The organism is Streptomyces sp. NPDC059874, from assembly GCF_042731135.1.
GTDB lineage: Bacteria > Actinomycetota > Actinomycetes > Streptomycetales > Streptomycetaceae > Streptomyces.
In genome coordinates, this window is the sequence record NZ_JBHWJY010000060.1 from 1 (window position 1) to 53,405 (window position 53,405).

52 protein-coding genes and 1 riboswitch are annotated in these 53,405 nt (G+C 72.2%); of the genes, 30 read left to right on the top strand and 22 right to left on the bottom strand.

Annotation, left to right across the window (positions count from 1 at the left end; genetic code table 11):
• Positions 1-125: 125 nt before the first annotated feature.
• From ACFV9H_RS28470 to ACFV9H_RS28495, 6 genes are all read right to left on the bottom strand, one after another.
• On the bottom strand, positions 126-401 hold the full coding sequence (locus ACFV9H_RS28470) for a hypothetical protein (protein WP_385403591.1): 276 nt from the start codon (positions 399-401) through the stop codon (positions 126-128).
• A 187-nt stretch (positions 402-588) separates the two neighbouring features.
• Positions 589-1,404: a LytR/AlgR family response regulator transcription factor gene (locus tag ACFV9H_RS28475; RefSeq protein WP_385403593.1), complete on the bottom strand. Its 816-nt coding sequence runs from the start codon at positions 1,402-1,404 to the stop codon at positions 589-591.
• Positions 1,405-1,523: 119 nt separating this feature from the next.
• Positions 1,524-2,435, bottom strand: coding sequence for an SCO0930 family lipoprotein (locus tag ACFV9H_RS28480; RefSeq protein WP_385403595.1), 912 nt, complete (start codon positions 2,433-2,435; stop codon positions 1,524-1,526).
• Positions 2,436-2,562: 127 nt separating this feature from the next.
• Positions 2,563-3,576 (bottom strand): GDSL-type esterase/lipase family protein, encoded by a 1,014-nt coding sequence (locus ACFV9H_RS28485; RefSeq protein WP_385403597.1) that lies wholly within the window; start codon positions 3,574-3,576, stop codon positions 2,563-2,565.
• Positions 3,573-4,424, bottom strand: a complete 852-nt coding sequence (locus ACFV9H_RS28490; RefSeq protein ID WP_385403600.1) for an SDR family NAD(P)-dependent oxidoreductase — start codon at positions 4,422-4,424, stop codon at positions 3,573-3,575. The genes ACFV9H_RS28485 and ACFV9H_RS28490 overlap by 4 nt, the downstream gene beginning before the upstream one ends.
• On the bottom strand, positions 4,421-5,545 hold the full coding sequence (locus tag ACFV9H_RS28495) for an LLM class flavin-dependent oxidoreductase (RefSeq protein WP_385403603.1): 1,125 nt from the start codon (positions 5,543-5,545) through the stop codon (positions 4,421-4,423). Before ACFV9H_RS28495 ends, ACFV9H_RS28490 begins: the two co-directional genes overlap by 4 nt.
• 326 nt (positions 5,546-5,871) lie before the next feature.
• On the opposite strand from ACFV9H_RS28495, the gene ACFV9H_RS28500 reads away from it, so the two are divergent.
• Positions 5,872-7,326, top strand: a complete 1,455-nt coding sequence (locus ACFV9H_RS28500) for an amino acid transporter (protein WP_385403606.1) — start codon at positions 5,872-5,874, stop codon at positions 7,324-7,326.
• Between the two features lie 10 nt (positions 7,327-7,336).
• Positions 7,337-7,792 carry an Lrp/AsnC family transcriptional regulator gene (locus ACFV9H_RS28505; RefSeq protein WP_030027017.1) on the top strand — a complete coding sequence of 152 codons (456 nt, stop codon included), beginning with the start codon at positions 7,337-7,339 and terminating at the stop codon, positions 7,790-7,792.
• On the opposite strand, the gene ACFV9H_RS28510 is transcribed toward ACFV9H_RS28505, so the two are convergent.
• Positions 7,789-8,082: a WhiB family transcriptional regulator gene (locus ACFV9H_RS28510; RefSeq protein WP_385403608.1), complete on the bottom strand. Its 294-nt coding sequence runs from the start codon at positions 8,080-8,082 to the stop codon at positions 7,789-7,791. The genes ACFV9H_RS28505 and ACFV9H_RS28510 overlap by 4 nt on opposite strands.
• Before the next feature lie 549 nt (positions 8,083-8,631).
• Between ACFV9H_RS28510 and ACFV9H_RS28515 the strand changes: the two genes are divergently transcribed.
• From ACFV9H_RS28515 to ACFV9H_RS28525, 3 genes are all read left to right on the top strand, one after another.
• Positions 8,632-9,015 (top strand): hypothetical protein, encoded by a 384-nt coding sequence (locus ACFV9H_RS28515; protein WP_385403611.1) that lies wholly within the window; start codon positions 8,632-8,634, stop codon positions 9,013-9,015.
• 202 nt (positions 9,016-9,217) lie between these two features.
• Positions 9,218-10,018, top strand: a complete 801-nt coding sequence (locus ACFV9H_RS28520) for a carbon-nitrogen hydrolase family protein (RefSeq protein ID WP_385403614.1) — start codon at positions 9,218-9,220, stop codon at positions 10,016-10,018.
• Between the two features lie 66 nt (positions 10,019-10,084).
• The gene (locus ACFV9H_RS28525; RefSeq protein ID WP_385403617.1) at positions 10,085-11,782 is read left to right on the top strand and encodes a flavin monoamine oxidase family protein; all 1,698 of its coding nucleotides are present in this window, start codon (positions 10,085-10,087) and stop codon (positions 11,780-11,782) included.
• Positions 11,783-11,879: 97 nt separating this feature from the next.
• Here the strand turns inward: ACFV9H_RS28525 and ACFV9H_RS28530 are convergent, their stop codons facing one another.
• The 4 genes from ACFV9H_RS28530 to ACFV9H_RS28545 all read right to left on the bottom strand — a co-directional run bounded on the left by ACFV9H_RS28530 (position 11,880) and on the right by ACFV9H_RS28545 (position 16,008).
• Positions 11,880-12,503 carry a hypothetical protein gene (locus tag ACFV9H_RS28530; protein WP_385403619.1) on the bottom strand — a complete coding sequence of 208 codons (624 nt, stop codon included), beginning with the start codon at positions 12,501-12,503 and terminating at the stop codon, positions 11,880-11,882.
• A 4-nt stretch (positions 12,504-12,507) separates the two neighbouring features.
• Positions 12,508-13,188, bottom strand: coding sequence for a DUF5995 family protein (locus ACFV9H_RS28535; protein WP_385403622.1), 681 nt, complete (start codon positions 13,186-13,188; stop codon positions 12,508-12,510).
• Between the two features lie 76 nt (positions 13,189-13,264).
• Positions 13,265-14,662, bottom strand: a complete 1,398-nt coding sequence (locus ACFV9H_RS28540) for a uracil-xanthine permease family protein (RefSeq protein ID WP_385403698.1) — start codon at positions 14,660-14,662, stop codon at positions 13,265-13,267.
• Between the two features lie 107 nt (positions 14,663-14,769).
• Positions 14,770-16,008, bottom strand: coding sequence for an MFS transporter (locus ACFV9H_RS28545; protein ID WP_385403625.1), 1,239 nt, complete (start codon positions 16,006-16,008; stop codon positions 14,770-14,772).
• A 63-nt stretch (positions 16,009-16,071) separates the two neighbouring features.
• On the opposite strand from ACFV9H_RS28545, the gene ACFV9H_RS28550 reads away from it, so the two are divergent.
• Complete coding sequence (locus tag ACFV9H_RS28550) at positions 16,072-17,208, top strand: ROK family protein (protein ID WP_385403627.1); 1,137 nt, start codon at positions 16,072-16,074, stop codon at positions 17,206-17,208.
• A 175-nt stretch (positions 17,209-17,383) separates the two neighbouring features.
• On the opposite strand, the gene ACFV9H_RS28555 is transcribed toward ACFV9H_RS28550, so the two are convergent.
• The 3 genes from ACFV9H_RS28555 to ACFV9H_RS28565 form a co-directional block, all read right to left on the bottom strand.
• The gene (locus ACFV9H_RS28555; RefSeq protein ID WP_385403629.1) at positions 17,384-18,133 is read right to left on the bottom strand and encodes an SDR family oxidoreductase; all 750 of its coding nucleotides are present in this window, start codon (positions 18,131-18,133) and stop codon (positions 17,384-17,386) included.
• A gap of 54 nt (positions 18,134-18,187) precedes the next feature.
• A complete protein-coding gene (locus ACFV9H_RS28560) occupies positions 18,188-19,072 on the bottom strand; it encodes an RNA polymerase sigma-70 factor (RefSeq protein WP_385403631.1) in 885 nt (294 codons plus the stop codon).
• A gap of 240 nt (positions 19,073-19,312) precedes the next feature.
• Positions 19,313-21,670 carry a chitinase C-terminal domain-containing protein gene (locus tag ACFV9H_RS28565; protein WP_385403633.1) on the bottom strand — a complete coding sequence of 786 codons (2,358 nt, stop codon included), beginning with the start codon at positions 21,668-21,670 and terminating at the stop codon, positions 19,313-19,315.
• Positions 21,671-21,938: 268 nt separating this feature from the next.
• Positions 21,939-22,069: riboswitch (FMN riboswitch) on the top strand.
• A 216-nt stretch (positions 22,070-22,285) separates the two neighbouring features.
• Between ACFV9H_RS28565 and ribD the strand changes: the two genes are divergently transcribed.
• The 11 genes from ribD to ACFV9H_RS28620 all read left to right on the top strand — a co-directional run bounded on the left by ribD (position 22,286) and on the right by ACFV9H_RS28620 (position 33,054).
• Positions 22,286-23,368, top strand: coding sequence for a bifunctional diaminohydroxyphosphoribosylaminopyrimidine deaminase/5-amino-6-(5-phosphoribosylamino)uracil reductase RibD (gene ribD, locus ACFV9H_RS28570; protein ID WP_385403700.1), 1,083 nt, complete (start codon positions 22,286-22,288; stop codon positions 23,366-23,368).
• Between the two features lies 1 nt (position 23,369).
• Positions 23,370-23,975, top strand: a complete 606-nt coding sequence (locus ACFV9H_RS28575) for a riboflavin synthase (protein WP_385403635.1) — start codon at positions 23,370-23,372, stop codon at positions 23,973-23,975.
• A gap of 5 nt (positions 23,976-23,980) precedes the next feature.
• Positions 23,981-24,625: a nicotinamide riboside transporter PnuC gene (locus tag ACFV9H_RS28580; RefSeq protein WP_385403703.1), complete on the top strand. Its 645-nt coding sequence runs from the start codon at positions 23,981-23,983 to the stop codon at positions 24,623-24,625.
• Complete coding sequence (locus ACFV9H_RS28585; protein WP_385403638.1) at positions 24,622-25,914, top strand: bifunctional 3,4-dihydroxy-2-butanone-4-phosphate synthase/GTP cyclohydrolase II; 1,293 nt, start codon at positions 24,622-24,624, stop codon at positions 25,912-25,914. Before ACFV9H_RS28580 ends, ACFV9H_RS28585 begins: the two co-directional genes overlap by 4 nt.
• A 75-nt stretch (positions 25,915-25,989) precedes the next feature.
• Positions 25,990-26,475, top strand: a complete 486-nt coding sequence (gene ribH / locus ACFV9H_RS28590) for a 6,7-dimethyl-8-ribityllumazine synthase (protein ID WP_007262951.1) — start codon at positions 25,990-25,992, stop codon at positions 26,473-26,475.
• Positions 26,476-26,533: 58 nt separating this feature from the next.
• Positions 26,534-26,815, top strand: coding sequence for a phosphoribosyl-ATP diphosphatase (locus tag ACFV9H_RS28595; RefSeq protein ID WP_385403640.1), 282 nt, complete (start codon positions 26,534-26,536; stop codon positions 26,813-26,815).
• Between the two features lie 57 nt (positions 26,816-26,872).
• Complete coding sequence (hisG, locus tag ACFV9H_RS28600; RefSeq protein ID WP_365172581.1) at positions 26,873-27,718, top strand: ATP phosphoribosyltransferase; 846 nt, start codon at positions 26,873-26,875, stop codon at positions 27,716-27,718.
• A 57-nt stretch (positions 27,719-27,775) separates the two neighbouring features.
• Entirely contained in the window at positions 27,776-28,240 is a 465-nt protein-coding gene (locus tag ACFV9H_RS28605) for a PH domain-containing protein (RefSeq protein ID WP_385403643.1), read from the top strand.
• 200 nt (positions 28,241-28,440) lie between these two features.
• Positions 28,441-29,937, top strand: coding sequence for a hemolysin family protein (locus ACFV9H_RS28610; protein WP_385403645.1), 1,497 nt, complete (start codon positions 28,441-28,443; stop codon positions 29,935-29,937).
• Positions 29,934-30,977, top strand: a complete 1,044-nt coding sequence (locus tag ACFV9H_RS28615; protein WP_385403647.1) for a hemolysin family protein — start codon at positions 29,934-29,936, stop codon at positions 30,975-30,977. Before ACFV9H_RS28610 ends, ACFV9H_RS28615 begins: the two co-directional genes overlap by 4 nt.
• 268 nt (positions 30,978-31,245) lie before the next feature.
• Positions 31,246-33,054: a hypothetical protein gene (locus tag ACFV9H_RS28620; protein ID WP_385403650.1), complete on the top strand. Its 1,809-nt coding sequence runs from the start codon at positions 31,246-31,248 to the stop codon at positions 33,052-33,054.
• A gap of 94 nt (positions 33,055-33,148) precedes the next feature.
• On the opposite strand, the gene ACFV9H_RS28625 is transcribed toward ACFV9H_RS28620, so the two are convergent.
• Together ACFV9H_RS28625 and ACFV9H_RS28630 are read right to left on the bottom strand one after the other, a co-directional pair.
• On the bottom strand, positions 33,149-35,071 hold the full coding sequence (locus tag ACFV9H_RS28625) for an AAA family ATPase (RefSeq protein ID WP_385403652.1): 1,923 nt from the start codon (positions 35,069-35,071) through the stop codon (positions 33,149-33,151).
• Positions 35,072-35,437: 366 nt separating this feature from the next.
• On the bottom strand, positions 35,438-36,070 hold the full coding sequence (locus tag ACFV9H_RS28630; protein ID WP_385403654.1) for a uridine kinase: 633 nt from the start codon (positions 36,068-36,070) through the stop codon (positions 35,438-35,440).
• A 114-nt stretch (positions 36,071-36,184) separates the two neighbouring features.
• Between ACFV9H_RS28630 and ACFV9H_RS28635 the strand changes: the two genes are divergently transcribed.
• The 3 genes from ACFV9H_RS28635 (at position 36,185) to ACFV9H_RS28645 (ending at position 38,373) form a co-directional block, all read left to right on the top strand.
• Positions 36,185-37,564 carry a peptidase C39 family protein gene (locus ACFV9H_RS28635; protein WP_385403656.1) on the top strand — a complete coding sequence of 460 codons (1,380 nt, stop codon included), beginning with the start codon at positions 36,185-36,187 and terminating at the stop codon, positions 37,562-37,564.
• A gap of 84 nt (positions 37,565-37,648) precedes the next feature.
• A complete protein-coding gene (locus ACFV9H_RS28640) occupies positions 37,649-38,083 on the top strand; it encodes an SPW repeat protein (protein ID WP_385403658.1) in 435 nt (144 codons plus the stop codon).
• A 137-nt stretch (positions 38,084-38,220) separates the two neighbouring features.
• Positions 38,221-38,373 carry an SCO1431 family membrane protein gene (locus tag ACFV9H_RS28645; protein ID WP_385403661.1) on the top strand — a complete coding sequence of 51 codons (153 nt, stop codon included), beginning with the start codon at positions 38,221-38,223 and terminating at the stop codon, positions 38,371-38,373.
• Here ACFV9H_RS28645 and ACFV9H_RS28650 read toward each other — a convergent pair.
• From ACFV9H_RS28650 to ACFV9H_RS28660, 3 genes are read right to left on the bottom strand one after another with little or no spacing between them, the layout of a single operon-like run.
• Entirely contained in the window at positions 38,351-39,244 is an 894-nt protein-coding gene (locus ACFV9H_RS28650; RefSeq protein ID WP_385403663.1) for a hypothetical protein, read from the bottom strand. The genes ACFV9H_RS28645 and ACFV9H_RS28650 overlap by 23 nt on opposite strands.
• On the bottom strand, positions 39,241-40,218 hold the full coding sequence (locus ACFV9H_RS28655; RefSeq protein ID WP_385403665.1) for a DUF6114 domain-containing protein: 978 nt from the start codon (positions 40,216-40,218) through the stop codon (positions 39,241-39,243). The genes ACFV9H_RS28650 and ACFV9H_RS28655 overlap by 4 nt, the downstream gene beginning before the upstream one ends.
• On the bottom strand, positions 40,209-40,823 hold the full coding sequence (locus ACFV9H_RS28660) for a DUF6230 family protein (protein WP_385403667.1): 615 nt from the start codon (positions 40,821-40,823) through the stop codon (positions 40,209-40,211). Before ACFV9H_RS28660 ends, ACFV9H_RS28655 begins: the two co-directional genes overlap by 10 nt.
• Positions 40,824-40,911: 88 nt before the next feature.
• On the opposite strand from ACFV9H_RS28660, the gene ACFV9H_RS28665 reads away from it, so the two are divergent.
• From ACFV9H_RS28665 to ACFV9H_RS28675, 3 genes are all read left to right on the top strand, one after another.
• Positions 40,912-41,625 (top strand): TetR/AcrR family transcriptional regulator, encoded by a 714-nt coding sequence (locus ACFV9H_RS28665; RefSeq protein ID WP_385403669.1) that lies wholly within the window; start codon positions 40,912-40,914, stop codon positions 41,623-41,625.
• Positions 41,626-41,773: 148 nt separating this feature from the next.
• On the top strand, positions 41,774-42,946 hold the full coding sequence (locus ACFV9H_RS28670) for an acyl-CoA dehydrogenase family protein (protein WP_385403672.1): 1,173 nt from the start codon (positions 41,774-41,776) through the stop codon (positions 42,944-42,946).
• Between the two features lie 11 nt (positions 42,947-42,957).
• Entirely contained in the window at positions 42,958-43,326 is a 369-nt protein-coding gene (locus tag ACFV9H_RS28675; RefSeq protein WP_385403674.1) for a GNAT family N-acetyltransferase, read from the top strand.
• Between the two features lie 25 nt (positions 43,327-43,351).
• Here the strand turns inward: ACFV9H_RS28675 and ACFV9H_RS28680 are convergent, their stop codons facing one another.
• Both ACFV9H_RS28680 and ACFV9H_RS28685 read right to left on the bottom strand, forming a co-directional pair.
• Positions 43,352-43,591, bottom strand: coding sequence for a hypothetical protein (locus tag ACFV9H_RS28680; protein ID WP_385403676.1), 240 nt, complete (start codon positions 43,589-43,591; stop codon positions 43,352-43,354).
• A 160-nt stretch (positions 43,592-43,751) separates the two neighbouring features.
• Positions 43,752-44,201, bottom strand: coding sequence for a hypothetical protein (locus ACFV9H_RS28685; protein WP_385403678.1), 450 nt, complete (start codon positions 44,199-44,201; stop codon positions 43,752-43,754).
• Positions 44,202-45,180: 979 nt separating this feature from the next.
• On the opposite strand from ACFV9H_RS28685, the gene ACFV9H_RS28690 reads away from it, so the two are divergent.
• The 3 genes from ACFV9H_RS28690 to ACFV9H_RS28700 all read left to right on the top strand — a co-directional run bounded on the left by ACFV9H_RS28690 (position 45,181) and on the right by ACFV9H_RS28700 (position 48,632).
• Entirely contained in the window at positions 45,181-46,164 is a 984-nt protein-coding gene (locus tag ACFV9H_RS28690) for an ArsR/SmtB family transcription factor (RefSeq protein WP_385403680.1), read from the top strand.
• A gap of 228 nt (positions 46,165-46,392) precedes the next feature.
• A complete protein-coding gene (locus ACFV9H_RS28695) occupies positions 46,393-47,526 on the top strand; it encodes a hypothetical protein (protein WP_385403683.1) in 1,134 nt (377 codons plus the stop codon).
• Positions 47,527-47,540: 14 nt separating this feature from the next.
• Complete coding sequence (locus ACFV9H_RS28700; protein ID WP_385403686.1) at positions 47,541-48,632, top strand: phosphotransferase family protein; 1,092 nt, start codon at positions 47,541-47,543, stop codon at positions 48,630-48,632.
• Between the two features lie 46 nt (positions 48,633-48,678).
• Here ACFV9H_RS28700 and ACFV9H_RS28705 read toward each other — a convergent pair whose 3' ends face one another.
• Positions 48,679-49,149, bottom strand: a complete 471-nt coding sequence (locus ACFV9H_RS28705; protein ID WP_385403688.1) for a hypothetical protein — start codon at positions 49,147-49,149, stop codon at positions 48,679-48,681.
• 217 nt (positions 49,150-49,366) lie between these two features.
• On the opposite strand from ACFV9H_RS28705, the gene ACFV9H_RS28710 reads away from it, so the two are divergent.
• From ACFV9H_RS28710 to fxsA, 4 genes are all read left to right on the top strand, one after another.
• On the top strand, positions 49,367-49,807 hold the full coding sequence (locus ACFV9H_RS28710; RefSeq protein ID WP_385403705.1) for an Lrp/AsnC family transcriptional regulator: 441 nt from the start codon (positions 49,367-49,369) through the stop codon (positions 49,805-49,807).
• A gap of 122 nt (positions 49,808-49,929) precedes the next feature.
• A complete protein-coding gene (locus tag ACFV9H_RS28715) occupies positions 49,930-51,555 on the top strand; it encodes an amidohydrolase (RefSeq protein WP_385403690.1) in 1,626 nt (541 codons plus the stop codon).
• A gap of 337 nt (positions 51,556-51,892) precedes the next feature.
• Positions 51,893-52,678, top strand: coding sequence for a polyprenol monophosphomannose synthase (locus ACFV9H_RS28720; RefSeq protein ID WP_385403693.1), 786 nt, complete (start codon positions 51,893-51,895; stop codon positions 52,676-52,678).
• A gap of 79 nt (positions 52,679-52,757) precedes the next feature.
• Complete coding sequence (gene fxsA / locus ACFV9H_RS28725) at positions 52,758-53,339, top strand: FxsA family membrane protein (protein WP_385403695.1); 582 nt, start codon at positions 52,758-52,760, stop codon at positions 53,337-53,339.
• The last annotated feature ends 66 nt before the right edge of the window (positions 53,340-53,405 follow it).

Genomic DNA, 53,405 nt, shown 5'->3' on the forward strand with positions numbered 1-53,405 from the left:
CGACCACCACGAGCAGCGCTGCCGTCGCCGCGTGGCCGGACGGGAAGGAGCCGTGGTCGACGCGGACGAGCGGGTTGGGGTGGGGTGGGGAAAGGCTCCGCGCAGCGGCTACGGAGCCGACGGGGTCAGACGGCCGGGTCGCGGTGTTCCGCGCAGTCGCGGAGGGCGATCTCCAGCTCCACGTACGACTCCTCCGCCCGCCGGAAGGCCAGCGTCAACGCCGCCTCCGCACGCGGCGGCACCTGCTCGCGCACGCCCTCGCGGGCCTCGTAGAGGAGATCGGCCCAGCGGGCGGCCGCGCTGCGCAGCCCGGCCAGCAGCGTCTCGGCCTCGGCGGGCCCGGCGGGCCGGGTGCGTGACATCGCGGTCAGCGCGTCGAGCAGCGCCTGGATTTCGGACATCACGCTCCTCCCGCGTCCCACGCCGGAAGATCCACGATACGCACCACGTCCACCACCGGCGGCCGTTCACTCCGGCGGATCGCCGTACGCCACTCGCCGTGCGACGAACGGCGTGCGCGCGCCGCCGGGCGGTCGGGCGGCGGGCGGCGGGCCGGGCGGCCCGGCGCCCCACCGGCGGCCCGAGGCCTCAGCCCGTGGCCTGCCGCATCAGCAGGTCCCGCAGCTGCCGCGCGTGCCGGCGGCTGACCTGGAGCTCCGCCGAGCCGACCCGGACGCTGGTGGTGCCCGCGTCCAGCCGCAGCTCGTCGATGCGGGCCAGCGCCACCAGGTGGCGGCGGTGGATGCGGACGAACCCGCGCGCCGCCCAGCGTTCCTCCAGCGTGGACAGCGGGATGCGGACCAGGTGGCTGCCCTCGTCGGTGTGCAGGCGGGCGTAGTCGCCCTGGGCCTCGACGTAGACGATGTCGGCGATCGCCACGAACCGGGTGACCCCGCCCAGTTCGACGGCGATCTGCTCCGCGGTGCGCTCGGACACGGTCACCTCGGGGGTCGACGGTCGCTGCATCGGGACCGTCGGCAGCGCCTCGGCCGCCGCCGGGGCCTCCTCGGCCCGGCCCAGCTGTGCGCAGGCCCGCCTGACCGCCTCCGCGAGCCGCTCCGGGCGCACGGGCTTGAGCACGTAGTCCACGGCCTTGAGGTCGAAGGCCTGTACGGCGAACCCCTCGTGCGCGGTGACGAACACGATCAGCGGCGGCCGCGCGAACCCGGACAGCAGCTTCGCGATGTCCAGTCCGGTCAGCCCGGCCATGTGGATGTCGAGGAAGACCACGTCGATGCCGTCGGCCCCGTCGGGCCCGGCCTCCAGCGCGCGCGTGATCCGGCGCAGGGCTTCGGTGGCGTCCGAGGCGCCCTCCGCGCTGCGCACCCGGGGGTCGGAGCGCAGCAGGTAGAGGAGCTCCTCCAGGAGCGGCTTCTCGTCGTCGACGGCCAGTACGCGCAGCATGCCGCCGAGTGTAGGTACCGGCCGGGCGGGGCGGAACGGGGGGAACGGGGCGCGGCCCTGCGCCCCGGGGGAGTTTGGGGCGAAGGGCCGCGCGGATGTGGGGCGTGGGGGAGGGGGTGTTACTGGACGGTGATGAGCTTGCCGTCGGGGGCGACGGCGTACCAGGTGCCGCCGACACCCTGGCCGTTGATGTCGCCGGGCTTCTTGTCACCGGTGAAGGTGTAGACGGGCCAGCAGTCGACGGTCTGCTGCTTCTTGCCGTCCGGCCGGTCCAGGACCAGGTAGTTCCGCTCGGTGATGCCCTTGGCGTTCGCCTTGTCCACCGGCGGGACCACCGGCCACTTCGTCAGGCAGTCGCCGGTGCACTTGGACACCATCGGCCACGCGGTGTCCGGCTTGAACCGGTAGACCGTCATGCCCTTGCCGTCGACGATGTGGTCGCCCAGCTTCGGGTCCTTCGCCACCGACAGGCCCGCACCCGCCTCGGCCGGAGCGGCCGCGCCCGGCGCCGCCTTCGCGGCCTTCTTCCCGTCCGGCGCGAAGGCGAACCACACCCCTCCGACGCCCTGGCCGTTGACGTCCCCGGCCTTGGCGTCCTTGTTGAAGCGGTACGCGGGCCAGCCCGCCACCGTCAGCTGCTTCGTGCCGTCGCTGCGCACGACCTCGCCCAGCAGCGCCGGGTCCATGCCCGCGGCGGCGGTGACGTCGCCGGCCGCGACCACCGGCCAGGTCTTCGCGCAGTCCCCGTCGCAGTTCGACTTCGACGGCTTGGCCGTGTCCTTGTCGAAGCGGTAGAGGGTGAGTCCGGCGCCGTCGCTCAGGACCGAACCGAGCCCCGCGTTGTCGCCGATGGCGAGCTGCCCGCCCGGCTTGGCCGCCGCGGCGCCGTCCGCCGCGGGAGCCTGGGACGAAGCGGCGCCGGCAGGCTTGGCCGTGTCGGCGGCCTTGTCGTCCGCGGGGCCGCACGCCGTCGCCGCCAGGGCGACGGCGATCACGGCCGCGGCAAGGGTGGTTCCGCGCTTCATACCCATCTTGATCTCTCCCACGTCGTGTCCGTCGTGTCCGCCACCCGCGTTCTTCCGGAGCGGCGGCAACTGTGCACAGGACACGCCCCGGGCGCGGCGATCCGTTCAAGGCGACCGGTGTGGGCTGTTTCACCTATCCGGCGGCGAACCCCGCGCGCCGCAGAGCCGTGACCACAGCGAGGCCGAGGACCTGGTGTCCGGCGTCGTTGGGATGCAGACCGTCCTCCAGGTGCTCCGGACCGAGCACGTCCCGCCCGGGGAGCACGGCCAACCGCTCGTCCCCGGCGGCGATCCGGTCCCGCGCGGCGCGCTCCATCGCGTCGCGCAGGGCGCCCAGGGTGGCGCCCAGCCGGTTCGGGGTCCGCTCGGCGTCGGGCCGCAGGACCGGGGAGAGCAGCAGGAGCGGGGTCCGGGGGTGGCCCTGGCGGACCAGTTCGAGGAACGCGCGCGTGGTCTCGTACAGCATCGGCACCGAAAACGGCACGCGGGACCAGCAGTTGGTGCCGAAGGCGAGGGTGAGGACGTCGGCGGGCAGGCCCGCGAGCTGCTCGGCGGTGGCGAGTTCACCGCGCGCGGCGCCCGCGTAGCCGAGGTTGACGGTGTCCCAGCCGAGCGCCCGGCCGGTGACCGCGGGCCAGCCGTGCGCGGGACGGGTCGACCACCAGCCCTCGGTGATGGAGTCGCCGTGCACCACCCAGCGCGGGGCGGGCGGCGGTGGCGCGAGGGTGCCGCCTATCCCGCGCAGGCCGAGTATGAGCGGTGACTGGGCCTCGGGAGGGTGGATGGTGAAGGGGCCGTGGCCGCCGCCCAGTTCGAGGCGTACGACGGACTCCGCGGCCGGTTCGGTGAACACCTCGGTCACCACCCCGTGGCGGTCCCAGAGCGAGAAGAGGTGCGCGAGGTCGCGCAGGGCGTCGGTGGGGCCGGGCACCGTCGCGCGGTAGCGGATCTCCACGGCCCGCGCGGTCGCCGTGGTGAACTCCAGCCGGACCCCGATGGGCAGGGTGGCCCGCTCCCCGGTGTCCCAGGGCAGGCGCATGGTGTCCGCCGGGTCGGCCCGCACCGGGCGGCCCTTGTCCAGCCAGGCGACCCCGCGCAGGAACGGCTCCGGGTCCTGCCAGTGCGGACCGGTGCTGTCGGTGCTCACTCTTCGCCTCCGATCGTCGGATACGGGAACTTCACACCGACCCCGCCGTCCACCACGAGCGTCTGCCCCGTCACGTACGAGGACAGCGGCGAGGCCAGGAAGTACAGGGCGGCCGCGATGTCCGAGGTCTCGGCCACCCTGCCCAGCGGGGCGTTCTCCGCGTTGCGCCGCCGCCCCTCGGCGCCCAGCAGGGCGGCGACCCGAGGGGTCCACACCACGCCGGGCGCCACCGCGTTCACCCGTACCCCGCGCGGACCCAGTTCCACCGCCGCCGAGCGCACCAATGCCATCAGGCCCGCCTTGGCCGCCCCGTAGGCGGCGTGCAGCGGGGCCGCCGTGAGGCCGGAGACCGAGGCCACGAAGACCAGCGGGCCGCCACCGGCCGCGGCGACGGCCTCACCGCCGTACTGGACGGCGAGCCAGGCGTGCCGCAGTACGAGGTCGAAGTGCCAGTCCCAGCCGGCGTCGTCCAGCTCGGGCAGTGCCGCGTACCGGGCCATGCCGACGATGTCGACCACCCCGCCCACCGGGCCGCCGAGCAGTTTCGGGGCCTGCTCGAACAGGGTTCGTACGCAGGCCCGGCGGGTCACGTCACAGGCGTACGGGACGCCCCCGGTCTCGGCGGCGACGGCCGCGGCCCGCTCCACGTCCACGTCCACGCACAGCACCCGGGCGCCGGCGGCGGCCAGGGCGTGGGCGCTCTGGCGGCCGATGCCGTTGCCCGCCCCGAGCAGCACCAGGCACCGGCCGTCGAGGCGGTGCAGGGCGGCGTAGTCGGGCACGGGGGAGGAGTCGAGGGGCCCGGTGTCGGGCTCGCCGGCGCCGGCGAGGGGGTCGGCCGCGCTCACGAGGCGGCCTTGCGGGGCTCGTACCGGGCCAGCTCCGGGATGACTTCCTTGCCCAGGACCTCGATCGTCCGCAGGATCTCCCGGTGCTCCAGGTACCCCCACTGCACGTAGCAGATCAGCTGGTCCACGCCGAGGTCCGCGTACCGCTTCGCCTTGGCGACGATCGTCTCCGCGTCCCCGATCAGGATCATGTCCCCGTCGCTGAACTCCCGTACGGGCACCTCCCCTTCGAGGATCGGGTTCAGCAACGGGAAGGCCCGCTCGCGCTCCTCGGCGGCCAGGTGCGGCAGCTCCCACTCCAGGGTGAACCGCGCCAGGTTCGAGTACCACCAGGCCACCGAGTCCCACACCCGGGCGTGCGGCTGCGCGCGCGGCGCGGTCGCGTGGACGAGGGTGTAGGCGCTGACCCGGTTCGTGCTGACGTCGGTGAGCGGGCGGGGGTCGCGGGCGGCCGCCCGGTACGCCGCCACCTGCCGGGCCATCGCCTCCAGCGGCTGCATGATCGAGAACGACAGCAGGCCGAGCCCGGCCGCCCCCGCCACCTCGGCCGAGCCGGGGGAGGTGGCCGCCATCCAGGCGGGCGGGTGCGGATCCTGCACGGGCTTCGGCGTCACCATCCGGCGCGGGAAGCGGAAGCGCTCGGACTCGTAGGCGAAGTACTCCTCGCGCCACATCCCGGTGACGATCTCGATCGCCTCGCGCCAGTCCTCGCGCGACCTCTCCCGGTCCACCCCGAAGGCGGCCTGCTCCATGGGGGTGGAACGTCCGGTGCCCCATTCCACGCGGCCGCCCGACAGCACGTCCACGGTGGCCACCTTCTCCGCGATGCGCTGCGGCGGGGTGAAGCCGAAGGGGGTCAGGGTCACGCCGAAGCCGAGCCGGATCCGCTCGGTGAGCCCGGCCAGGTGCCCGAGGAGCACCTCGGGGGCCGGGCAGTGCGAGCGGCCCTCGCGGAAGTGGTGCTCGACCGCCCACACGGTCCGGAACCCCATCCGGTCGGCGAGCCGGATCTGCTCGACGGCCTCCCGGTAGGCGCGCTGCTCGGCGGCCCGCTGGCCGTGCGGATGGGACCCGTGCCAGGGCTTCGGTACGTCGATCTCGTAGAGCACGTCCAGATCCATGACGGCACGCTGCGGCAGATCTGACGAAGTGTCAAGAAAGGGGGGTGGGGGTGGGCTGCGCAGCGATCGATCGTCCGCGCGCAACAAAGGACCATCCAGGACAGATCCACGCAACGATCATTCGTCAATGTGCAAGGATGGTGCATTACGGGCGGTATCACTCAGCTCGTAGGCTCACTCGCTGTACGTGGAGTGGCGCGGATCGCCTGCTCGGCGGTCCCCCCATGCTCAGGCCCTTCCCCTGTCGGGCCCTGTCCTGCTCCGGGCCGTCGCGGTCGACGCCTCATCCCCGACCTCCCCGATCCGCAGTGACAAGGAGTCCCCTCGTGCTCGACCACGGCCAGGCGCCACCGCGCGCCACCGAGTCCCGTACCCCCGTGCACCCGCTGCTGCGCCGCAAGCCGGTCGAGCAGCTGGTCGCCGAGGGCGGCCAGGGTGAGGGCGGTGCGCTCAAGCGCTCCCTCACCATGTGGCAGCTGACGATGATCAGCATCGGCGCCACGCTCGGCACGGGCATCTTCGTGGTCCTCGGCACCGCCACTCCCAAGGCCGGTCCGGCCGTGATGATCTCGTTCGTCATCGCCGGCCTGACCGCGCTCTTCTCCGCCCTGTCCTACGCGGAGCTGGCCGGTTCCGTCCCGGTCTCCGGGTCCTCGTACTCGTACGCCTACGCCACCATGGGCGAGTTCATCGCCTGGGTGTGCGGCTGGTGCCTGGTGCTCGAGTACGGCGTGTCCGTGGCGGCGGTCGCCGTGGGTTGGGGTGACTACCTCAACGAACTCCTCGACGGCACGATAGGGGTCACCATCCCCGAAGCCGTTTCGGCACCGCTGGGTGAAGGCGGCTTCATCAACCTGCCGGCGCTGATCGTCGTCCTGCTCTCGATGGTCTTCCTGATGCGCGGCGCCAAGGAGAGCGCCCGGATCAACTCGATCATGGTCGCAGTGAAGATCGTCACCCTGCTGCTCTTCATCGGCATCGGCTTCATGGGCATCAAGGCCGGCAACTACGCCCCGCTGGCCCCCCTCGGCATCACCGGCATCAGCGCCGGCGCCGCCTCGCTGTTCTTCTCCTACATCGGCTTCGACGCCGCCTCCACCGCGGGTGAGGAAGCGAAGAACCCCAAGCGCGACCTGCCGCGCGCGATCATGCTCTCGCTGCTGATCGTCACGCTCCTGTACGTCGTCGTCGCCTTCGTCGCCGTCGGCGCCATGCCGTGGCAGGACTTCGAGGGCACCGAGGCGGCCCTCGCGCAGATCATGACCGACGTCTCCGGCCACAGCTTCTGGGGCGTCGTCCTGGCAGCCGGCGCCGTCGTCGCCATCGCCTCCGTCGTCTTCGCCGTGCTCTACGGCCAGACCCGCATCCTGTTCGCCATGTCCCGCGACGGCCTGGTCCCCAAGGTCTTCGCGAAGGTCGACGAGAAGACCGGCGCGCCCCGCGCCAACGTGGTCATCGTCTCCCTCTTCTGCGGCGTCCTCGCGTCCTTCATCCCCCTGGGCAAGCTGGCGGACGCCACCAGCATCGGCACGCTGTTCGCCTTCGGGCTCGTGAACATCGCGGTCGTGGTGCTGCGCAAGACCCGCCCGGACATGCCGCGCACCTTCAAGGTGGCACTCTTCCCCGTCACGCCGATCCTCGGTGTCGCGGCCTGCATCTACATGATGTTCAGCCTGGACGCCGCCACCTGGATGGTTTTCGGTGGCTGGATGGTCGTCGGCGTCGTGGTCTACTTCCAGTACGGCATCCGCCGCTCCAGCCTGGCCACAGCAGAGAAGTGATCCACCCGCAGTGCGACTGAACGATCTCGACGAACGCATCGTGCACGCCCTCGCCGAGGATGCCCGCCGCTCCTACGCGGACATCGGCTCCGAGGTCGGGCTCTCCGCCCCCGCCGTGAAACGGCGCGTGGACCGGCTGCGCGCGGAGGGAGCCATCACCGGCTTCACCGTCCGCGTCGACCCCGCCGCGATGGGCTGGGAGACCGAGGGCTTCATCGAGATCTACTGTCGCCACAACACCTCGCCGGACGACATCCGGCGAGGCCTGGAGCGCTACCCCGAGGTGGTGTCCGCGTCGACCGTCACCGGCGACGCGGACGCCCTCGTCCAGATCTTCGCCTCCGACATGCGGCACTTCGAGCGGGTACTGGAGCGCATCGCGGGCGAACCGTTCGTCGAACGCACGAAATCGGTCCTGGTCCTCTCGCCGCTCCTGCGCCGCTTCACCTCCGGCGCGCCGGCCTAGGCCCGCCGAGCCGAGCCCGCCCGAGCGAGCCGGGCCTGCCGTTCCTCCTCCGTCAGCCCGCCCCAGACGCCGTACCGCTCGTGCGAGCTCAGCGCGTGGTCGAGGCAGGCGGCCCGCACCGGGCACCCCGCGCAGACCCGCTTGGCGGCGGCGTCCCGTTCCTCCCGGTCCTCGCCCCGCTCTCCGGCGGGATGGAAGAACCGGGCCGACCCCAGATCGCGGCAGGCCGCCCGGGACTGCCACTGCCAGAAGTGGTACGTGGCTCCGGGCAGGTGTGTGACGTCGGTCATGGCTGTTCCTTTCGTGGGTTGTCCCGCGTCTGACCGCTGAACGCCCCGCGAAACCCCGCCCCGACCAACTGCCGTCGGGTCAGGCCGCGTTGGTCGGCGTACGGGCCCCGGGAAGCCCGATCGGCGCCGTAGCGTGAACCCCGTCGACTCGCAGAGCCGCACCGCCCCTCGTGCCGGAGCCCGAAGTACGTGCCCAGCTCGACGGCGCGGTGGCGAAATCGGCCCCCGTCCGCCTTCTTGACGGCCCCGTGCGCCGCCACGAGACTGCGGGGGACGGCCAGGACGGCCGGCGCCCACCCCAGGCGAGCCTGACGATCGCGGGGCGGGCCGCCGAGGACGGGACGGGAGGCGGGACCGGTGGACACACGGAGCCCCCGTCGCTGGTGGCTGACCCGGCGCCTGCACATCGACCTCCTGCGGGTGTGCAGCGCATTCGGCGCACGAGGCTGAGCCCTCCGGACAGACACGGGTGACCCGGACCGCGCCCCCCGCGCCGCCGGGAACACCGCCCTGCTCAGGCCACATTCGCGCACCCGCCCCAGGAGAGTCATGTCCTACTCCGTCCTGCCCCGCACCGGCCCGGCCCCCGCCCTCCGCGGCCGCATCGGGACCGGTTTCTCCCCCGTCCCGCACCGCTACCACCTGTACCTCTCCGCCGGCTGTCCTCGCTCCGAGCAGGTGATGGGGGCCCTCACCCTGCTGGGCATCGAGGACTCCGTCGGCGCCACCGTCCTCGGCGCGGACACCGAGGGGCCCGGGTACGCCGAGCTGCGCCTGGCGTACGAGGCGGCCGGCCACCACTTCGACGGCGACCTGACCGTCCCCGCCCTCGTCGACACCTGGAGCGGCCGGGTGGTCTCCGACCACGCCCCCGACATCCTCGACGACCTCCGGCTGCTGGCCCCGCCGCAGGCCTTCCGCACCGCATTCTGAGGGCCCCCGCGGGCCCGGGGCCTCGCGGGCCCGCGGGCACCCCGTCCCACCCCGGGCGCGGTCTCCGCGCAACGAATCGCCGCTCCAGTGGTGGAACACGCAACGAATCGATGCGCGGAGCGCAACGGTCATGGCTTGTCCGGGTCGAACGTCCGAACGTACCGTTTTACGACCCCCACCCCTCCTGCCACAGAGGTTAGCCATGGCCCCGCTGCGCACCGCCCTCCTCCAGAGCTCCGGACGGCTCGGCGACACCGCCGAGAACCTCAAGGCGCTCGACGAGGCCGCGGCGCGCGCCGCACAGAGCGGGGCCGGGCTCCTCGTGACCTCGGAGATGTTCCTCACCGGCTACGCCCTGGACCCCCAGGACATCGCCGACCGGGCCGAACCGGCCGACGGCGAATCCGCCCACGCCATCGGCGGCATCGCCCGCCGCCACGGGATCGCCGTCCTGTACGGCTACCCCGAGCGCTCGGGCGAGGCCGTCTACAACGCGGCGCAGCTCATCGGCCCCGACGGCGCCCCGCTCGCGAACTACCGCAAGACCCACCTCTTCGGCTGCTTCGAGCAGGAAGCCTTCACCCCCGGTGACACCCCCGTCGTCCAGGCCGACCTCGGCGGCCTCCGCATCGGCATCATGATCTGCTACGACGTGGAGTTCCCCGAGAACGTCCGGGCGCACGCGCTCGCCGGTACCGACCTCCTCCTGGTGCCGACCGCGCAGATGCACCCGTTCCAGTTCGTCGCCGAACAGCTCGTCCCCGTACGGGCCTTCGAGAACCAGATGTACATCGCGTACGTCAACCGCACCGGCCCGGAAGGCGAGTTCGAGTTCGTCGGACTCAGCTGCCTGGCGAGCCCCGACGGGGTCACCCGCACCCGCGCCGGGCGCGGCGAGGAGCTGGTCTTCGGCGAGGCCGACCCCGAGCTGCTGAACGCCTCCCGCGAGACCAACCCGTACCTGCGCGACCGCCGCCCCGGGCTCTACGCCTCCCTCGTCTGAGCCCCGCCCGCGCCGCCCTCCCCGCCGCCCTCCCCCCTGCCCCACCCCCGCAAGGAGTCGTACCCCATGACGTCCACGGTGCCCACCACCGCCGTCCCGCACAGCGACGGACAGCTGCCGATCACCATGTTCGGCCCGGACTTCCCGTACGCGTACGACGACTTCCTGGCCCACCCGGCGGGCCTGGGCCAGATACCGGCGACGGAGCACGGCACCGAGGTCGCCGTCATCGGTGGTGGACTCTCCGGCATCATCTCCGCCTACGAGCTGATGAAGATGGGCCTCAAGCCCGTCGTCTACGAGGCCGACCAGATCGGCGGCCGGCTGCGCACCGTCGGCTTCGAGGGCGCCGGCACGGAGGAACTGACCGCGGAGATGGGCGCCATGCGCTTCCCGCCGTCCTCCACGGCCCTCCAGCACTACATCGACCTCGTGGGCCTGACCACCCAGCCCTTCCCGAACCCGCTGGCCGAGGCCACCCCCTCGACGGTCGTGGACCTCAAGGGCGAGACGCACTACGCCGAGACCATCGCCGACCTCCCGCAGGTCTACCGCGACGTCGCCGACGCGTGGAACGCCTGCCTCGACGAGGGCGCCGACTTCTCCGACATGAACACCGCGATGCGCGAGCGGGACGTCCCGCGCATCCGCGAGATCTGGGCGAAGCTCGTCGAGAAGCTCGACGACGAGACCTTCTACGGGTTCCTCTGCAAGTCGGAGGCCTTCCAGTCCTTCCGCAAGCGCGAGATCTTCGGCCAGGTCGGCTTCGGCACGGGCGGCTGGGACACCGACTTCCCGAACTCCATCCTGGAGATCCTCCGCGTCGTCTACACCGAGGCGGACGACCACCACCGCGGCATCGTGGGCGGCTCGCAGCAGCTCCCGCTGCGCCTGTGGGAGCGCGAGCCCGAGAAGATCGTCCACTGGGCCCAGGGCACCTCCCTGTCCACCCTGCACGAGGGCACCCCGCGCCCGGCGGTGACCCGCCTGCACCGCACGGCCGGCAACCGCATCACGGTCACCGACGCGTCGGGCGACATCCGTACGTACCGCGCCGCGATCTTCACCGCCCAGTCCTGGATGCTCCTGTCGAAGATCGCGTGCGACGACACGCTCTTCCCGATCGACCACTGGACGGCGATCGAGCGCACCCACTACATGGAGTCCAGCAAGCTCTTCATCCCCGTCGACCGGCCGTTCTGGCTCGACAAGGACGAGGAGACGGGTCGCGACGTCATGTCGATGACGCTGACCGACCGGATGACCCGCGGCACGTACCTGCTGGACAACGGCCCGGACAAGCCCGCCGTCATCTGCCTCTCGTACACGTGGTGCGACGACAGCCTGAAGTGGCTGCCGCTGTCCGCGAACGAGCGGATGGAGGTCATGCTGAAGTCCCTCGGCGAGATCTACCCCAAGGTCGACATCCGCCGCCACATCATCGGCAACCCGGTGACCGTGTCCTGGGAGAACGAGCCCTACTTCATGGGCGCGTTCAAGGCCAACCTGCCGGGCCACTACCGCTACCAGCGGCGCCTGTTCACCCACTTCATGCAGGACCGCCTCCCCGAGGACAAGCGCGGCATCTTCCTCGCGGGCGACGACATCTCCTGGACGGCCGGCTGGGCCGAGGGCGCGGTCCAGACCGCCCTCAACGCCGTCTGGGGCGTCATGCACCACCTCGGCGGCTCCACGGACGCCACCAACCCGGGCCCGGGCGACGTCTACGACGAGATCGCCCCGGTCGAACTCCCGGAGGACTGACCCTCCCCCGGCTACCGCCGGGAGGTACGCCCACCCGGCCCCTCCGGCTCCGTGACCACGGGCCGCCCCCGCGTACGAATGCCCGGGCGGCCCGTTCTCATGCCTCCAGGGACCGGGCCCAGATCAGCTGCCAACGCCGGTGGGAGGCACCGCGCACCTCGATCCGCTGCTGCACGTCCGCCGGCTCCGGAGGCCTGCGGCCGAGCCCGAGGCCGCACCCCGCGCACAGGGTGCGGATCCCGTACCCGTCGCGGTCCCACTCCACGGTGCCCCGGTCGGCCTCGCACACGGGACAGGCGCCGTCACGGCCTTGGTGGCCCTCGACGTCCGGCCGACCCCGCATCACCCTGGGCATCACGTCGACGAGCCGGCCCTCGGGGTGGAACTCCGGGTCCGGCCAGTACAGCCAGTCCGACGGCTGCGGCGGGTCAGGCCTGCGCACGCCCGCCCGCTTCTGCGCCCGCCGCCCCACCTGCCACGTCGCGAGGGCGTCCAGCCACACCTGCCGTGCCTCGTGCAGCTCTTCCACCGCCCGCACCAGCGACTCGGGATCCTCGTCCAGGTCGCGCGGGATCCCCGCACTGCGGCACAGGTGGTGGTAAGTGGCGCGGAAGCCGTACGGACAGAACTCCGTCAGGCAGGTGCGCAGCGCGGACAGCCGCCGGTACGGCGGGATCCCGGTGTCGTGCACCCGTCGGCGGTGCGTCGCGAAGCTGGTCACCGCCTCAGGCTAGAGGGACGAAGTCCCAGGCAGCAGGGGGTTTAAGGGCCGACGGAGTCAGCAGGCAGCGGCCGACCAGCCCCACGCCCGCGTCGAGGGACTCGCGGAACTCCTCCGCCAGGTCGGGGGAGCGGCGCAGGGTCCACAGCAGGCGGGCGGCCGCCCAGGCGCCCGAGCGGGCGCGGTCCAGGCTCCACGAGCCGAGTAAGTGGGTCAACGGGTCGGCGATCTCCAGCAGGTCCGGACCCGGCATCAGGTCCTCGCGGATGTGCTCCTCCAGGGCGACCAGGGTGTCGCCGACCCGGTCGAAGTCCGCCTCCAGCGCCCGCGGTTCGCAGTCCAGGGCGTGGCAGGTCGCCACCACCGCCAGCGCCAGGTCGTGGCCGATGTGCGCGTTGATGCCGGCCAGCGCGTGTTGCAGCGGACGCACCCCCGGGTGGCGGCGGTACTGGAGCAGCGGCCGCCAGCAGGCGGGCGGCCGGTCGGCCTCCACCGCCGCCAGGTACCGCTCCGCGAAGCGCGCGCTCAGCGCGGCCGCCCTCCGCGGCGCGGGGAAACCGCCGTGGGAGATCCGCTCGTACAGGGTCTCCGTCACCGTCAGGTACACCCGGTTGAAGACGGCGACACCGTCCTGCGCGGGGAGCCGCTCGTCCAGGGCACGCATCCGCGCCAGCACCGCTTCCATGGGAGGCAGCGTGGCAGTCGGCGCCCCGGATCCGGGGAACTTGGCCGTACGCTTCCCCGGTTCGGGCGAAGCCGCGTCAACCCCGCTTGTCCTCCCGGGCCGTGTCCTCGTCGTACGCGGACGTGCCCGAGTCGAGCAGGGGCTCCTGGCCCTTGAGGTGCGCGGGGGCGAAGTACCGCAGCGCGTGGTAGCCCGTGATCACCACGACCGTGCCCAACGCGATCCCGCCGAGCTCGAAGCTGTCGGTGATCTGCAGCTTGACCCCGCCGACGCCGATGATGATGCCCGCGGCGGCCGGCACCAGGTTCAGCGGATTGCGCAGGTCCACCCGGCCGTTGATCCAGATCTGCGCGCCGAGCAGGCCGATCATGCCGTACAGGATGACGGTGATGCCGCCCAGCACCCCGCCGGGGATCGCGGCGACGACGGCCCCGAACTTGGGGCAGAGCCCGAAGAGCAGCGCGAAGCCGGCCGCCGCCCAGTACGCCGCCGTGGAGTAGACCCGGGTGGCCGCCATGACGCCGATGTTCTCGGAGTACGTGGTGTTCGGCGGGCCGCCGACCGCGGTGGACAGCATCGACGCCGCGCCGTCGGCGGCGATGGCGGTGCCGAGCTTGTCGTCGAGCGGGTCGCCGGTCATCTCGCCGACGGCCTTGATGTGCCCGGCGTTCTCGGCGATCAGCGCGATCACCACGGGCAGCGCGATCAGGATCGCCGACCACTCGAAAGCCGGCGCGTGGAAGGACGGCAGCCCGATCCAGTCGGCCTTGGCGACCCCGGAGAGGTCCAGGCGCCAGTGCTCCACGGCCTCGGGCCCGCCCAGCGTGGAGTGGATCCTGCCGAAGATCCGGTCGAAGACCCAGGAGATCCCGTACCCGAAGAGCAGTCCGAGGAAGATCGCGATCCGCGACCAGAAGCCGCGCAGGCAGACCACGGCCAGCCCGGTGAACAGCATGGTCAGCAGCGCCGTCCACTGGTCCTGCGGCCAGTACGTCGAGGCCGTCACCGGCGCCAGGTTGAAGCCGATCAGCATCACGACGGCGCCCGTCACCACCGGCGGCATCGCCGCGTGGATGATGCGGGCGCCGAAGCGCTGGACGGCCAGACCGGCCAGAAGCAGCGCGGCGCCGACGACGAAGACGGCGCCGGTGACCACCGCGCTGTCCCCACCCCCCGCCCGGATCGCCGCGGCGACGCCCACGAACGAGAGCGAGCAGCCCAGGTAGGAGGGGATCCGGCCGCGGGTCGCGAGGAGGAAGATCACCGTCGCGATGCCGGACATCATGATGGCCAGGTTCGGATCCAAGCCCATCAACACCGGGGCGACGAAACTGGCGCCGAACATCGCCACGACGTGCTGGGCGCCCAGCCCGGCGGTCCGCGGCCACGACAGCCGCTCGTCCGGCCGGACCACCGCGCCGGGGGCGGGGGTCCGCCCGTCACCGTGCAGGGTCCAGCGCACGCCGAGGCCCATGTTCCACTCCACTTCTCCGGAGGATCACAGCTCCGGAACGTCACGGCTCCGGCCGATCACACATCGAGGCCGCAGCGCGAAGGGTGCCGCTGCGGCCGGTCGATGTGTTACGGCTGAATACCGGCGGGTTCGTCCCGATGGGGCCGGGCGGCCTTCTCGGCAGGTGTGGCCTCAGGTTGCCCCACCGGCGGCCCCTGGCGCAGTACCGCGGCCCCGGCGATCAACGCGAAGGCCAGCAGGGTGACCAGCCCGAAGGACCACACCAGCGAGGTCGCGTCGGCCACCGCGCCGATCGCCGACGGTGCGATCAGCCCGGAGGTGTACGTGATCGTCGCGACGCCGGCGATGGCCTGAGCCGGGGCGGGCCCGCTGCGCGCGGCCGCCGCGAAGGCCAACGGGACCACCACCGCGATGCCGAGCCCGAGCATCCCGAAGCCGGCCAGGGCCGCCGCGGGATGGTGGACCGAGACCACGAGCAGCCCGCCCGCTGTGGCCACCACGCCACTCGCCCGGACCGTGCGCACCGGGCCGAACCGGTCGACCACCCGGTCCCCGACGAGCCGGGCGACGGCCATGGTGAGCGCGAAGGCCGTGGTGGAGGCGGCCGCGAGGCCGGCGTCCGTGTCCAGGACGTCCCGCAGGTACACCGCCGACCAGTCCAGACTCGCCCCCTCCGCGAACACCGCGCAGAAGCCGATGGCGCCGATGAGCAGCGCGGACTTCGGGGGCCGTGCGAAATGGGCCGGGGCCTCGTCGTGCGGCTCGCTCCTCAGGTCCAGCACCCCCCGTACGGCGACCAGCCCGGCCGCGGTGAGGGCGAGCGCGGCGATCAGGTGGTGCAGCCGGGCGTCGGAGCCGGTGTGCGCGGCGACCGTGCCCGCGGCCGAGCCGAGCAGGGCGCCCACGCTCCACATGCCGTGCAGCGAGGACATGATCGAGCGGCGCAGCCGGTTCTCGGTCTCCACGCCCAGCGCGTTCATCGCCACGTCCGACATGCCGGCGGTGGCTCCGTAGACGAAGAGCGCGAAGCAGAGGGTGGGCAGGTTCGGGGCGAGGCTCGGGAGGACGAGGGACAGGGTCCACATCGCCAGCAGCGCCCGCAGCGCGGTACGGGCGCCGAACCGGTGGTTGATCCGCCCGGCCAGCGGCATCGTGAGAGCCGCGCCGACGGCGGGGAAGGCCAGGGCGAGCCCCAGGCTGCCGGCGCTGAGCTGCGCGTGCTCCTGGATCCAGGGGATGCGGGTGGCGAAGGAGCCGGTGACGGCGCCGTGGGCGCAGAAGACGGCGGCGATCGCGAAGCGGGCATGGCGCAGGCGCGCCGGGCTGAGGTCGGTTTCCCCGGTCATGGGAGATAAACTATCAGGGACCCTGCCTGATAGTTAACGCACGAGACTCCCTAAGATGGCTCCGTGATCCCTGTCCCCGCCCCCGCCCCGGCCTCATCGAGCACGGCCCGCGCCATCAACGACCGCCTGGCCCTCCAACTCCTCCAGGAGGCCGGGCCCCTGACGGCCACCCAGCTCAAGACCATGACCGGCCTCTCCCGCCCCTCGGTCGCCGACCTCGTCGACCGGCTCACCGAGGCCGGGCTGATCGAGGTCGTCGGGGAGTCCGGCGAGCAGCGGCGCGGCCCCAACGCCAAGCTGTACGGCATCGTCGCCCGCCGCGCCCATCTGGCGGCCCTGGACGTACGGATGGACAGCGTGACCGCCGTGGTCACCGACCTGCTCGGACACCCGATGGCCGAGGCCGCCCTGCCCGTCGGCGCCCCCGAGGACGCGGTGGCGGCCCTGCTGCGCACCGTCCGCGAGGCAGGCGCCGACCCGCTGCACACCGTCGTCATCGGCGCCCCGGGCCTGGTCGCCCCGGACACCGGCGAACTCCGCGACACCACCGGCCTGCCGGCCTGGCACCGGGAACTCGTGACGGCCCTCCAGCGGAGCCTGCCCGCGGTGGTCATCGTCGAGAACGAGACCAACCTGGCCGCCCTCGCCGAGCAACGCCTGGGCGTGGCGCGCGACCTCGACTCCTTCGTGCTGCTGTGGCTCGGCGCGGGGGTGGGCGCGGCGGTGGTCCTGGACGGCCGGCTGCGCCGGGGTACCTCCGGCGGGGCCGGCGAGATCGGCTTCCTCCCGGTCCCCGGTACCGACGGCCTGCCCTCGGCCACCGACTGCGGGGGCGGCTTCCATGCCCTGGTGGGCCGGGAGGCCGTAACGGCTCTGGCAGCCGAACACGGCTTCGCGGGCCCGGTGGAGGAAGCCGTGGCGGGAGCCGCGGGGGAAGCCTTCCTCGAAGCCTTCGCCGAACGCCTGGCGCTGGGCGCGGCCGCGGTGGCCGCGGTCCTGGACCCGGGATGCGTGGTCCTGGCCGGCGAACTGGGCCGGGCGGGCGGCCCCGCCCTGGCGGCCCGGGTGGCCCACCGCCTGGCGACGCTGACCCCGGTCCCCACGGCCGTCCGCGCCACCTCCCTCGGCGGCTCGGCGATCCTGGCGGGAGCCCGGGAGGCAGCCCGCGAGGCGGCGCAGGAGGCGCTGTTCGGGGGGTAGGGCGGCCGACTTCACCTCTCGGCGGGGTCGGTGACCGGCGGATCCGGTCCGATCACCGCTCCCAAAGACGACGGACGCGCCTGTACCGGCTCTTCTTCCCCGCCCGGCGCGAACCTCGCCTCTACGCCCCGCCCTTGAAACCCGGCCCTTGGCGCCCGCCCTCAACGCCCGGCCCTCAACGCCCCCGCCCCGCCGCGTACTCCTCGAACGTGCCCCGTCCAGCCGCGTGGGACGGCGTCAGGTGGCCGCCGCGGCGGAAGCCCGCGTACGCCTTGCCCGCCAGGGGGACGGGAAGTACCCGGCGGCTGCGGCCCGTCGCCTTCAGGTAGGTGCGGGCGAGTTCCGGCAGGGTCCGGATCTCGGGGCCGCCCATGTCCGGGACCCGGCCCGCGGGGGTCGGGACGGCCAGTTCCACCAGGCGGTCCGCGACCTCCTCCACCGCGATCGGCTGCAGCCGTACCCCGCTCGGCATCGGGACGACCGGCAGCTTCGCCGCCATGTCCACCACCTGCGCCACCAGGTCGTGGAACTGGGTCGTGCGCAGGATCGTCACGCCCAGCCCCGACTCCTCCAGCATCCGCTCGACCTTCAGCTTCGCCTTGTAGTAGCCCAGGGGGACCGCGTCCACGCCGACGATCGAGATGTAGACGAGGTTGCGGACGGTACCCGCCCGCCGGGCCGCCTCGATCAGGTGCCCGGCGGCCACCTCGTCGCCCTTGCCCGCGGCGCGCGGGTCGCTCGCGCAGTGCACGACGACGTCCACGCCCGCCATCGCCGGGTCCAGGCCGCTGCCGTCGCGCAGGTCGACCGGGTGATCGGCCGAGTGCCGGCTGAGGACGCGGACCTCGTGGTCCGCGTCCCGGAGTCGGGTGACGACCAGCCTGCCGAGGGTTCCGGTGCCTCCGGTGACGAGGATGGTGCTCATGGGGGTGTCCCTTCGCTGAAGTCTTCCCGTTCAGCAGCTGGGACCGGACAGCCGTCAGGAATGTGACAGCTGGCGGTGAAGGAATTCGAGCTTCTCCGGGTTGATGACCGTGCGCATGGCGCTGACCAGCCCGTTCTCGAATTCCACCTGGAAGACCGCCACCTCGCCGAACAGCAGCGCGGGCGATCCGTTGACCTCGGTGACGGTGATCTCGAGGTCTCCCACGAACTTTCGCAGGACGCCCACCGCGAAGCGGGCCACCTTGTCGCGGCCCAGGATCGGCCGCAGCGCCGCGCCCACCACTCCGCCGCCGTCCCCGACGTACTTCGCGTCCGCGGTCAGCATGGTCTCCAGCCGGGCCACGTCCCCGTTGCGCGCGGCCTCCAGGAAGGTCTCCACCAGGCTCTGCCACTGCTCGGGGGCCGGCTCGAAGCGCGGTTTCGGGGCGGCGACGCGGGCCGCCGCACGGCGGTAGAGCTGGCGGCAGTTGGCCTCGGAGAGGTCCAGGAGCTCGGCGATCTCCCGGTGGGCGTAGGCGAAGGCCTCGCGCAGTACGTACACCGCCCGCTCCACCGGCGTCAGCTGCTCCAGCAGCACGAGCAGGGCCATGGACACGCTCTCCCGCTGCTCCGCCGACTCCAGGGGACCGAGCGCCCCGCCTCCGGTGAGGACCGGCTCCGGGAGCCAGGGACCCGGGTACTCCTCGCGTCGGGCGCGCGCCGAGGTGAGGGTGTTGAGGCACAGGTTCGTGACGACCTTGGCGAGCCAGGCCCCCGGGTGCTCGACGTTCCCCCGGTCCCCCGAGGTCCAGCGCAGGTACGCGTCCTGCACGACGTCCTCGGCCTCGGTGGCGGAGCCGAGCATGCGGTAGGCGATGCCGAACATCCGGGACCGGTGTTCCTCGAAGTCCGCGGCCGGCGCGGCGACATGTGTGGTCACCCGACCAGCCTAGGGCGTGTCTTTCGGATCAGGCCGGGCCCGCGGCGCCCGGCACCGCGCCTCGCCGCGTTGTCGTCGGTCGCCGACGCTCCGCGTCGACTCCCTCCTCCGCCTTGCGATGCACGGCACCGGACACCGCGGGCTGATCCGGCCTGATCCGAAAGACACGCCCTAACGAGCGAGGACCCGGTGGCCGCCGGGCCACCGGGTCCTCACGTACCTACTGCTCCGCCTCGTGTGTCAGCAGGCGCCCTGGTCCTTCCAGACGCCCCATTCACCCGTGGTGCCGGGCTCTTCGTTCTGCGTCCACCACTGGGCCTTCCAGTTGTGGCCCTTGTGCGAGACGACGTTGCCGCTGTTGTAGACGGTGCCCGCGACGTACGCCGGGCCGGTGCACGTACCGCCCGTCGGAGGCGTCGTGGTGGGCGGCGTCGTGGTCGGGGGAGTGGTGGTGGGCGGCGTGGTCGGGGGCTGGGTGCCGCCCGGCTGAACCACCGTCGTACCGCGCGCCAGGTCCCCGGCGAGGGCGTAGGTGGTGCCCGAGATGGTCACCGTCCAGTTGGAGGGGGTGGACACCGGCAGGTAGTAGTTGAACGCCAGGTCGACCGAGGCGCCCGGGGCCAGCGTCTGCCAGGCCGGGAGCTTCAGGGAGACCCGCTGGAAGTCGCCCTTGAGGCCGCCGATGTTGTTGCCGGTGTGGCCGCTGCTGATCACCGTCGTACCGAAGCCGGACTGGTCCGAGGCGTTGTTCGGGGCCGAGGTGCCGTAGTCGAACCGGAACTCGGTGCCACCGGGCAGCGTCGCGTTCGTGTTGTTGGTGATCTTGAGCTTCGGGGTGAGCGGGTAGTTGGAGTCGCCCAGCTTGAACTCGGTGAACTCCGTCTTGATGTCCACGGCCTGGGTGGGCAGGGTGGCGCCCGCCTTCTTCGCCCCGTACGGGGAGGCCGCCTTGAACTTCTGGTACATCGTGTCGGTGAGCGTGTCGCCCATCTCGTACTGGCCCTTGGCGGCGTTGTACGAGTAGTCGCCCGCGAGTTCCCAGACCATCGTGCCGCCGATGCCCTTGTTCACCACGTAGTCGGCCTTGGCGGCCACCGACTGCTCGTCCTCCGTCGAGAGGAAGACCTTCTTCTGCGCGTTCCACAGCCACGGCGCCACCAGCGTGGAGTCGTACTTGCGGGCGTAGGTGCCGGTCAGCGTGGTGTTCGCCGGGAAGCCGTACTTGGTGACGTAGTCGCCGACGACGCCCTTCTCCAGGTTCTTGGCGTGCCACATCGGGTTGGAGCCCGCCGGGGACTCGACCCCGTTGGTGTCCTTGTCGTGCCACAGGTTGTCGATGCCGACCGCGCCGTCACCGCACTTGGTCAGACCCGCGCCGGCCGGGCAGGTTGTCGCGGGGGCCTTGCCCCACAGGCCGTCGGTGCCGCCCTGCACGTTCTTGAAGCCGCGGGTGTAGTACGGCAGACCGATGTTGATGCGGCCGCCGGGCATCGAGCCGCGGAAGTAGTGGTAGGCCCAGTCGGTGTTGAGGTAGCCGATCCCGCCGTACTGGGAGGTGGAGTAGACGCTCGCGGCGGCCAGTTCGCCGTCCTTGCCGTCGTCGAACAGCGAGGCGTTCGGGCCGACGTACTCGTTCCAGGCGCCGTGCAGGTCGTAGGACATGATGTTGACGTAGTCCAGGTACTTCTGCATCTGGAACGTCTCCATGCCCCGCAGCAGGTAGCCGGAGGAGGGGGCGGCGACGGAGAGCAGGTAGTGCTTGCCGTCGGCGGCGCCCGCGCGGTCGAGCTTCTCGCGCAGCGACTTCATCAGGGCCGCGTAGCCCTGGACCAGGCCCGCACGGCGGGCGTTGGACAGCTGCCAGTCCAGCGGGTTGCCGGCGTCCTTCATCGTGGTCGGGTACTCGTAGTCGATGTCGACGCCGTTGAACCCGTACTTGCGGATGAACTCGACGGAAGAGTCCGCGAAGGTGTCGATGCCGGCCTGGTTGACCGAGCCGTCGGCGTTGGTGGCCATCGAGTAGAAGCCGCCGGAGGCGACCCGGTTGCCGTCGTCACCGAAGTAGCCGCCGGTCTCGGCCCAGCCGCCGACCGAGATCAGCGTCTTGACGTTCGGGTACTGCTTCTTGAACTTCGTCAGCTGGTTGAAGTGGCCCTTGTACGGGAGGGCCGGGTCCATCTCGGCGCCCGCGACCCCCGGCCAGGTCATGCCGGTGGCGGCGTTGTTCGCGTTGTCCGCGCCGACCGAGATCTTGTTGTCGCCGCCGACGTGGGCGAAGGCGTAGTTCAGGTGCGTGACCTTGGACCACGGGATGTTGTTGGCGAGGTAGGCGGGGGTGCCGTCCTTGCCGGTGCGCCAGCCGGTGAAGTATCCGATGACGCGGCGCTGGTGGTCGGCGCCCATCTTCTCTCGGCCTTCGGAGTCGTAGACCGAGCAGTAGGGGACGTCGACGCCGGCCGTCTTGTACAGCCCGTCGGGGCGACAGCTTTCGTTGTCGGCGGCGTGTGAGACGCCCGTCGAAAGCCCGGCCACCAGCAGTCCGGCGATTGCGGCGCCGGATGCCAGGAGCATCGCTCTCGTACGTGTGGGGGACAGCATTGTGCCTCCTGGGGAGGGGAGGATGGCAGGACACAACAGGCATGCGGGTAACGCTTGTTGGCCCGTGACGTGCGCACATCTGACGGGCTGTTCCCGGGTGAAGTTGAGGGGAACGTTAAGAGGACTAGACCAAACCGTCAATAGGTCTGGACCAACCCGCGCTTACCTGACGGAGTAACCCCCGCACCACCCTCTGTGACCCAGGCCACACCCCATCACTCGCATGGCCCCCGATCACCCGTGGCAGACTGGCTGCAGTACCAGTAAGCAGCGCACTCCGGGGTCGGTGTAATTCCGAACCGGCGGTTATAGTCCGCGACCCGTCCGCAGCCAGCGGCCGGTTGACCAGGTGAGATTCCTGGACCGACGGTTAAAGTCCGGATGGGAGGCAGTGCGCGGCGGGCCAGTCACCGGTACGCCGCCGTCGGCGGTTCGTCGGCACATCCCTGCGGATGTGTCCCATCGAACCGTTTTTCCGGCCTCGGCGTCCCCCTGTGAGCTGTACCGCTTCATCTGTCGTATCCCGACAGGCCCCGGAGTCCGTGCCCGACGTGGCAGGAGGACCCGGTGGCGACACACGCCGCGCACGAAGCACCCGACACGGGCACCCGTGCCATGCGCCGAGCGATCGAGCTCGCGGCGCGAGGACTCGGCTCCACCAGCCCCAACCCCGTCGTCGGCTGCGTCATCACCGACGCCGCGGGCACGATCGTGGGCGAAGGTTGGCACGAGCGGGCCGGCGGCCCGCACGCCGAGGTCCACGCCCTGCGCGCGGCAGGCGAGGCCGCCCGCGGCGGCACCGCCTACGTCACCCTCGAACCCTGCAACCACACCGGCCGTACGGGACCCTGCGCGCAGGCCCTCATCGCGGCCGGGATCACCCACGTGGTCCACGCCGTCTCCGACCCGACCCCGCAGGCCGGCGGCGGCGGCGCCACCCTGCGCGCCGCAGGGGTGACCACGGAGTCCGGGCTGCTCGCGGAGGAGGCCGAGGCGGGCAACGCCGCCTGGCTGACCTCCGTACGCCTGGGCCGCCCCTACATCCTGTGGAAGTACGCCGCCACCCTCGACGGCCGCATCGCCGCCGCCGACGGCACCAGCCGCTGGATCAGCTCCCCCGAGTCCCGTGCCGACGTCCACCGGCTGCGCGCCGAGGCCGACGCCGTGGTCGTCGGCTCCGGCACCCTGCGCGCCGACGACCCGCACCTCGCGGTCCGGGGAATCGAGGGCGCGACCCAGCCCCTGCGCGTCGTCCTGGACACCCACGCCACCATCCGACCCACCGCCCGCGTCCTGGACGAGGCGGCCCCGACCCTCGTCGTCGTGGCCGAGGACGCCGACACCCGCCACCTCGCCGGAGCGGAGCTGGCCCGGCTCCCGTACGACAAGTACGGGATCTCCGTCGACGCCCTGCTCCGCGAGCTGTACGGGCGCGGCATCCGCTCCGTCCTCCTCGAAGGCGGCCCGACCCTGGCCGGCGCCTTCGTCGCCGCCGGGGCCGTCGACAAGGTCGTCGGCTACCTCGCCCCGGTCCTCCTCGGCGCGGGCCCCGCGGCCCTCGCCGACGCCGGAATCGGCACCATCGCCGACGCGCTCCGGCTCCGGATCACCGAAACCGTCCGCATCGGCACGGACATCCGCGTCACCGCCGTCCCCACGGCAGCCCCGTCCGCCCCCACTGCCCTCAAGGAGCACTGAAGTGTTCACCGGAATCGTCGAAGAACTGGGCGAAGTCGTCGCCGTCGAGGAGCTCGAGGAAGCCTCCCGCTTCCGCCTGCGCGGCCCCGTCGTCACCGAGGACGCCAAGCACGGCGACTCCATCGCCGTCAATGGCGTCTGCCTGACGGTCGTGGAGACCGGCGACGGAGAGTTCACCGCCGACGTCATGCAGGAGACCCTCGACCGCTCCAGCCTCGGCGCCCTGACCAAGGGCTCCCGGGTCAACCTGGAGCGCCCGATGGCACTCGGCGGACGGCTCGGCGGCCACTTGGTCCAGGGGCACGTGGACGGGACCGGCGAGATCCTCTCCCGGACCCCCTCGGAGCACTGGGAGATCGTCAAGGTCGCCCTCCCGGCGAACCTCTCGCGCTACGTGGTCGAGAAGGGCTCCATCACGGTCGACGGCGTCAGCCTCACCGTGGTCGAGGCCGCCGCCGACTGGTTCACCATCAGCCTCATCCCCACCACCCTCGGGCTGACCACGCTCGGCATCAAGCAGCCCGGCGACCCGGTCAACCTGGAGGTCGACGTCCTGGCGAAGTACGTCGAGCGGCTGATCGGCGCGGACCGGAAGGCAGCCGAGTGAGCGCCCTGACCTGGCTGAACTCCGAGGCGTTCACCGCCTTCGACCAGCACATCAAGTGGTCCGACATGATCGGCAACACGATCGGTCTGATCGCCCTCGCCCTCGGCTGGCGGCGCTCCATATGGACCTGGCCCGCCCAGTTCCTTTCGGGCATCATCCTCTTCGTGGCCTTCGCGGCCGGCCACCTGTCCGGCAGCGCCGGCAAGCAGGTCGTGGTCATGCTCGTGGCCGCCTGGGGCTGGGCGCAGTGGAGCCGGGGCCGGCAGCAGGCCCAGGACGGAACGATCGCCGTCCGCTTCGCCACCTGGCGCGAGCGCGGCGTCCTCGTGGGCGCCGCCGCCCTCGGAACCGTCGCGGTCGCCCTGCTCTTCACCGCCTACCCGGCGCTGTCCTGGGACCCCTGGCCCGACGCGTACATCTTCGTCGGCACGATCGTCGCCATGTACGCCCAGTCGCGCGGCATGGTCGAGTTCTGGTTCGCCTGGCTCCTCGTCGACCTGGTCGGCGTGCCCCTGAACTTCGCCAACGGCTACGCGTTCTCCGGCTTCGTCTACGTCATCTACGGCGCGCTCGTCCTGTGGGGCATGCGCGACTGGTGGCTCCGCTCTCGCACCACCCCCGCCCCGGCCCTGGAAGGAGCAACGGCATGACCAGCCTCAAGCCCGTGCCCGACATCGAGGTCGAAGAGACCTTCCGCCTCGACCCCGTCGAGCAGGCCATCCGCGACATCGCGGCGGGCCGGCCCGTCGTCGTCGTCGACGACGAGGACCGCGAGAACGAGGGCGACCTCGTCATCGCCGCCGAGAAGGCCACCCCCGAGATCATCGCCTTCATGATGAGCGAGTGCCGCGGCCTGATCTGCGCCCCCATGGAGGGCGACGAGCTGGAGCGCCTCGAACTCCCGCAGATGGTCCAGAACAACACCGAGTCGATGAAGACCGCCTTCACCGTCTCCGTCGACGCGAGCGCCGCCCACGGCGTCACCACCGGCATCTCGGCCGCCGACCGCGCCACCACCCTGCGGCTGCTCGCCGACGGCGTCTCCGGCCCCGGCGACTTCGTCCGCCCCGGCCACATCTTCCCGCTGCGCGCCAAGCCCGGCGGCGTCCTGGTCCGCAACGGCCACACCGAGGCCGCCGTCGACCTCGCCCGCCTCGCGGGCCTGCGCCCGGCCGGCGCCATCGTGGAGATCGCCGGCGAGGACGGCGTCATGCTGCGCCTGCCCGAGCTGATCCCCTTCGCCCGCAAGCACGGCCTGACGATCATCTCCATCGAGGACCTGATCGCCTACCGCAGCTCCGCCGAGCCGACCGTGCGCCGCGAGGCCGAGGTCAGCCTGCCGACCTCGTTCGGGGACTTCACCGCGTACGGCTACCGCTCCACCGTCGACGGGGTCGAGCACGTCGCCCTCGTCCACGGCGAGATCGGCGACGGCGAAGACGTCCTGGTCCGCATGCACTCCGAGTGCCTGACCGGCGACATCTTCTCCTCCCAGCGCTGCGACTGCGGCCCCCAGCTGCACGCCTCCATGGAGCGGATCCAGGCCGAGGGCCGCGGGATCGTCGTCTACCTGCGCGGCCACGAGGGCCGCGGCATCGGACTGCTGTCCAAGCTGCGCGCGTACGAACTCCAGGAGCGCGGCCGCGACACCCTCGACGCCAACCTGGAGCTGGGCCTGCCCGCCGACGCCCGCGACTACGCGGCCGGCGCGCAGATCCTCGCCGACCTGGGCGCGCGCAGCGTCCGGCTGCTGACCAACAACCCCGACAAGTCCGCCGCCCTCGTCGAGCACGGCATCACGGTCTCCGGCCGGGAGTCGATGCCGGTGGAGGCGGGCGAGCACAATCTGCGGTACCTGCGCACCAAGCGGGACCGGATGGGCCACGACCTGCCCTGGCTGGACGCGGCCGTGCCGGTGTCCACCTGCGGCAACCAGTAAGAACGCACGACGCACGACCCGTAGATCCACCACACCACCACACACCACACCCACGAACCACCGAGGAGCAGAGCTGTGAGCGGCAAGGGCGCACCCGAACTGAGCGTGAAGAACTGCGGAGACCTCCGAGTCGCCGTGATCGCGGCCCAGTGGCACGAGAAGGTCATGGACGGACTGGTCGACGGCGCCCTGCGGGCCCTGCACGAGCTCGGCATCGACGAGCCGACCCTGCTGCGCGTCCCGGGCAGCTTCGAGCTCCCCGTCGTGGCGAAGGTCCTCGCCGGTCGCGGTTACGATGCCATCGTCGCCCTCGGAGTGGTCATCCGCGGCGGCACCCCGCACTTCGACTACGTCTGCCAGGGCGTCACCCAGGGCCTGGTACAGGTGTCGATCGACACCGGAGTCCCCGTCGGCTTCGGTGTGCTGACCTGCGACAACGACGAGCAGGCGCTGGACCGCGCCGGACTCGAGGGCTCGAACGAGGACAAGGGGCACGAAGCGGTCACCGCCGCCGTCTCCACCGCCATGACCCTGCGGACCGTCAGCGAACCCTGGCGCTAGTCCAAGGAGTGAACCCAGGCACTGGCGCACCCGGGTGAGCCCGTACCCTAAGGACATCATGGCGAACAAACCCCTCAAGAGCTTCGAAGAGCTCTTCACGGAGCTCCAGCTCAAGGCCGCCGAAGGCGACCCCAGCACCTCCCGCACCGCCGAGCTCGTCCACAAGGGCGTCCATGCCATCGGCAAGAAGGTCGTCGAGGAGGCCGCCGAGGTCTGGATGGCCGCGGAGTACGAGAGCAAGGACGCCGCCGCCGAGGAGATCTCCCAGCTGCTCTACCACGTCCAGGTGATGATGGTGGCGCGCGGGATCTCCCTCGACGACGTCTACGCCCACCTCTGAGCCCAGGCACGCACCACCCGCCCGTAATCACGAATCCCACGCACCAAAGGAAGCCCCATGCTGCGCATCGCCGTCCCCAACAAGGGTTCACTCTCCGGACCGGCGTCGGCGATGCTCCATGAGGCCGGCTACCGCCAGCGCAAGGAGTCCAAGGAGCTCGTGGTCGTCGACCCCGAGAACGAGGTGGAGTTCTTCTACCTCCGCCCCAAGGACATCGCGATCTACGTCTCCTCGGGCAAGCTCGACATCGGCATCACCGGCCGTGACCTGCTGCTCGACTCCGGCGCGAGCGCCGAGGAGATCCTGCCGCTGAACTTCGGCCGCTCGACCTTCCGCTACGCCACCAAGCCCGGCACCGCGAAGGGCCCCGAGGACTTCCACGGGATGACGATCGCGACCTCGTACGAGGGAATCGTCGCCAAGCACCTCGCCGAGAAGGGGATCGACGCCTCCGTCGTCCACCTCGACGGCGCGGTCGAGACCGCCATCCAGCTCGGCGTCGCGCAGATCATCGCCGATGTCGTCGAGACCGGCACCAGCCTGCGCAACGCCGGCCTGGAGGTCATCGGCGAGCCGATCCTCACCTCCGAGGCCGTCGTCATCGGCAACGGCGCGGTGGCCGAGGACCCGCAGGCCCAGCAGTTCCTGCGCCGTCTCCAGGGCGTCCTGGTGGCCCGCAGCTACGTGATGATGGACTACGACTGCCGCGCCGAGCACCTGGAGCGCGCGGTCGCCCTCACCCCGGGGCTGGAGTCGCCGACGGTCTCCCCGCTGCACAACGAGGGCTGGGTCGCGGTCCGCGCGATGGTCCCCGCCAAGGAAGCCCAGCGGATCATGGACGACCTGTACGAGCTCGGCGCGCGCGCGATCCTCACCACCTCGATCCACGCCTGCCGTCTCTGACCGCACGCGATTCCAGGATTCCCGCAGTCCAGAATTCCAGAAGGCACTGAAGCGCACATGAGCGAGCCCGCCGCCCAGCCCGTACCGCCCACCCTGCCGGTCACCTTCCGGCCGACCCGCACCCGGGCCGTCCTGCTGAGCGTCGGGCTCGTCATGTTCACCACGATCACGGCGATCGCCGTCCTCCTGGAGAAGCTCAGCCCGGGGGAGCGGATCAGCTTCGTCTTCACCGCCGCGCTGCTGACCTCCGTGCTCGTCCTGCTCAGCCGCCCCAAGGTGGTCGCCGACGAGACCGGCGTCACCGTCGTCAACCTGACGACCAAGCGCCGGCTGGAGTGGGCGCAGATCCTGCGCGTCAACCTCCGCCCGGGTGACCCGTGGGTGTTCCTCGACCTCAGCGACGGCACCAGCCTGCCCGCCCTCGGCATCCAGCCCGGGGTCGCCAAGGCCCAGGCGATCGGGGACGCCCGCGCCCTGCGCGCCCTCGCCGAGACGCACGGAACCGGAACAAAGGACCACTGAGCGGGCGAAGCCTCGTCGCTGCGTCCCATTGCGGCCACGATCTCAATGACTACCCTGGTGGCGGGGCGCAGCCGTGCGCCCTCACACCGGCTCCGGGACCCCGGGCCCGCCGGTCACCTGCGACTCGAGGAGTGACTCCCTCCAGCAATGGACGGATCGTCCGGTAATACCCGCGCCGCCCTCCCCACGGAGGCGGCGGCATGACCATCCCGCTACTCCTGCTCGTGGCGGCATTCGCCCTGATCCTCGCCAACGGCTTCTTCGTGGCGGCCGAGTTCGGCCTCGTCACCGTGGAACGTCCCGAGGCGGAGCGCGCCGCAGCCGAAGGCGACCGCCGTGCCCGCACGGTGGTCAAGGCCCTGCGGGAGCTGTCCTTCCAGCTCTCCGGCACCCAGCTCGGCATCACCATCACCTCCCTCGTGGTCGGCATGCTCGCCGAGCCCGCCCTCGCCGCACTGCTGTCGGGGCCGCTCGAAGCGACCGGTCTGCCCAAGGGGGCCGTCCCCGGCGCCGCCGTCGTCATCGGCATGCTGCTCGCCTCCGCCGTCCAGATGGTCGTCGGCGAGCTCGTCCCGAAGAACTGGGCGATCTCGCGGCCGCTCCAGGTCGCCCGGTTCGTCGCCGGTCCCCAGAACGCCTTCTCCCGCGCCTTCCGGCCGGTCATCGCCGGCCTCAACGCCGTCGCCAACCGGCTCGTACGGGCGCTGGGAGTGGAGCCCGCCGAGGAGATGGCCTCTGCCCGCACCCCGGGCGAACTGGTCTCCCTGGTCCGCCATTCGGCCCAGGCCGGCGCCCTCGAACAGGACACCGCCGACCTCTTCGTCCGGACCCTGTCGCTGGGCGAGCTCACCGCCCAGCACGTCATGACCCCCCGGGTGAAGGTCAGCGCCCTCCAGCACACCGCCACCGCGGCCGACGTGCTGAACCTGACCCGCGCCACCGGCCTGTCCCGCTTCCCGGTCTACCGCGAGCGCATCGACGAGGTCACCGGCGTGGTCCACCTCAAGGACGCCCTCGCCGTGCCCGAGGCCGAACGCGCCCGCACCGTCGTCGCGCGGATCTGCGTCGCCCCGCTGCTGGTGCCCGGCTCCCTGCCGGTGCAGCCGCTGCTGGAACGGTTGCGCAGCGAACAGCCCATGGCCGTGGTCGTCGACGAGTACGGGGGCACGGCCGGCGTGGTCACCCTGGAGGACATCGTGGAGGAACTCGTCGGCGAGGTCCGCGACGAGCACGACCTCGCCGAGGACGACAGCCCCGAGCTGGCCGCCGTACCCGCCGAGGACGGCCGCCCCTCCTGGGAGGCCGACGGCAGCTGCCGGGTGCACACCCTGCGCCGCATAGGCCTGGAGGTGCCCGAAGGCCCGTACGAGACCGTCGCCGGCCTCGTCGCCGACCTCCTCGGCCGGATCCCCGCCCCCGGGGACCGCGCGGAGCTCCCCGGCTGGAAGCTGTCCGTGCGTCAGGTCGGCCGCAACCGCGCCGAACGCGTCCGGATGGTCCGTGTCCTGCCGGCGCCGGCGGGGCAGCCCGGCAGGCCGTACCCGATCGGAGCCGGGGCCGGAGCGGCACCCGGGGTCGACTGGGCCGCGGGGCCCGCCGCGGCCGGGCGGCCGGACCTGGCCGTCGCGTACGCGTCAGGACACGCGTCCGGACACGCGCCCGCACGACCCGCCGAGGCAGAGGCGGCCGCCCGATGAACGCGGTCCAACTCCTCTTCGCGCTGCTGCTGGTCCTCGCCAACGGCTTCTTCGTCGGTGCCGAGTTCGCGCTCGTCTCCGTACGACGCAGCCAGATCGAGCCCCTCGCGGCAAGCTCCAAGCGGGCCCGACAGGTCCTCCACGGCCTGGAGAACCTGCCCCGCATGATGGCCGCCGCGCAGTTCGGCATCACCGTGTGCTCGCTCACCCTCGGCGCGGTCGCCGAACCCACCGTGGCCCGGCTGCTGGAGCCCGTCTTCCACGCCGTCCACGTCCCGCAGGGCCTGATCCACCCCCTCGGCTACGCGCTCGCGCTCGCCGCGGTGGTCTTCCTGCACCTGGTCATCGGCGAGATGGTGCCGAAGAACCTGGCGATGGCGGCCCCGGAGAAGACCGCGCTGTGGTTCAGCCCCGGCCTGGTCGCCTTCGCACGGCTGTGCGGACCGGTCACGGCCGCGCTGGGCGCCTGCGCGGCGCTGGTCCTGCGGCTCTTCGGAGTGGAGCCCAAGGACGAGGTCGAGGCCGTCTACACCAGCGCCCAGCTCGGCCGGCTCGTCGAGGACTCCCGGCAGGCCGGGCTCCTCGAACCGGGCGAGCAGGAACGCCTGGAGGACGCCCTCGAACTGGGCAGCCGCCCGGTCACCGACGTCCTCCTGGCCCCCGGCCGTCTGGTCACCGTCGGGCCCTCGGCCACCCCGCGCCAGATCGAACAGCTGACGGTGCGCACCGGCTACTCCCGGTTCCCCGTCCGCGCGGACAGCGGCGCCTTCATGGGCTACCTGCACGTCAAGGACGTACTGGACCTGGAGGAGCGGGAACGGGCCGTGCCGCAGCGGGTCTGGCGCCGGATGACCACCCTGTGCGCGACGCTCCCGCTGGACGACGCCCTCAGCGTCATGCGCCGGGACGCCACCCACCTGGCGCAGGTCGCGGACCAGGGGGGTCGAATCGTGGGCCTGGTCGCCCTGGAGGACGTCCTGCAGATGCTGGTCGGCGAAGTCCACGACCCGTCCCACCGCGTGGCGTTCGCCCGCCGCTAGTGCTGTGACCCGGTGAACCTTTCCGGTCACGGCACCAGGGAGGCCGGTGGCTCCGCCCCCGGGCCCGCGAGGGTCCGGGGGGCGGGCGCCGAGCAGGGCGGCGGGCGGAGGCAGTGTGTCGGTTTGCTAGCGTGTCGTGAACGTCCGTCGGTATTCCGTGGACGTTCCGTGGCGGCCGGGTGCCCCCAGCCGGCGCCCGCTGACCTCGCTCGCCCTGTCGAGCCGGCCCGACCTGCGGCAGAGTGCCGTTTCACGGAAGTGAATTGACATGACGGATTTGGCACCGAACATCGTCGGCGCCCCCTCCAGTACGTCGGACGACGCCAGAGGCGCCTCGTCCGACGGGACGTCGACGAAGCGGCCGGGCGGCCGCTTCGACCGCTGGACGGAGAAGCGCTGGCTCCTCCCGCTCGGCGAGGGTGTCGTCAGCGTCGTCGTGGCCCTCGGGTTCATGCTGCTGTGCACCCGCATCGACGTCAACCCCGTCACCCGCGTCGGCCAGGTCAGCGGCCTCGCCGCGGTCCAGCAGTACGTGGCGCTGCTCGGCATCCCCGTGCTCGCGGTGCTGCTGTTCCTCGCCTACCGGGGGACCCTGCGCTACTACCAGGTCGCGCAGCGGCTGGCCTGCGCGGCCCTCGCGGGTCTGGCCACCGGAGTCGTCGCGGGCGGCATAGCGGTCGCCCTGAACGGCACGCCGTGGGGCCTGGGCGGCCAGGAGGGCGACCCCGGCAACCTCATGGGCATGGCCAACGACATGATGCGCCACAAGGGCCTCCCGGGGGTCTACCCCCCGCTGTTCCCCGCCCTGCTCGCGCTCTGGGCCAAGGTCTTCCACAACGGCGTCCTCGGCGTGGGTCACGCGCTCAAGGACCTGCAGCTGATCCTCAGCGCGCTGGTCGGGCCGATGGCCTACCTCTCGTGGCGGATGCTGCTGCGCCCGTTCTGGGCGATGGCGATCGCCGTGCCGGCCTCGATCGTCTTCCTCGACCCGATCCGCCCGTACAGCCACGGCTCCATGCTCGTGCTGCTGCCGCTGCTGGCGGCCTGCTTCCGGGAGATCCGCCGGGCCGACGAGCTCTCGACGCGTTCGGCGGTGCTGCGCGGCATCGGCTTCGGCGCCGCGTTCGGCGTGATGTTCCTCTGGTACTCGGGCTGGTACCTGTGGGCCGCGCCCGGCTCGTTCATCCTCGTCCTGATGCTGTTCCCGTGGCGCCGGGGCCGGGTCGCGATCAAGCGCGCCGTGTTGTTCCTCGGCACCATCCTGATCACCGCCGCCGTGATCGGCGCGCCGCTGGTGTACCAGCTGGTCCGCCTGGGCGCCACGACGAAGGACCGCTACGCCTACCTCAACACCTACATCGACCCGGCCTACGTGCTGGGCTGGGCCTCCGACCGCGCGGGCAACCTGAACTACCAGAACTTCCCGGTGTCGGGAGAGCTGGCCGGGCAGACCGGCTTCAGCGTCCTGCTGCTCCTGGGCGTGGGCATCGGCGTCGGTCTCGGCCTGCGCAACGTCGTGGTCCGCACCGCGGGCTTCGTCCTCGCGGGCGCCTGGCTGCTGCGCTTCTGGTTCGCCTCCCACATGGAGCAGAACCAGGCCGTCCAGCTGTACCCGCGCACCACCTGGATCATCTACTACTGCCTGATCATCCTGGCCGTCCTCGGCGTGATGCTCACGTACGAGCGCGCCTTCGGCTGGATCCGCGGCACGCTGAAGGAGGTCGCCCCGGCCCGGGCCGCCCGGATCTCCCCGCGCGCGATGTCCCAGCTGGCCGCCGGCCTGATCTGCGCGATCGCCCTGTTCGCCACCATGGGCGGCTCGTGGTCGGCCAACCGCTACATGCCGTCCACCACTCCGGGCGTCGAGGACATGGGTCTGGACGCGCTGCGCGCCCACCTGCAGCAGCTGGACAACGGGCAGTGCCCCAAGTACTCGCCGAACAAGGGCAAGCAGGCCTGCAAGCCGATCAACAGGAAGCTGTCCGAGTACACCTTCGTGCCGGACCAGAACCACCTCTGGTGCGCCAACACGGGCGGCAACCACGACCTCATCTGCGGCCGCCCGCCGGGCAACTGACCGCTCGGGTCCGGCCTGGTGCGTCACCCTGACCGGGTGACGCACCAGGCCGGCCGGCACTCGGCCGGCCCGGGCCGAGCCTTCCGCGACCCCTTCAGAGGGGTGGGGGCTCCGGCCGCTCCTGGGGCCCCCGGCCCGACAGGACCTCCCCGTACGCCTGCATCAGGTCCGGCAGCCGCAACGTGGCCAGGTCGTCCCGCGACGGCTCCCCGGCGAAGCCCGCCAGCCTCAGGTCCCGGTACGCGCAGCTCTTCTCGTACAGGGTCCGCAGGAACCGCCCGTTGCCGAGCTCGTCGATCCAGCCCTGCTCCACCACGTGCCCGCTGATGCTGCGCAGTTCCTCCAGCGCCTCCTCGTCCCAGCGGTCCCCGTTCGCGTCCGCCAGGACCCCGCCGATCGCGGTCAGTTCCAGCGGCCGGTAGCTCGGGAAGTCCACCCGGGTGGTGAACCGGGAGGACAGCCCCGGGTTGGCGGCGAGCAGCCGGTCCATCCCCGCAGGGTAGCCCGCCAGGATCACCACCAGGTGGTCCCGGTTGTCCTCGGCCCGCTTCAGCAGCACCTGGAGGGCCTCGTCGCCGTACGCGTCGCCCTTGCTGTAGCCCGAGTTCGAGAGCGAGTACGCCTCGTCCACGAACAGCACCCCGCCGATCGCCGAATCGATCAGCTCGTTCGCCTTCACGGCCGTCTGCCCGAGGAACTCGCCCACCAGGTCCGCCCGTTGTGCCTCGACCAGGTGGTCGCCGCCCAGCAGCCCCAGCGCGTAGAAGACCCGGCCCAGGATCCGGGCCACCGTCGTCTTGCCCGTACCCGACGGCCCGGAGAAGACGAAGTGCCGCTTCGGCGGCTGCACGGGCAGCCCCTGCCCCGCCCGCAGCCTCGCCATGTGCAATTGCGCGGACAGCGCCTTCACCTGCCGTTTGACCGGCTCCAGGCCCACCATCCGCTCCAGCTCCGCCAGCGCCTGCGCGAGCGCCGCAGGGTCGGCCGGTCCGGCCGGCAGCCCTCCGGGCGCGCCCTGCGCGGGGAGCGGCACCTTGCGACGGGCGCCCTCCACCCGGCTTCCCGGCGGCACCGGTGGAGCCAGCGGGTCCGCGTCGGCGGCCTGACCGTCCGGCGCGACGTCCTGGACGGGTCCGCCGCCCAGCGCCACCTTCGCGAAACCCCCGCCCGCCGGGGACGGGCCGTGCCCGCCGGAGCCGCCGTACCCCGCGTACCCGGCCGTGCCCGCCAGGTCGGCCATGCCGTCGGTGTCGTCGCCGTCCTCGATCGCCGTCAGTCGGGCCGCGGTGTCCATGAAGGAGGGGTCCACCCGGTGCACGGCCCGGTACAGCGGCAGCGCCGCCGCGCTGCGCCCGGTGCCCTCGTGGGCCCGCGCCAGCCAGTACCGCAGCTCCTTGCGCTGCGGCTGCTCGCTGCGACATCGCATCAGCGCCGCCGACAGCAGCGGCTCCGCCTGCCCGTACATCTCCAGCCGGACCCGCGCCATCCCGCCGAACAGCCCCGCCTCGATGCCGAGGAGCGGATCGTCGACCAGCGGCTCGGTGTTGCGGACCAGCAGCTCCCAGTCCTTGACCAGGTACGCCCGGCACGCGTGCAGGAAGCGCACCTGCGGGTCGGTGTCCACCGGGGGCAGCGCGGCGAGGGCCTGGTCGAGCTCGGGTACGTGGCGGCCGTCCAGCCAGTGCGAGGCGTGGGCCAGTAACAGGTCCCGCCGGCTCTCCAGCACCGGCTGCACCCACCAGCCCAGCCAGTACCAGGAGTTCAGCGTCCGCCGGTGCCGGGCCCGCTGTTCGCCGAAGCGGTCCCGGTGCGCGTACATGCGCAACAGGGCGTTGGTGGTGTCGACCCGTAGCGCGTGCAGGCCGAGCCAGGCATCGGCCATCGTGGGGTCGAGCCGCACGGCCGTCCGGAACTCTTCCTCGGCCTGCGGATAGGCGCCCATGGTGCAGGCGTCGACCCCGCGCAGCCAGGCGAGTTCGGCCGGGGCGTGTGCGCTGCCCGGCGTGCCGAAATCCATCACGTCCCCCACAAGCCTGCCCCGTGGTGCGCGGCAACCCCCGCTTCGAGCGCGCGAGTTGTCCGGTGCCCCGACTGGCGTCGCTGAAATCAGGGCTGCATCGTACCTGCGGTTTCGCACCTTACGTAGTGTGCGACGGACGTGGTTCGGGTGTGCGCCCCCGATGCGCCCGGTGACTCAGGGTGAGGGAGCGGCGTCGTTGCGTCCCGATCGGCGGGCGGAACGAAGCCCCCGATCACGGGGGAACGATCGGGGGCTTGTGTCCGCGGCGGCCGGTTAAGGCCCCGCATTGAGAACGTAAGGCCGCTGCGGGCCCCAGGTCAAGCAGGTCGGAAGAGGCCCGCGGGCGCGGAATTCCGGGGCCGCTCAGGCCCGGGGGAGTCCGTCACCTTCGGTGACGAAAGCGGTCGTTCGTGGGGTCGCAGCCGCCCCGGAAGACCACTCGTATCCCGTACCGCTCTGGCGCACCAACGTGTCGGCGAAGGGGCGCGAAGGGTCGTCCGAGAAGTGCGCGAGCTCCGCGCGCTCCCATCCGTCCCAGAAGTCGGAGAGTTCACGCCCGTCCCGGTCCCGCCCGCGCCCCCAGGACTTCGCACGCGGCGTCTCCATCCACAGCAGCCGCGCCAGATGCGGGCGCAGTGCCCGGCGCCCGGCTCCGACCCCCTCGACGAGCAGCACCGGAGCCGGTTCCAGCACCCGCGACGGCCCGAAGCGGCGCTCCACCCAGTCGTACGGGGCCCAGTGCGCGGGCCGGCCGGCGGCGAGCGGCTCCAGCACCTGGGCCCGCAGCCGCTCCTGCCAGTCGAACAGCTCCTCGTGGGTGGCCACGTCGTCCAGGTGCAGCACCGGAGCCCCCATCGCCTGCGCGAGGCGGCCCGCGAAGGTGCTCTTGCCGGACCCGGCGTGCCCGTCGATCCCGATCAGCCGGACCGGACCGAGGGAGGGCGGCAACGCGGCGAGCTCCCGCGCGAGTGATTCGAGTGACTGGTGTGGCTCCACCCGACCAGCGTAGACAAGCCCGACACGACTGCCGGCTTCGGCCCGCGGCCGCCGGGAACTGGAAGGGTGAAGCCACCAGCACCGGCACCGACCCACCCCTGGGGGAAGCCCGCGATGACCGCACCCACACCGCGCAGGGCCGTACTCGTCGCCGCACTCGCGGTCGCCACCGCGGCCACCGCCGCCGCCGTCTCCGGCGGCAGCGCCGAGGCCGCCACCCCGTCGGCGCCACCGGCACCGCCGGCCCCGCGGGGCTCGGGGCGCCCGGTCGACAACCGGTTCTGGTACTCGTACGCGCACTGGCTGGCCGGCACCCACCAGGGCACCACCGCCGTCGGCGGAACCCGCCCCGGCCTGGAGATCGAGACCCCGCTCGGGCGGACCGAGTACGCCGACCCGCACACCGGGAAGAAGAGCACCTGGGAATACGCCACCTGGACCTCCCCGGTGCACCGCTCCACCGTCCCCGCCACCGAGGCCATCGCCTCCTGGAACGCCCGTACCCCCGCCGGCACCTGGATCCAGGTCGAACTGCGCGGCACCTACGGCGACGGCACGAGCACCCCCTGGTACGTCATGGGCCGCTGGGCCTCCCGTGACCGAGACATCCGCCGCACCTCCGTCGACGGCCAGACCGACGGCCGCTCCACCGTCTGGACCGACACCCTGGCCGTGGACGCCCCCGCGAGCGGCCTGCGCATCACCGACTGGCGGTTGCGGCTGACGCTGTACCGCAAGCCCGGCGCCGACCGCGGCCCGACCGTATGGCTGGCCGGAGCCATGGTCTCCGACGTACCGGACCGCTTCACGGTCCCCGCCTCCGCCCCGTCCGGGAACGCCCACGAGCTGAAGGTCCCGCGCTACTCGCAGGAGACCCACGCCGGGCAGTACCCCGAGTACGACAACGGCGGCGAGGCCTGGTGCAGCCCCACCTCCTCCCAGATGATCATCGAGTTCTGGGGTCGCAAGGCCGGCGCCACCGCCCTGACCTGGGTCAACCCGAAGTACTCCGATCCCCAGGTCTGCCACGCCGCCCGCTCCACCTACGACGCCGCCTACAAGGGCTGCGGCAACTGGCCCTTCAACGCGGCCTACGCCGCGACCTACCGCGGGCTGGCCGGGGTGGTCACCCGCCTCTGCTCCCTCGCCGACCTGGAGACCCTGATCCGGGCCGGCATCCCGGCCATCACCTCCCAGTCCTTCACCCCGCAGGAGCTCACGGGCGCCGGCTACGGGACCGCGGGCCACCTGATGACCGTCATCGGGTTCACCGCCGCCGGGGACGTGATCGCCAACGACCCCAACTCGCCCGACAACGCGTCCGTCCGCCGGGTCTACAAGCGCCGCGAGTGGGAGAACATCTGGCTGCGCACCAAGCGTCACAACGCCGCCGGCAAGGTCGCCTCGGGCACCGGAGGCATCTGCTACCTCTACGCCCCGGCCGTCCCGAGCGCGGCGCAGATCGTGGCGCTGAGGGCGGTCGGCGTGCTCTGAGAAAGCTCGGCTGGTTCGAACGGCTTAATCGGCGGAATATGGGCATAAAGGGCATATAAGGCTTCTCGTAGGAGGCGGCCCGCCATGACCACTCATCCCAGCAGCATCGAGCACCACCCGGACCTTGCCGAAATGCGCACTCGGTTCGAGCGGGTGACCAGCACCCCTGCCGCGCAAGCCGTGGAGGCACTGGCCCTGCTCACGGGCCTGTACCTGGCGGCCTCGCCATGGATCGCCGGATTCAGCACCCTCACCCCGCTGGCCATCAACAACCTGATCGCCGGCCTGGCGTTCTGCCTGTGCATGGGCGGCCTCGGGTCCGCCTACGAACGCACCCACGCGATGGCCTGGACGGCCGTCGGGCTCGGCGCGTGGACGATCATCGCCCCGTGGGTCATCGCCGGAGAGATGGACACGACCCGCACGGTGGTCAGCAACGTGATCGCCGGAGGCGTCGCCCTGTGCCTCGGCCTCGCCATGGCGGCGATGGCAGGACGCAACCGCGACGTCCGCGCCTGACGGCGCCGGCGAACCGGCCGCCGGGCCCCGACCGCCCCCGCACCCCGGGGCGTGGTCGGGGCCCGGCGGCGTGACGGGCGCCACCAGTGACCATCGTCTCTACCGCGAAAGCCGCGAACGCCGGCACATTGGACGGCATGACCGCTGACACCGCCGCCCTCACCGCCCGCGCCCGAGGCCTCGTCCGCACCGGAGGCCCCAAGGACGGCTCCTCCTGGCTGGAGCACGTCCTCGGCTGGACCCTCGTGGTCGTCATCGCCATGTTCGTCACCCAGGTCGGCTGGCTGTAGCAGCCGTCTCCGGCTCGGCCCGCCAGTGCCCGTCCGGGATGCCGACCAGCCCGTAGAGGGCGCGTACGGGTGACCGCGCGGGCAGCAGCACCACCCCGGCCGCCACCGCGAACAGGCCGAGCCCCGCCCACCACCCCAGCACCCGTACGAGCGCACTCGCCCCCAGCGCCCCGGCGAACGGCAGCACGTACACCCCCGCCCCCGCGATCGCCACCGCGACCACCCGGGGCACCTTCAGGTCCGCCGCCGCCCCCGGCAGCCGCCAGCCCTCCACCAGCCAGCCGATCTCGGCCAGCAGCATCGTGCCGATCACCGCCGAGCCGAAGACCAGCAGGGCCAGGAAGGTCCCGGAGGTGGCGAAGGCCAGGCAGCTGTTGACCACGCCGTCCGCGGACCAGCCGGCGAAGGCCCGCGGATCGGCGCTCAGCACCCGCCGGTACCCGTTGCCGTCCCACCCGTGGATCAGGGTGAAGAACAGCAGGAAGTGGCCGGCGACCGCCTGCAGATACCCCCAGTACCCGGCCCCCACCAGGACGAACAGCCGCGCCGCCAGGAAGCCGAGCAGCGATCCCACCACCACCGACCCGGTGTGGAAGAGCGCGAAGCCGGCCCAGATCCCGTCGTGGTCCCGCGCCACGTGCATGGTGGCCCAGGAGGGGGCCTGCCACAGCAGGTACGCCCCGGTCGGGGCGAGCAGCAGGGCCGCGTGGAGCAGGGTGAGCGCCAGGTACGGATTGGCCGCGCGGCTCCTCGTCCGGACCCCTTCGCCGCGCACCGAGCGCTCCCACCACCGGAGCTGCCGACCGGCCGCCACCGCGAAGGTCGCGCCGATGCCGTACGCCCACAGCGGCGCTGCCTGCACCGGGATCACGAGGCGTCCAGCCGGAGTCCGTCGGTGACGATCACGTCGGAGGTGACGAGTGCCTGCTCCGCCGTGACCTGCGTCATGAAGACGAACGGCGGGATGACCGGCGGCGCGGGCAGCCCCTGGGGGCTGAACGTGACGCACAGCAGTCCCTCGATGCAGCCGCTGAACTTCGTGAGGTACAGGGTTACGTCGCCGCGCAGGTCGAGGGAGTCGGCGGACAGCCCGTACTCGTCCGAGCCGTCCCGGGTCCGCAGCCGGTAGTCACGCAGCGAGGCCGCGCGCATCCGCAGCACCAGCACCTTCAGCGGCCCGTCCACCGTGGGCACCTCGGTGACCCCCGCCAGCGTGAAGCCCTGCGGCGCGAAGAGCGAGGTCGTCACCGTCGGGGGAGTGCGGGCCGCCCTCGGTGCCCCCGCCCTCGGAGCCCCGGCTGTCGGCGCCCCGGCCGTCGGGGCGGCCTTCGCCTGCGGGGTGCCCGTGGCCAGCGCCGCGAGCAGCAGCACCGGCAGCGCGGCGGCCAGCGTCCGCGGCCCGCTGCCGTCCAGGCTGGGGACGTACGGACCCTCCTCGCCCGCCTCCTCGTCGGGCAGCGGGGTCCAACCGAAGGCCAGCGCGCTCCCCGCGATGCCGAGGAACATCCCGACCAGGAACCCGCCCAGGTTGGTGGCCACGAAGGACAGCACCGACAGCAGCAGGGCGTGCAGGGACACGTACGCCCGGGCCCCCGGCAGGAACCACAGGAACAGCCCCGCCAGGATCAGCGCGACGCCGATCCCGATCGCCGCGATCCCGCCCAGGCCGAGGCTGACCAGCACCGTCAGCGGGGAGAGCGGGACCAGCAGCAGCTCGGTCCCGCCCAGCAGCACCAGCAGGCCGCCCCAGAACGGCCGGGTCCGGCGCCAGGCGCGCAGCCGCCGCCGGTGCTCCGGCAGCGGAAGCCGCCGCTCCAACCACCCGCCGCGCAGGCTCAGAAGCACTTCTTGCCGTCCAGGCTGACGCTCAGGTTCAGGCCCTTGAGCTTGAAGTTCCCGCCGGTCGCGGACCAGGCGTGCGACTTCACGCCCACCACTTCGATGTTCCCCGCCTGCAGGCCGAACTTCCCCGCCTGGCCCTGGACCCCGTCCACCTGGTCGAGCGTCGAGGCGTCCCGGCCGATCTGCGCCGTGCCGAAGGTGGCGTCGCCGTTGAGGTCCTCGCCGTCGATCACCAGGTTGCTGGCCGTGACCTCCCCGGCCGGGCCGCCGGCGGTCAGTTTGAAGACCACCTTGCCGACGGGGGTGTCCACCTCGGCGGCCTGGCAGATGTCGGAGAGGGTGGCCTCGCCGATGCCGAGAAGCGCCACCGGATGCCCCTTGCCGTCGACGGAGCGGTCCGTCTGCACGTACGAGGCCAGGCCCTTGCTGCTCAACTTCGACGAGGAGACCTGGAAACTGGTCCCCGAGACGGCGAAGGAGGCGGCGAGCGCGCCCTGCGCCATGACCATCGCCATCGCGCCGACGGCCACGATCGCGGGCATCGCGACGGCTGCCGACTTCTTCCAGTGGACCCGGCCCTCGCGGAGCGGTCTCTTGCCCGTGCTCATGATGGTTCCTCCCGTACGTCGTCCGGTGCGCAGGGGAAGTGCTGCCATACTTCAGGCATCTTGTGGCAGTTCGAGGCTAGGGCTGAATTTGAATAATAGTCAACAGCGCGGTACGACCGAGCGTTCGCAGGTCCGCAGGGCCGAACTCATAGCGACCGGACGCAAGTTGTTCGCCGACACCTCGTACGACGCGCTCTCCATGGACGACATCGCCAAGCACGCGGGCGTCGCCAAGGGGCTGATCTACTACTACTTCAAGAGCAAGCGCGGCTACTACCTCGCCATCGTCGAGGACTCCGTCGCGGAGCTCGTCGCCCGCGCCGGCGGGGAGACCGACCTCCCCAACGCGGAACGCGTCCGCCGCACCATCGACGGCTACTTGTACTACGCCGAACATCACCACGCCGCCTACCGCACCATCGTCACCGGCGGTGTCGGCTCCGATGCCGAGGTGCTCGCCATCCGCGACGCCGTCCGCGAGGAACTCGTCGCCACCATCGCCGAAGGCGCGTACGGGCACCGCGCGCTCCCCCCGATCGCCCGGCTCGCCCTCGTCGGCTGGCTCTCCGGGGTCGAGGGGACCACCCTGGAGTGGATCGGCGGCCTGAACGGCGGTGGCGCCGCCGCGGGGGACGCCCCGGCCCGGCCCGGCCGGGACGAGCTCGGAGCGCTGCTCGTACGCCAGCTTCGGGCGACGCTGACGGTGATCGAGGAGTTCGTCCCGGAGTGTCCGGCACCTCCCGCTCCCGAAGAGCCGTTCGAGCAGGCCGATGATCTTGCCCCGGTGACGGGACGCCCCTGATCGGGCATACTCAACCCGCCGCAGCCGCTGAACAGCCCATTCCGTGATCCGGGACGGGCAGCATCGGCTGTAAGAGCACCGAGACCCGGTGGCGCGCAACACACCTCGCGCGTCGCCGCCGTGCCCGACGAGGGAGGAGAGCGCCGCCATGACCGACCGCGCCCCGCAGCCGGTGGACCGTCAGCTGCCCACCGAGGAGTCCCGGGACCTCCTCGCGCTCGTACGAGAGATCGCGCAGCGGGAGATCCGGCCCAAGGCCGCCGAGGAAGAGGACTCCGGGCGGTTCCCCAGGGAGGTGTTCACCCTCCTCTCCGACGCCGGACTGCTCGGCCTCCCGTACGCCGGTGAATACGGCGGCGGCGAGCAGCCGTACGAGGTCTACCTCCAGGTCCTGGAGGAGCTGGCCGCGGCCCGCCTGACCGTCGGCCTCGGCGTCAGCGTGCACTCCCTGGCCTGCCACGGCCTCGCCGGCTACGGCACCAAGGAGCAGCAGGGCGCGCACCTGCCCGACATGCTCGGCGGCGGCCTGCTGGGCGCCTACTGCCTCTCCGAGCCCGCCGCGGGCTCCGACGCCGCCTCGCTGACCACCAAGGCGGTGCGAGACGGCGACGACTGGATCATCACCGGCACCAAGGCGTGGATCACCCACGGCGGAGTCGCCGACTTCTACACCGTCCTCGCCCGCACCGGCGTCGAGGGCCCCAAGGGCATCACCGCGTTCCTGGTCCCCGGGGACGCGGAAGGCCTGACGGCGGCCGTGCCCGAGAAGAAGATGGGCATGAAGGGCTCGCCCACCGCCCAGCTGCACTTCGACGGCGTACGAGTGCCGGACGCGCGCCGCATCGGCGAGGAGGGGCAGGGCTTCACCATCGCCCTGGCCGCGCTCGACGCGGGGCGCCTCGGCATCGCGGCCTGCGCCATCGGCGTCGCCCAGGCGGCACTGGACGAGGCACTGACGTACGCCCTGGACCGCAAGCAGTTCGGGCACCCGATCGCCGACTTCCAGGGGCTCCGCTTCATGCTGGCCGACATGGCCACCAAGATCGAGGCGGGCCGCGCGCTCTACCTCGCGGCGGCGCGCCTGCGCGACGCGGGCAAGCCGTTCTCCCGGCAGGCGGCGATGGCCAAGCTGTTCTGCACCGACGCGGCCATGGCCGTCACCACGGACGCGGTCCAGGTCCTGGGCGGCTACGGCTACACGGCGGACTTCCCCGTCGAGCGGCTGATGCGCGAGGCGAAGGTCCTCCAGATCGTCGAGGGCACCAATCAGATCCAGCGCATGGTCATCGCCCGCCACCTGGCGGGGCCGGAAACGCGGTAGTGGAGTTCGCGGTGCGCCCGGCGCTGGCGGACGCCGAACTGAACGTCTTGTTCGCCGCCGCGTGGCCGGGGCACTCGGAGACCACCTTCGCCCCGATCCTCGAGCGCAGCCTCGCCTGGGTCACCGCCCGCCGCGAGGGCCGGCTGGTGGGCTACGTCAACGTGGCTTGGGACGGCGGCGTGCACGCCTTCGTCCTGGACACCACCGTGCACCCGGAAGAGCGGCGGCGCGGACTCGGAGTCCGGCTCGTACGGGCCGCCGCCGAGGCGGCGCGGGAGCGCGGGGCGCGGTGGCTGCACGTGGACTACGAGCGGCACCTGGAGCCCTTCTACGAGCAGTGCGGCTTCCGCCCGACGGCGGCCGGGCTGCTCGCCCTCTGAGCGGGTGGGCGGGCCGGTGGCTCCCTCAGCTGCCGAAGAGCGGGCCGTTCGGCCAGATCGGGGAGGACGCGATCCGGGACCACTCCGGATCGCGCCGCCCGGGCACGGTCCGGCCGTCGGCGGCCCAGCGGGCGATCAGCGCGCTGTAGATGGGTGGATCGGGGTGCCGCTGCCGGGGCCCCTGCTGAACCGATTCTTCGTACCCGGGCGGTGTCGGCCGCCGACGGCGTCCCGCCCGGGGCATGGAAGTCTCAACCGTGGTCATGCCGGGGCAACGCGACACCGCGGCCACGGGTAATCCCCTCCGCGCCCCGGGTATCCGTTCGAGGCGTACCCGAGGGCCGTGCGCCGCGGTTTCCGGGATGGGCGACGAGGCCGAAGGGCGGCTCCCCGGCGCCGCCGCCCTGTCCGACGGACCGGTGACCTCAGAGTGACGGCAGGTGCCGGGAGAAGAACGAGAGCACGTGGCCGCGCACCGAGGGCACCGATCTCGCCGGGTCGATCGCGCCGACCAGATGGATCCGATCGGCGGCGGTCATCAGCCCGGCAGCCTGCAACTGGGGCGCTGTGGCGGCGTAATCGGTGAACACCCAGTGGGCGGCGTCGTCGAGCTGCCGCCGGCGGACGCGTCCTTCCGAGCGGGCGAGCAGGGCCGACCAGGAGCGCTCGAACCGAGCGTCGCGGAATCCGTCGGTCCCGAACAACAGCAAGGGCCGGTCCGTCCCCTGCCGGGCGATCGGGAGCAGCTCGCCTTCCCGACCCGGCGTGTCCGACGGGTAGTCCAGGTAGCCCTCGAGGTTGACCGCCGCGTCGATGCGCCGGTCCTCGTGCATCGCCTGGGCCGCGGTCGTCCCACCGGCCGAGTGGCCGTACACACCCACTCGCCGGGCGCGGCCGAGGTGCTCGGGCAGAGCGCGCGCCCGCGCATCGGGGTTCCGGCCGGCCGCCAGTGTCCCAGTACGAGCCGTGTGTCCGCGAGCCGGGTGTCGATCATCCTGCGGAAGATCCGCGGATCCCCGGGGGTTCCCGGAAGTCCGTACTCGCGCACTCTGCCGTCGGGAAACTCGACCGCACCGGATTCGCCGGGGTGATCGATGGTCACCACCACGTAGCCGTGACTGGCCAGTTCTTCGGCGAGCACGGTGCCGACCGTACGTGGATCTCCGCCTCCGGGGGTGTACAGCAGCACCGGCCGTCGGATCGGCTGTGCCGGGGCGTTCGTGTGCGAGTGGCTCATGGTGGCCGCCCAGTCCACACCGCTCTTCGGTAGTTCCCGGTGCACGTAGACGGGATCGAAGGCCTTGAACCACTCCGCTGCGGCGGGGGTCATCTGCGGTGCGATCGGGTATCCGCGGACCTTGCGAGCGGGATAGAACACGGTGACCATCACCTCGCGCGGCATGCCGCTGTCCCAGGGGTCGCGCCTGTGCCGATCGACCAGGTGCAGGGTGGTGACCCCGGTCCGGTGCGCGCCGGTCGGCGCCGGAAGCCGCACGGTGATGTCGTCCGCGACCCGTGCGCGGGCAACGCCGCCGCCCCCCAGCAGCATCGTGGTGGCGAGCAGGGCCGAAGTGGTGACGGCCCGTCGGGTCACTCCGGCGGTGCCCTCCCTTCCCGGGCCGCCACCGGGACCTCGCTCGAACGCAACGGCCCCGCCCACGCGGTCACTTGCGCTGGTCCTCTTGTGGAACATGGCTGTCTCCCTGTGCCTCTGTGACGTCGGTCCTTGCGCCGTCCGGCACCCCTTGAGTCAATGCGTGAAGGGGCGTGCCCCGAATGCTGGCGCCGGTCGGAGGCGCGGGCGAGGGTTTAGGGCCTGGTCGAAACGATGGTGCGGCGAGGGCGGGGAGAGCAGTGATCCGGATCCGTTTCACCTCCGTCGACTTCGCGCGGGTCCGGTTCGCGCCCCGGCCGGCCCCGCTGGCGGAGCTGAACGCGGCGCTCATGACGATGTGCCGCCCGGACGGGGAGCTGCTCTTCGGCCGTTGGAGACAGCGGGTGCTCCGTTCCCTGCCGCTCGCCGTCGGACCCCTGAGGGACCTGGTCCCCGCGGAGCGGGCCCCCCACTTCATCGACGTGTTCAGCGACACGCTGCGGGAGGGGCTGGACACCGTACGAGCTTCGCGCCCGGAACTGGTTCGATCCGAAATCGAGCGGGTCTACGCCACGCACGCGTCCCCGGCGCCGCTGTGGATCCGGGACCTGCACCGAGGTGATGCCGCCGCGTGGCACGTCCTCCGTCGGGCCCAGCACGCCGCCTTCGAAACGGTCGTGCGTCCTGTGTGGACCCTGGTCCAGGATCTGCACCACGCGGAGTTCACCCGCCATGCGCTGGCAGTGGCCGAACACGGCATCGGCGCCGCACTCGCCGGACTCGTACCCGGCACCCGGTTGCACGAGGACGTCTGGGAGGTCGAAGGGCCGGAGCGGGACATCGTGCTGGACGGGCGCGGCGTGCTGCTCCTGCCCACGTTCCACTGGACCGGCCATCCCCTCGTCTCCGACCTGCCCGATCACCCCGTGGTCGTGACGTTTCCGGCCGGTCCGGGCCTCCCGCTCGTGCCGACCGGTCCGGGGGACGCGGACGACGCGTTGTCCGGAGTGCTCGGGCGGACCCGCGTCGACATCCTGCTCCGACTCGCGGACGAGCACACCACCAGTGAACTCGCCCGGCGGCTCGGTGTCAGCAATGCCACCATTTCGGCCCACACCACCGCGCTGCGCGGCGCCGGCCTGATCACCACGGTCCGCGCCGGTCGGGCGGTCCTGCACCGACGCACCGCCATGGGGAGCCTGCTGGTCCGGCGACGCACCGGCACGCCGACCGGGAACGGTTGACCGTCGGCCCGAGGGCGACAGCCCTGACCTGCCGAGTCCGAGGGCCGATCACCGCGGCGTGCGGCCGGCAGCGCCGCTCCCGGCGCATCATGCCGGTGTGTCAGACCGTGCCAGAAGTCTGGCCCCCAGGCCCGTTTCTGACGTACCGTCATATCCGCTTGAGCAGCCGTTCCGACACACCAACCTGCCGTGCCACTCGAAGCCCCCACCCCGCCCAGGAGGTTCGCCATGCCCGCCGACCGGCCCATCGGACTGGACGAGTACCCGATCCACCAGGCCCCGCTGTCGATGAAGCACCTCGTCAGTGGCGACCGCAACGCCTACGACCGCTGCATCTTCCACGTCTTCGACCACGCCGGCCGCGCCGTCCTCATCCTCGGCCTCGGGGTGTACCCCAACACCGGGGTCATCGACGCCTACGCCACCCTCCGCATCGGTGACGACCTGCTCGCCGTCCGGGCTTCCGACGCGCTCACCGACGACCGCATGAACCTCCGCGTCGGCCCCCTGTCCATCACCGTCGACGTCCCGCTCAAGCAGCTCACCCTGCGCTGCGCCGCCGATCCCGACGACCCGGACGGGCTTTCGTACGACCTCGCCTGGACCGCCGAGTTCCCCGCCGTGTGGGAGCCCCACCACACCCAGCGGCGCGGCGACCGGCTCATCCTGGAAGGCCGCCGCTTCGTCCAGGCGGGCAACGTCACCGGCACCATCCGCGCCAAGGGCGAGGAGTTCACCGTCACCCCGGGGGAGTGGACCGGCACCCGCGACCGGAGTTGGGGCGTGCGACCGATACCCGGTGAGGAGGGGGGCCGCGCCGCCGAGGAGTACCGGCCCGAGGGGTTCCACTGGCTCTGGATCCCGGTCCGGTTCGAAGACCGGTTCGTGATGGTCATCGCCCAGGAGGACGCCGACGGGCACCGGGCCCTGAACGAGGCCGTGCAGGTCTTCCCCGAGGACAGCGGCCGCCACGACGTCCAACTCGGCTGGCCGCACACCGAGATCCGCTACCGGCCCGGCAGCCGGCACCCCGAGAGCGCGGTCATCCACCTCACCGACCCGGCCCGCAAGCCGCTCGAACTCGGCGTGCAGATCCTGAACTCCTCCCCGCTCGCCGTGGGCGCGGGCTACCCGCCCGCCGGCGACTGGCAGCACGGCAGTTGGCAGGGGCGCAACTGGACCGACCGGCGCGTCTACGACCTCTCCGACCCCGCCGCCCACCCGATGGCCGCCTTCGGCGTCACCGACCACTCGGCGCGCTTCACCCTCGACGGGCAGATCGGCCACGGCATCTTCGAACACGGCAGTTTCGGGCGCCACGACCCCAGCGGCTTCACCGACTACTCCTCCGTCGCCCAGTAGAAAGGACTCCGACCATGGCAACCGCTCCACGTCCGCGCACCTCCACCCGAGAGCCCGAAGAACTCGGCCGGCGGCTCGCCGCCTGGCTGGACGCCCGGCTTCCCGGTGCGAAGGTCACCAACGTCTCGGTCCCCGGCTCCAACGGCATGTCCAGCGAGACCCTGCTCTTCGACATAGAGCACCCCGACACCCCGCTCCGCGCCTGCGCGCTGCGCCTCGCCGCCGATCCGGCCGCCTACACCGTCTTCCCGACGTACGACATGCCGCGCCAGCACCGCGTGATGAGCCTGGTCGCCGAGCACACGGACGTGCCCGTCCCGCGCGTGCAGTGGCTGGAGGAGGACCCGGGGCCGCTCGGAGCGCCGTTCTTCGTGATGGCCCGCGCCGAGGGCCGGGTCCCGCCCGACGTCATGCCCTACACCTACGAGGGCAACTGGCTGCACGCCGCGACCGACGCCGAGCGCGCCGTGCTGCAAGAGGCGAGCATCTCGCTGCTGGCCCGCCTGCACGACCAGTTCCCCGCCAAGGAGGCCGAGTTCCTGCTGCCCGAGGGCGCGGGAAGCCCGCTGCGCCGGCACGTGGACGCCCAACGCGCCTACTACTCCTGGGTGGTGGAAGGGCTGGCCCCGTCACCGCTCATCGAGCGCGCGTTCGCCCGCCTGGAGGAGCTCTGGCCGCAGGACGAGGGCCCCACGGTGCTGAATTGGGGTGACGCGCGCATCGGCAACGTCATCTACGACGGATTCACGCCGGCGGCCGTGCTGGACTGGGAGATGGCGGCGTACGCCCCGCGCGAAGTGGACCTCGGCTGGAGCGTCTACCTGCACCGGTTCTTCCAGGACCTCACCGTGAGCTTCGGCCAGCCCGGCCTGCCGGACTTCCTGCGCCGCGAGGACCTGGAGCGGCGGTACGCCGAACTCACCGGCCACACCCCGCGGAACATGGAGTTCCACACCCTCTACGCGGCCCTGCGCCACGGGATCGTGATGCTCCGCATCGCCTACCGGCAGGCGCACTTCGGCGAGGTCGAGATCCCGGAGAACCCGGACAGCCTGATCCTGCACCACGCCAGCCTGGCTGCCATGGTGCAGGGAACCTACTGGTAGAGGAACCGGAGGAACCGGAAGGCCGCGGCGGGCGCGCAGGGGGCCGTCAGGCCGCCTGCGCGTGCTCCTGCTGCGTCTGGGCCTGCGCCTGCGGCAGCGCGGGGCGCCCCAGCCGGACCGGACGTGAGCCCGGACCGCCGACGTGCGAGAACGGCTGCGTCCGCCAGTCCAGCCCCTGGGGCAGGTCCAGGAGCACGACGGCCTCTAGCTCCGACGCCTCGGGTGACTGGAACGCGCCGACGGTGGGCAGCGCGTCGCCGGCGGGCCGCCCGGTGCCCGCGCACACCGTGAGACCGAAGGGGTTCCACGGGGTCAGGCAGAGCGCGTGCTGCGGCAGGTACTCCTCGTCCGCGACGAGGGCGATCGACTGGCCGCAGTCGGGGCAGATCGCGTGGTGGATCTCGAACCCCTCGCCGTCTTCGAGGTATTCGGCGTACTCGGAGTACGCGCCTTCCTCGGTCTCGACCTGTTCGAGGGGCTCCGGTTCGGTGCGACCGGCGCGCTTGTTGTTCAGCATGGATGTACTCCCCCTTGGGTGGGCCGGGCGGGCAGGTTCTTCGGCCTCGGCCACACCAAGCACTTCCCGCAGCGCGGCACGAGTAACCACGACAGCACGTCGTACGCCTGCCTGACCCTGTGGCCTTGGTCACATGCCCGGCGCAGATGCCTCCAGTGGGTGGACAGCACTGGGCCAGGAGCGCCCTTGGGCCTTAGGTTGAGCGGCTATGAGCGCAATGGAGGAGCTGGACCGCCAGATCGTTGATCTGCTCGTGCGGGACGGGCGGATGAGTTACACGGATCTGGGCAAGGCCACCGGACTGTCCACGTCGGCGGTCCATCAGCGAGTACGCCGGCTGGAACAGCGCGGCGTGATCCGCGGCTACGCGGCGGTGGTCGACCCCGAGGCCGTCGGCCTGCCGTTGACGGCTTTCATCTCGGTCAAGCCGTTCGACCCGAGCGCCCCGGACGACATCGCCGACCGGCTGTCCGGCGTTCCCGAGATCGAGGCCTGCCACAGCGTCGCGGGCGACGAGAACTACATCCTCAAGGTCCGGGTGGCGACGCCCCTGGAACTGGAGGACCTGCTGGGCCGCCTGCGGGCCCTGGCGCACGTCTCGACGCGTACGACGGTCGTCCTCTCCACCCCGTACGAGGCCCGCCCGCCCCGTATTTAGCCTCGCCGGCGTTCGAGGGGCGGGGTCCCCCTGCCGGAGGGGAAGGTCCGGGCGGAGCCCCCACCCGCGTCCGCCCCCACCCGCGTCCGCCCCCGCCCGTCCGAGGGGCGAGACTGTTCCCCATGACTGACCGCACCGCCAACTCCGCCGACGCCGCCGGAGGCACCCGCACCGTCCTCCTTCGCGGCGGCGAGGTCCACAGCCCCGCCGACCCCTTCGCCACCGCGATGGTGGTCGAGCGTGGCCACATCGCCTGGGTCGGCTCCGAAGGCGCGGCCGACGCCTTCGCGCAGGGCGTGGACGAGGTCGTCGACCTCGGTGGCGCGCTCGTCACGCCCGCCTTCACCGACGCCCACGTGCACGCCACCTCCGCCGGGCTCGCCCTCACCGGGCTGGACCTCACCGGCGCCCGCTCGCTGACCGACGCGCTGGACCTCGTACGGGCGTACGCCGCGAGCCGCCCCGCCGACCGGGTGCTCCTCGGGCACGGCTGGGACGCCGCCCGCTGGCCCGAACGCCGGGCGCCGCGCCGGGCCGAGCTCGACGAGGCCGCCGCCGGCCGCCCGCTCTACCTCAGCCGCATCGACGTGCACTCCGCGGTGGTCACCACCGCGCTGCTCGACCTCGTCCCGGGCGTACGGCCCGAGGGTGACGAGCCGCTGACCCGTGACGACCACCACGCCGTACGGCGGGCGGCCCTGGCCGCCGTCACCCCCGCGCAGCGCGCGGAGGCCCAGGCGGCGGCCCTCGACCGGGCCGCGTCCCTCGGCATCGGCTCCCTGCACGAGTGCGGCGGCCCCGACATCTCGTCCGCCGAGGACTTCACCGCCCTGCTGGCCCTGGCGGCCGAGCGGCCCGGGCCGCGCGTCTTCGGATACTGGGCCGACCGGGACCTCGACCGGGCGAAGGCGCTCGGGGCGGTCGGAGCCGCCGGTGACCTCTTCGTGGACGGCGCCCTCGGCTCGCACACCGCCTGCCTGCACGCCCCGTACAGCGACGCCCCGCACACCGGGACCGGCTACCTGGACGCCGCCGAGGTCGCCGCGCACGTCGCCGCCTGCACCGAGGCGGGACTCCAGGCCGGTTTCCACGCCATCGGCGACGCCGCGATCACCGCCGTCGTGGAGGGCGTCCGCGCGGCCGCCGAAAAGGTCGGCCTGGCCCGCGTCCGGGCTGCCCGGCACCGCGTCGAGCACGCCGAGATGATGACCCCCGCCACCATCGCCGCCTTCGCGGAGCTGGGCCTGACCGCCTCCGTGCAGCCCGCCTTCGACGCGGCGTGGGGCGGCGAGGACGGCATGTACGCGGACCGCCTCGGGCCCGAGCGCGCCCGCACCCTGAACCCGTACGCGGCGATGCTCAAGGCGGGCGTGCCGCTGGCCTTCGGCTCGGACGCGCCGGTGACCCCGCTCGACCCCTGGGGCACGGTCCGCGCGGCCGCCTTCCACCGGACCCCGGAGCACCGGATCTCCGTACGGGCCGCCTTCACGGCCCACACCCGGGGCGGCTGGCGGGCGCTGGGCCGCGACGACGCGGGCGTGCTCGTTCCCGGCGCTCCGGCCGACTACGCCGTCTGGCAGACCGCCGAACTGGTCGTCCAGGCCCCCGACGACCGGGTCGCCCGCTGGTCCACCGACCCCCGGTCCGGGACCCCCGGGCTTCCCGACCTGACCCCGGGTTCGGAGCTGCCGGTTTGCCTGGCCACCGTGGTCGGCGGGCGGGAAGTATTCGTACGCCCACAGGGGTGATCCGGTGGTCCTCGGTTCGGTCCGGGCGCTCGGACCCGGATAGGTTCGGCCGGGTCCACCACAAGGACGTCCGTGCCGGACGGATCCGTCCGCTCAGCGCGCCCGCGCCTCGGGGGCGAGGGAAGGTTTCGCCGGATGGGGGTCGCCCCCGCTCCGTAGGAGGTCGGGGGAGGGTGGTCCCGGTGCGGGGCCCGGCGGTCCAGTAGACAACGGTCACGGCGGCCCGCGGCCAGCGGGAGTGTGACCGGCCCGAAGGACCGCGGGCCCCGATCACTGTTCTAGAGTCATTTCCTGCGACCAGACGTACAGGACGTGCAAGAGCACAAAAGGGGACTCAGTGAGCGACGGCGGACAGCGGACCTACGGACCGCTCGGTACGGCCTTGGTGATCATTCCGACCTACAACGAGGCGGAGAACATCGGGCTGATCGTCGGCCGCGTCCGCGCGGCGGTGCCCGAGGCCCACATCCTGGTCGCGGACGACAACAGCCCCGACGGCACCGGCAAGCTCGCCGACGAGCTGGCGGTCGGTGACGACCACGTGCACGTCCTGCACCGCAAGGGCAAGGAAGGGCTCGGCGCCGCCTACCTCGCGGGCTTCGTCTGGGGCCTGGACGCGGGCTACGGCGTGATCGTCGAGATGGACGCCGACGGCTCCCACCAGCCGGAGGAGCTGCCCCGCCTGCTCACCGCGCTGGCCGGCGCCGACCTGGTCCTCGGGTCCCGCTGGGTGCCGGGCGGCCGCGTCGTGAACTGGCCCAAGAGCCGCGAGTTCCTCTCGCGCGGCGGCTCCACGTACTCCCGGCTGATGCTGGACGTCCCGATCCGCGACGTGACGGGCGGCTACCGGGCCTTCCGGCGGGAGACCCTGGAAGGCCTGGGCCTGGACGAGGTGGCCTCGGCGGGCTACTGCTTCCAGGTCGACCTGGCCCGCAGGGCCGTGCAGAAGGGTTTCCGCGTGGTGGAGGTGCCCATCACGTTCGTCGAGCGCGAGTTCGGCGACAGCAAGATGAGCAAGGACATCGTGGTGGAGGCCCTGTGGCGGGTCACCCAGTGGGGCCTCAAGGCCCAGGCCGCCAAGCTCCTCGGCAAGACCCGGGGCAAGGACGACCGCAAGGCCTGACCGGCAAGACACCCCCTAGGGGATGTCCGGTACCTCCGGCTGAGGTCGCTTTTACCCGGGCCCAGGCACACTGGACGGTATGACGACCGGCGTTCCCTTCTCGACGGCCCCCCGGCGGCGCTCGCCCGCCCGTACGTTCCTCCCCCTGGCGGTAGCCGGCTGGCTGATCCTGGAGATCTGGCTGCTCAGCCTGGTCGCCGGAGCCGCCGGCGGGCTGACGGTCGCCGCGCTGCTCGCGGGCGGCATGGTCCTCGGCGCGGTGGTCATCAAGCGCGCGGGACGGCGTGCCTTCAAGAACCTGACCGACACCTTCCAGCAGGCCCAGCAGGGGCAGCAGCCCACCCCGCAGCAGCCGGGCCGGGGCAACGGCCTCACCATGGCGGCGGGGCTGCTCCTGATGATGCCCGGCCTGATCTCCGACGCGGCCGGCCTGCTCCTGCTGTTGCCGCCCGTCCGGTCCTTGATCGGCCGCCGGGCCGCCCGCTCGCTGGAGCGGAAGATGGCCTCGGCCCCGGCCGGCACCTTCGGCGACGCCTTCCAGCAGGCCCGCATCCACTATCCCGACGGCAAGATCGTCCAGGGCGAGGTCATCCGCGAGGACCGGCCCGGCGACCGGGACCAGGGCCCGGACACGACCTACCGCCCGCCCATCGCCCCGTAGCGCATCAACACGCAGCGGACAGCACACAGCACGACGCCGAGGGGCCCGCCACACAATGTGTGGCGG

Bases quoted from the DNA above. Each gene is read 5' to 3' on its own strand.
- ACFV9H_RS28615 (WP_385403647.1), top strand. From the start codon at position 29,934: ATGAACGCGGTCCAACTCCTCTTCGCGCTGCTGCTGGTCCTCGCCAAC.
- ACFV9H_RS28525 (WP_385403617.1), top strand. From the start codon at position 10,085: ATGACGTCCACGGTGCCCACCACCGCCGTCCCGCACAGCGACGGACAG.
- ACFV9H_RS28470 (WP_385403591.1), bottom strand. From the start codon at position 401: ATGTCCGAAATCCAGGCGCTGCTCGACGCGCTGACCGCGATGTCACGC.
- ACFV9H_RS28635 (WP_385403656.1), top strand. From the start codon at position 36,185: ATGACCGCACCCACACCGCGCAGGGCCGTACTCGTCGCCGCACTCGCG.
- ACFV9H_RS28565 (WP_385403633.1), bottom strand. From the start codon at position 21,670: ATGCTGTCCCCCACACGTACGAGAGCGATGCTCCTGGCATCCGGCGCC.
- ACFV9H_RS28670 (WP_385403672.1), top strand. From the start codon at position 41,774: ATGACCGACCGCGCCCCGCAGCCGGTGGACCGTCAGCTGCCCACCGAG.
- ACFV9H_RS28625 (WP_385403652.1), bottom strand. From the start codon at position 35,071: ATGGATTTCGGCACGCCGGGCAGCGCACACGCCCCGGCCGAACTCGCC.
- hisG (WP_365172581.1), top strand. From the start codon at position 26,873: ATGCTGCGCATCGCCGTCCCCAACAAGGGTTCACTCTCCGGACCGGCG.
- ACFV9H_RS28595 (WP_385403640.1), top strand. From the start codon at position 26,534: ATGGCGAACAAACCCCTCAAGAGCTTCGAAGAGCTCTTCACGGAGCTC.
- ACFV9H_RS28610 (WP_385403645.1), top strand. From the start codon at position 28,441: ATGACCATCCCGCTACTCCTGCTCGTGGCGGCATTCGCCCTGATCCTC.
- ACFV9H_RS28705 (WP_385403688.1), bottom strand. From the start codon at position 49,149: ATGCTGAACAACAAGCGCGCCGGTCGCACCGAACCGGAGCCCCTCGAA.
- fxsA (WP_385403695.1), top strand. From the start codon at position 52,758: ATGACGACCGGCGTTCCCTTCTCGACGGCCCCCCGGCGGCGCTCGCCC.
- ribD (WP_385403700.1), top strand. From the start codon at position 22,286: ATGCGCCGAGCGATCGAGCTCGCGGCGCGAGGACTCGGCTCCACCAGC.
- ACFV9H_RS28515 (WP_385403611.1), top strand. From the start codon at position 8,632: ATGTCCTACTCCGTCCTGCCCCGCACCGGCCCGGCCCCCGCCCTCCGC.
- ACFV9H_RS28640 (WP_385403658.1), top strand. From the start codon at position 37,649: ATGACCACTCATCCCAGCAGCATCGAGCACCACCCGGACCTTGCCGAA.
- ACFV9H_RS28480 (WP_385403595.1), bottom strand. From the start codon at position 2,435: ATGGGTATGAAGCGCGGAACCACCCTTGCCGCGGCCGTGATCGCCGTC.
- ACFV9H_RS28495 (WP_385403603.1), bottom strand. From the start codon at position 5,545: ATGGATCTGGACGTGCTCTACGAGATCGACGTACCGAAGCCCTGGCAC.
- ACFV9H_RS28645 (WP_385403661.1), top strand. From the start codon at position 38,221: ATGACCGCTGACACCGCCGCCCTCACCGCCCGCGCCCGAGGCCTCGTC.
- ACFV9H_RS28605 (WP_385403643.1), top strand. From the start codon at position 27,776: ATGAGCGAGCCCGCCGCCCAGCCCGTACCGCCCACCCTGCCGGTCACC.
- ACFV9H_RS28535 (WP_385403622.1), bottom strand. From the start codon at position 13,188: ATGGAAGCGGTGCTGGCGCGGATGCGTGCCCTGGACGAGCGGCTCCCC.
- ACFV9H_RS28680 (WP_385403676.1), bottom strand. From the start codon at position 43,591: ATGACCACGGTTGAGACTTCCATGCCCCGGGCGGGACGCCGTCGGCGG.
- ACFV9H_RS28660 (WP_385403667.1), bottom strand. From the start codon at position 40,823: ATGAGCACGGGCAAGAGACCGCTCCGCGAGGGCCGGGTCCACTGGAAG.
- ACFV9H_RS28620 (WP_385403650.1), top strand. From the start codon at position 31,246: ATGACGGATTTGGCACCGAACATCGTCGGCGCCCCCTCCAGTACGTCG.
- ACFV9H_RS28700 (WP_385403686.1), top strand. From the start codon at position 47,541: ATGGCAACCGCTCCACGTCCGCGCACCTCCACCCGAGAGCCCGAAGAA.
- ACFV9H_RS28540 (WP_385403698.1), bottom strand. From the start codon at position 14,662: ATGGGCCTCGGCGTGCGCTGGACCCTGCACGGTGACGGGCGGACCCCC.
- ACFV9H_RS28510 (WP_385403608.1), bottom strand. From the start codon at position 8,082: ATGACCGACGTCACACACCTGCCCGGAGCCACGTACCACTTCTGGCAG.
- ACFV9H_RS28520 (WP_385403614.1), top strand. From the start codon at position 9,218: ATGGCCCCGCTGCGCACCGCCCTCCTCCAGAGCTCCGGACGGCTCGGC.
- ACFV9H_RS28475 (WP_385403593.1), bottom strand. From the start codon at position 1,404: ATGCTGCGCGTACTGGCCGTCGACGACGAGAAGCCGCTCCTGGAGGAG.
- ACFV9H_RS28545 (WP_385403625.1), bottom strand. From the start codon at position 16,008: ATGACCGGGGAAACCGACCTCAGCCCGGCGCGCCTGCGCCATGCCCGC.
- ACFV9H_RS28715 (WP_385403690.1), top strand. From the start codon at position 49,930: ATGACTGACCGCACCGCCAACTCCGCCGACGCCGCCGGAGGCACCCGC.
- ACFV9H_RS28695 (WP_385403683.1), top strand. From the start codon at position 46,393: ATGCCCGCCGACCGGCCCATCGGACTGGACGAGTACCCGATCCACCAG.
- ACFV9H_RS28710 (WP_385403705.1), top strand. From the start codon at position 49,367: ATGGAGGAGCTGGACCGCCAGATCGTTGATCTGCTCGTGCGGGACGGG.
- ACFV9H_RS28585 (WP_385403638.1), top strand. From the start codon at position 24,622: ATGACCAGCCTCAAGCCCGTGCCCGACATCGAGGTCGAAGAGACCTTC.
- ACFV9H_RS28555 (WP_385403629.1), bottom strand. From the start codon at position 18,133: ATGAGCACCATCCTCGTCACCGGAGGCACCGGAACCCTCGGCAGGCTG.